This window comes from Stenotrophomonas sp. STEN063 (assembly GCF_056854515.1).
In genome coordinates this window covers 1-57,671 of the sequence record NZ_JBXFWF010000022.1, presented here as the reverse complement: position 1 = coordinate 57,671, position 57,671 = coordinate 1, and the positions used below count along the sequence as shown (strand labels likewise).

General features: G+C 64.4%; 47 protein-coding genes and 1 tRNA gene (1 of these 48 running past the window's edge). 18 read left to right on the top strand and 30 right to left on the bottom strand.

Going from position 1 to position 57,671, the window contains the following annotated elements; genetic code table 11:
* A protein-coding gene (mprF, locus tag AC1VWL_RS08055; RefSeq protein ID WP_482986352.1) for a bifunctional lysylphosphatidylglycerol flippase/synthetase MprF crosses the window boundary here: on the bottom strand, positions 1-574 show its start. Its footprint begins 1,979 nt before the window's first position; only the first 574 of its 2,553 coding nucleotides appear in the window; the start codon lies at positions 572-574; its stop codon lies off the left edge, out of view.
* Positions 575-737: 163 nt separating this feature from the next.
* Between mprF and AC1VWL_RS08050 the strand changes: the two genes are divergently transcribed.
* From AC1VWL_RS08050 to AC1VWL_RS08040, 3 genes are all read left to right on the top strand, one after another.
* Positions 738-1,427, top strand: a complete 690-nt coding sequence (locus AC1VWL_RS08050) for a DUF998 domain-containing protein (protein ID WP_482986351.1) — start codon at positions 738-740, stop codon at positions 1,425-1,427.
* Positions 1,427-1,774, top strand: a complete 348-nt coding sequence (locus AC1VWL_RS08045; RefSeq protein ID WP_303749463.1) for a RidA family protein — start codon at positions 1,427-1,429, stop codon at positions 1,772-1,774. Before AC1VWL_RS08050 ends, AC1VWL_RS08045 begins: the two co-directional genes overlap by 1 nt.
* A gap of 100 nt (positions 1,775-1,874) precedes the next feature.
* A complete protein-coding gene (locus tag AC1VWL_RS08040) occupies positions 1,875-2,399 on the top strand; it encodes a hypothetical protein (protein ID WP_482986350.1) in 525 nt (174 codons plus the stop codon).
* Positions 2,400-2,556: 157 nt separating this feature from the next.
* Here the strand turns inward: AC1VWL_RS08040 and rnfB are convergent, their stop codons facing one another.
* From rnfB to AC1VWL_RS07905, 27 genes are all read right to left on the bottom strand, one after another.
* Complete coding sequence (gene rnfB, locus AC1VWL_RS08035; protein WP_482986349.1) at positions 2,557-3,045, bottom strand: Rnf electron transport complex subunit RnfB; 489 nt, start codon at positions 3,043-3,045, stop codon at positions 2,557-2,559.
* A gap of 55 nt (positions 3,046-3,100) precedes the next feature.
* Entirely contained in the window at positions 3,101-3,691 is a 591-nt protein-coding gene (locus AC1VWL_RS08030) for an HAD family hydrolase (RefSeq protein ID WP_482986348.1), read from the bottom strand.
* Positions 3,692-3,860: 169 nt separating this feature from the next.
* Positions 3,861-5,939 carry a methionine--tRNA ligase gene (gene metG, locus AC1VWL_RS08025; RefSeq protein WP_481533253.1) on the bottom strand — a complete coding sequence of 693 codons (2,079 nt, stop codon included), beginning with the start codon at positions 5,937-5,939 and terminating at the stop codon, positions 3,861-3,863.
* Positions 5,940-6,159: 220 nt separating this feature from the next.
* On the bottom strand, positions 6,160-6,606 hold the full coding sequence (locus AC1VWL_RS08020) for a DUF2147 domain-containing protein (RefSeq protein ID WP_296245969.1): 447 nt from the start codon (positions 6,604-6,606) through the stop codon (positions 6,160-6,162).
* A gap of 420 nt (positions 6,607-7,026) precedes the next feature.
* Positions 7,027-10,608, bottom strand: a complete 3,582-nt coding sequence (locus tag AC1VWL_RS08015; protein WP_482986347.1) for an ABC transporter permease/M1 family aminopeptidase — start codon at positions 10,606-10,608, stop codon at positions 7,027-7,029.
* An 11-nt stretch (positions 10,609-10,619) separates the two neighbouring features.
* Positions 10,620-11,513: an ABC transporter ATP-binding protein gene (locus AC1VWL_RS08010; RefSeq protein ID WP_482986346.1), complete on the bottom strand. Its 894-nt coding sequence runs from the start codon at positions 11,511-11,513 to the stop codon at positions 10,620-10,622.
* Positions 11,514-12,122: 609 nt separating this feature from the next.
* On the bottom strand, positions 12,123-12,518 hold the full coding sequence (gene gloA2 / locus AC1VWL_RS08005) for an SMU1112c/YaeR family gloxylase I-like metalloprotein (RefSeq protein WP_482986345.1): 396 nt from the start codon (positions 12,516-12,518) through the stop codon (positions 12,123-12,125).
* Complete coding sequence (locus AC1VWL_RS08000; RefSeq protein ID WP_482986344.1) at positions 12,515-13,585, bottom strand: serine hydrolase domain-containing protein; 1,071 nt, start codon at positions 13,583-13,585, stop codon at positions 12,515-12,517. The genes gloA2 and AC1VWL_RS08000 overlap by 4 nt, the downstream gene beginning before the upstream one ends.
* 20 nt (positions 13,586-13,605) lie before the next feature.
* Complete coding sequence (locus tag AC1VWL_RS07995) at positions 13,606-15,501, bottom strand: DUF885 domain-containing protein (protein ID WP_482986343.1); 1,896 nt, start codon at positions 15,499-15,501, stop codon at positions 13,606-13,608.
* 146 nt (positions 15,502-15,647) lie between these two features.
* Positions 15,648-16,325, bottom strand: a complete 678-nt coding sequence (locus AC1VWL_RS07990) for a DUF502 domain-containing protein (protein WP_303749474.1) — start codon at positions 16,323-16,325, stop codon at positions 15,648-15,650.
* A gap of 91 nt (positions 16,326-16,416) precedes the next feature.
* Positions 16,417-16,878, bottom strand: coding sequence for a DUF4442 domain-containing protein (locus tag AC1VWL_RS07985; protein ID WP_482986342.1), 462 nt, complete (start codon positions 16,876-16,878; stop codon positions 16,417-16,419).
* A gap of 58 nt (positions 16,879-16,936) precedes the next feature.
* The gene (locus AC1VWL_RS07980; protein WP_482986341.1) at positions 16,937-18,580 is read right to left on the bottom strand and encodes a CHASE2 domain-containing protein; all 1,644 of its coding nucleotides are present in this window, start codon (positions 18,578-18,580) and stop codon (positions 16,937-16,939) included.
* The gene (locus AC1VWL_RS07975; RefSeq protein WP_482986340.1) at positions 18,577-20,223 is read right to left on the bottom strand and encodes a FecR family protein; all 1,647 of its coding nucleotides are present in this window, start codon (positions 20,221-20,223) and stop codon (positions 18,577-18,579) included. The genes AC1VWL_RS07980 and AC1VWL_RS07975 overlap by 4 nt, the downstream gene beginning before the upstream one ends.
* A gap of 168 nt (positions 20,224-20,391) precedes the next feature.
* On the bottom strand, positions 20,392-21,255 hold the full coding sequence (trxA, locus tag AC1VWL_RS07970; RefSeq protein WP_482986339.1) for a thioredoxin: 864 nt from the start codon (positions 21,253-21,255) through the stop codon (positions 20,392-20,394).
* Positions 21,256-21,732: 477 nt separating this feature from the next.
* A complete protein-coding gene (locus AC1VWL_RS07965) occupies positions 21,733-22,467 on the bottom strand; it encodes a DUF2968 domain-containing protein (protein ID WP_482986338.1) in 735 nt (244 codons plus the stop codon).
* Between the two features lie 135 nt (positions 22,468-22,602).
* Entirely contained in the window at positions 22,603-24,750 is a 2,148-nt protein-coding gene (locus tag AC1VWL_RS07960; protein ID WP_482986337.1) for a TadG family pilus assembly protein, read from the bottom strand.
* A gap of 8 nt (positions 24,751-24,758) precedes the next feature.
* Positions 24,759-25,163, bottom strand: coding sequence for a DUF3613 domain-containing protein (locus AC1VWL_RS07955; RefSeq protein ID WP_482986336.1), 405 nt, complete (start codon positions 25,161-25,163; stop codon positions 24,759-24,761).
* On the bottom strand, positions 25,160-25,990 hold the full coding sequence (locus AC1VWL_RS07950) for a tetratricopeptide repeat protein (RefSeq protein ID WP_482986335.1): 831 nt from the start codon (positions 25,988-25,990) through the stop codon (positions 25,160-25,162). The genes AC1VWL_RS07955 and AC1VWL_RS07950 overlap by 4 nt, the downstream gene beginning before the upstream one ends.
* Positions 25,991-26,004: 14 nt before the next feature.
* Positions 26,005-26,937, bottom strand: coding sequence for a type II secretion system F family protein (locus tag AC1VWL_RS07945; protein ID WP_481533266.1), 933 nt, complete (start codon positions 26,935-26,937; stop codon positions 26,005-26,007).
* Between the two features lie 37 nt (positions 26,938-26,974).
* Complete coding sequence (locus AC1VWL_RS07940) at positions 26,975-27,889, bottom strand: type II secretion system F family protein (RefSeq protein ID WP_482986334.1); 915 nt, start codon at positions 27,887-27,889, stop codon at positions 26,975-26,977.
* Entirely contained in the window at positions 27,886-29,241 is a 1,356-nt protein-coding gene (locus AC1VWL_RS07935) for a TadA family conjugal transfer-associated ATPase (protein ID WP_482986333.1), read from the bottom strand. The genes AC1VWL_RS07940 and AC1VWL_RS07935 overlap by 4 nt, the downstream gene beginning before the upstream one ends.
* A 2-nt stretch (positions 29,242-29,243) precedes the next feature.
* The gene (locus tag AC1VWL_RS07930) at positions 29,244-30,494 is read right to left on the bottom strand and encodes a CpaE/TadZ family protein (protein WP_482986332.1); all 1,251 of its coding nucleotides are present in this window, start codon (positions 30,492-30,494) and stop codon (positions 29,244-29,246) included.
* A 27-nt stretch (positions 30,495-30,521) separates the two neighbouring features.
* Positions 30,522-31,769, bottom strand: coding sequence for a type II and III secretion system protein family protein (locus tag AC1VWL_RS07925; protein WP_482986354.1), 1,248 nt, complete (start codon positions 31,767-31,769; stop codon positions 30,522-30,524).
* Between the two features lie 83 nt (positions 31,770-31,852).
* Complete coding sequence (gene cpaB / locus AC1VWL_RS07920; protein WP_482986331.1) at positions 31,853-32,911, bottom strand: Flp pilus assembly protein CpaB; 1,059 nt, start codon at positions 32,909-32,911, stop codon at positions 31,853-31,855.
* Positions 32,912-32,940: 29 nt separating this feature from the next.
* Complete coding sequence (locus tag AC1VWL_RS07915) at positions 32,941-33,423, bottom strand: pilus assembly protein (RefSeq protein WP_481533270.1); 483 nt, start codon at positions 33,421-33,423, stop codon at positions 32,941-32,943.
* Positions 33,416-33,949 carry an A24 family peptidase gene (locus AC1VWL_RS07910; RefSeq protein WP_482986330.1) on the bottom strand — a complete coding sequence of 178 codons (534 nt, stop codon included), beginning with the start codon at positions 33,947-33,949 and terminating at the stop codon, positions 33,416-33,418. The genes AC1VWL_RS07915 and AC1VWL_RS07910 overlap by 8 nt, the downstream gene beginning before the upstream one ends.
* A gap of 15 nt (positions 33,950-33,964) precedes the next feature.
* Positions 33,965-34,159, bottom strand: coding sequence for a Flp family type IVb pilin (locus AC1VWL_RS07905; RefSeq protein WP_481533272.1), 195 nt, complete (start codon positions 34,157-34,159; stop codon positions 33,965-33,967).
* A 487-nt stretch (positions 34,160-34,646) separates the two neighbouring features.
* Between AC1VWL_RS07905 and AC1VWL_RS07900 the strand changes: the two genes are divergently transcribed.
* The 11 genes from AC1VWL_RS07900 (at position 34,647) to AC1VWL_RS07850 (ending at position 47,914) form a co-directional block, all read left to right on the top strand.
* Positions 34,647-35,600 (top strand): helix-turn-helix domain-containing protein, encoded by a 954-nt coding sequence (locus AC1VWL_RS07900; RefSeq protein ID WP_481533273.1) that lies wholly within the window; start codon positions 34,647-34,649, stop codon positions 35,598-35,600.
* A gap of 206 nt (positions 35,601-35,806) precedes the next feature.
* On the top strand, positions 35,807-39,925 hold the full coding sequence (locus tag AC1VWL_RS07895) for an ESPR-type extended signal peptide-containing protein (protein WP_482986329.1): 4,119 nt from the start codon (positions 35,807-35,809) through the stop codon (positions 39,923-39,925).
* A gap of 54 nt (positions 39,926-39,979) precedes the next feature.
* Positions 39,980-40,756 (top strand): OmpA family protein, encoded by a 777-nt coding sequence (locus AC1VWL_RS07890; protein WP_481533275.1) that lies wholly within the window; start codon positions 39,980-39,982, stop codon positions 40,754-40,756.
* A gap of 109 nt (positions 40,757-40,865) precedes the next feature.
* Positions 40,866-41,471, top strand: coding sequence for a DUF998 domain-containing protein (locus tag AC1VWL_RS07885; RefSeq protein ID WP_481533276.1), 606 nt, complete (start codon positions 40,866-40,868; stop codon positions 41,469-41,471).
* 202 nt (positions 41,472-41,673) lie between these two features.
* Complete coding sequence (gene leuS, locus AC1VWL_RS07880) at positions 41,674-44,316, top strand: leucine--tRNA ligase (RefSeq protein WP_481533277.1); 2,643 nt, start codon at positions 41,674-41,676, stop codon at positions 44,314-44,316.
* A 91-nt stretch (positions 44,317-44,407) separates the two neighbouring features.
* Positions 44,408-44,983 carry an LPS-assembly lipoprotein LptE gene (locus AC1VWL_RS07875; RefSeq protein WP_481533278.1) on the top strand — a complete coding sequence of 192 codons (576 nt, stop codon included), beginning with the start codon at positions 44,408-44,410 and terminating at the stop codon, positions 44,981-44,983.
* 43 nt (positions 44,984-45,026) lie between these two features.
* The gene (gene holA, locus AC1VWL_RS07870) at positions 45,027-46,070 is read left to right on the top strand and encodes a DNA polymerase III subunit delta (RefSeq protein ID WP_482986328.1); all 1,044 of its coding nucleotides are present in this window, start codon (positions 45,027-45,029) and stop codon (positions 46,068-46,070) included.
* Positions 46,071-46,781, top strand: coding sequence for a nicotinate-nucleotide adenylyltransferase (gene nadD / locus AC1VWL_RS07865; RefSeq protein ID WP_482986327.1), 711 nt, complete (start codon positions 46,071-46,073; stop codon positions 46,779-46,781).
* Between the two features lie 60 nt (positions 46,782-46,841).
* A complete protein-coding gene (gene rsfS, locus AC1VWL_RS07860) occupies positions 46,842-47,261 on the top strand; it encodes a ribosome silencing factor (protein ID WP_282269796.1) in 420 nt (139 codons plus the stop codon).
* A gap of 81 nt (positions 47,262-47,342) precedes the next feature.
* A complete protein-coding gene (gene rlmH / locus AC1VWL_RS07855) occupies positions 47,343-47,813 on the top strand; it encodes a 23S rRNA (pseudouridine(1915)-N(3))-methyltransferase RlmH (RefSeq protein ID WP_482986326.1) in 471 nt (156 codons plus the stop codon).
* A gap of 24 nt (positions 47,814-47,837) precedes the next feature.
* Positions 47,838-47,914 (top strand) — tRNA-Asn (locus AC1VWL_RS07850).
* 227 nt (positions 47,915-48,141) lie between these two features.
* On the opposite strand, the gene AC1VWL_RS07845 is transcribed toward AC1VWL_RS07850, so the two are convergent.
* Positions 48,142-48,804 carry an energy transducer TonB gene (locus AC1VWL_RS07845; RefSeq protein WP_482986325.1) on the bottom strand — a complete coding sequence of 221 codons (663 nt, stop codon included), beginning with the start codon at positions 48,802-48,804 and terminating at the stop codon, positions 48,142-48,144.
* A gap of 398 nt (positions 48,805-49,202) precedes the next feature.
* Positions 49,203-49,940: an SIMPL domain-containing protein gene (locus AC1VWL_RS07840; RefSeq protein WP_481534044.1), complete on the bottom strand. Its 738-nt coding sequence runs from the start codon at positions 49,938-49,940 to the stop codon at positions 49,203-49,205.
* Between the two features lie 131 nt (positions 49,941-50,071).
* Between AC1VWL_RS07840 and AC1VWL_RS07835 the strand changes: the two genes are divergently transcribed.
* From AC1VWL_RS07835 to tldD, 4 genes are read left to right on the top strand one after another with little or no spacing between them, the layout of a single operon-like run.
* Positions 50,072-50,668 carry a Maf family nucleotide pyrophosphatase gene (locus AC1VWL_RS07835; RefSeq protein WP_482986353.1) on the top strand — a complete coding sequence of 199 codons (597 nt, stop codon included), beginning with the start codon at positions 50,072-50,074 and terminating at the stop codon, positions 50,666-50,668.
* 5 nt (positions 50,669-50,673) lie between these two features.
* Positions 50,674-52,164: a ribonuclease G gene (rng, locus tag AC1VWL_RS07830; RefSeq protein ID WP_057627141.1), complete on the top strand. Its 1,491-nt coding sequence runs from the start codon at positions 50,674-50,676 to the stop codon at positions 52,162-52,164.
* A 39-nt stretch (positions 52,165-52,203) separates the two neighbouring features.
* The gene (locus AC1VWL_RS07825) at positions 52,204-56,022 is read left to right on the top strand and encodes a YhdP family protein (protein ID WP_482986324.1); all 3,819 of its coding nucleotides are present in this window, start codon (positions 52,204-52,206) and stop codon (positions 56,020-56,022) included.
* A gap of 47 nt (positions 56,023-56,069) precedes the next feature.
* Positions 56,070-57,515, top strand: a complete 1,446-nt coding sequence (gene tldD, locus AC1VWL_RS07820) for a metalloprotease TldD (RefSeq protein WP_482986323.1) — start codon at positions 56,070-56,072, stop codon at positions 57,513-57,515.
* The last annotated feature ends 156 nt before the right edge of the window (positions 57,516-57,671 follow it).

Genomic DNA, 57,671 nt, shown 5'->3' with positions numbered 1-57,671 from the left:
CGACCAACAGCAGCATCGCGGCGAAACCGACCAGCAAGCCGATGCCCAGCGCATGCACCGCTGTGGCCGATATCGGCAATGCCAGCGCGGCGGCACCGGGTTCCAGCAGCAAGGCCAGGCCAAGCAGCAGCCAGGCACCGAACACAAAGCCCAAGGTGCTCATCAGCACCACCTGGCCGATCTCGGCAAGGCTGAGTCCGGCACGGCCGTAGCTGCGCACGCGGATGGCGCCACCCGTCAGTGCGGCAAAGCCCAGGGTCTGCCCGGCGGCGTGGGCCAGGAAGGCGGTGATGCCGACACGTGCGGCGGGCAAGGGGTGTTTGGCGCGCCTCAGGCCGATCGCATCGAAGCCGACCAGGCAGGCATAGCTGGCCATGCCCAACAACGTTGCCAAGCCCAGTTGCGACCACGAGAGACCGCGTATCGCGGCACGGATCTGGTGGTAACCGTGGTCGCTGAACTCACCGGCCAAGGCATGCAGCGCCATTGCCATGATGGCGAGGGTGACGAGGATGGCGGCAACACGCCGCCAACCCGGCATGGAAGGTTCCGAAGACGTGGACGACGCGGTCATGCAGACGGGAGGGAGCTATGCGCTGGCGCGGCGCGGACGCATAAGACTAGCCCCCTTGCGTGATGATGGCTGCATGCACGCAGCGCAGCGTTTTCACCGCCTTCAGTCAGCGGGCTGGCCGCAGGCGCACTAGACTTGGCAGCTCGAACGGCGGGGAGAGGGCATGGACATTGGATCGCACAGCGGAACTCGGCAATCGCCAGCGCTGGCCTTGGCCGTGGTGTTGGCCTTGTTGGTGTTCCTGGTTGTTGCCATTGCTCTGCAGTTTGCGCGTGATGACCTGGACTGGGTACGGGCGACCCTCAGTCTGTATCTGCACGGCCCCTATGGGCTTGTACTGCGCAGCGTCTATTGCCTGCTGGCGCTGGCCATCGCCGCGCTTGGCCTGATGCTGTACAGGCAAGCGCATGGCAGCGCACGGCGCGGCTTGCCGCCCAGTCTGTTCGCCGTGGCCGGGCTTGGTTTGGCTACGGTGGCGATAGGCGACAGCTGGCTGCCGCAGTTCGCACCATTGCTGGCGCCGCTGATTCATGGTCTGGCGGCCCAGACCGCGTTCCTGTGCGTGACCGTGGCGATGCTGCTGCAGGCCTGGTGCTTCGGCCGTGACGCGCATTGGCGTCGACTGTATTGGCTGACCTGGGGTTGGGCATGGCTGGCCTTCGCCGGGCTGTGGCTGCACGTGCTGTGGCGTGGCAGCCCGCGCGGACTGGGGCAGAAGCTGGTGATTGCGGTCGTGGTGGGCTGGCTGCTGTTGGTGGCGCTTGCATCGTGGCGTCGTTCACGCAAAGAAACGCCTGAAACTTCCACTTGCCCTCACAATGGCGGCTACATCCCCAACACGGAGTCACCCTGATGATCCAGCGCTTCGATACCGGCCCGCGCATGTCGGAAATGACCATCCACAATGGCGTGGCCTATCTGGCCGGGCAAGTGCCGGAAGACACCAGCGCCGATATCGTTGGCCAGACCGAGCAGGTGCTGCAGGCCATCGACGATCTGCTGCGCCTGGCCCCGACCGACAAGACCAAGATCCTGCGCGCCGAGATCTTCCTGGCTGACCTGGCTGACTTCGCCGGCATGAACCAAGCCTGGGACAAGTGGGTGCCGCAGGGTGCAACGCCGTCGCGTGCCACCGTGCAGGCCAAGCTGGCCAATCCGGAATGGAAGATCGAGATCGTGATCACTGCGGCTGTGCCGTAAGCGGACTGCATCTACCGCTGGTCTGCCCTGGGTGTGATCGCATCCAGGTAGATCCAGCCTTGAGGCTGGTGATGTCTTTGCAGGGAGGCAAGGGAAAGGAATGAAAAGCCGTCTGTTGTTCGCGCTGTGTTGTGTTCTGGCAGGCATGGCCGCCAGTGTGTCGGTGGCAGCACAGGCACCGAGGTCGAAGCTGATCTACGCGCAAGCGCCGGTGCAGCGCATCGAGCCGCTGCAGTACCCGCAGTTCAAGCTGATCGAGGCAGAGCTGCGCAACACGGTACGGCGCCATGGTGACCGCAGCGTCCCCAACCGCTTCTGCGCGGTTGGCTACCTGCTCGACCGCGGCACGTTGGAAACGGTGCTGATCTGGGACAACGCACAATGGTTGATCCGCTGGTGGGGCGGTGATGCGCTGGCTACCTCGGAGGAGCGCTACGCGGTATCGGCCTCGTTCTCACCGGTTACCGACCTTCGCACCGACCTGGTCGAGGACAACCGGTATCCGCTGGGCACGCGCGCGATAGTGCGAGCCGATGCGGAGGCTTTGATTGCGGATTGCCGGGCGCATGGGCACCAGTACACCGTGCCGCCACTGCCGCCGAAAGACGAGGATGACGAGTATTGAGACCGCAGGATTCCGCTGTGTTGTAGGAGCGGTGTAAGCCGCGAAGCCGGTACTGTTCGGATTGCAGCGTTCAACATGATCTGAAACAGCTGCGCTCTTTCGGTTTGATGCCGATGATCGGAATCTCCGGCAGCTGGTTTGCTACGAGCTTCGCGGCTTACGCCGCTCCTACAGCTGCAAGGGTTGTCACTGCCTGCAGCTCGATGCAATCCACCGGGCAGGGCGGGATGCACAGCTCGCAGCCGGTGCACAGGTCGGCCAGCACGGTATGCATGTATTTGGCGCCGCCGACGATGGCATCGACGGGGCAGGCCTGGATGCACTTGGTGCAGCCGATGCAGTCGGCTTCGACGATCACCGCGACCTGCGCCAGTTTGTGCTCGCCACGGCTGCGGTCGTAGGGAAGGGCCGGAACACCCAGCAGATGAGCCAGTGCGCGCGCGCCAGCGTCGCCACCCGGCGGGCAGTGATCAATTCCGGCATTGCCAGAGGCCATGGCTTCGGCATAAGGGCGGCAGCCGTCATAACCGCACTGCCCACACTGGGTCTGCGGCAGCAGCCGATCGAGGCGTTCGACCAGCGCAACCTTTCCTTCTCCCTGCGGGAGTGGGTGGCGTGCAGCGTCTGATGAGGGTTGGGTATTCATTGGAGAGTCCTGCTGTTTGCTCTCACCCCAACCCCTCTCCCGGCGGGAGTGGGGCTCAGGTCAGGCATTTGCCGCGATACCAGCGCTCGTGCGCCAGCGCCAGCATAGGTTTGTCTTCGCTGCTGTCGCCGTAGGCATGGATGCGCTGGTAGGTGCCCAGGTCGAAGCGCTGGCGGATCAAGGTCACCTTGCGCGCGCCGCAGTCGCCCTCGGCGTAGCGGCCGGTGAAGCGGTTGTCCTGCACTTCGAGCCGGTTGCAGATCATCTGCAGGCCCAGTTGTTCGCACCAGTGCTGCAGGTACAGGTCGAGCGAGCCGGACACGACCGCCACGGTATGGCCCTGCGCCTTGTGCCACTGGATCTGCTCCAGCATCTCTGGACGCACCATGCCGGGCAGGTGCTCGCGCGCATAGTCGCGTGCCATCTGGCTGACTTCACCGGCATGGCGGCCGGTGAAGACCTGGGCGGTGACACGACGACGCACGCGCTCGGCCGAGATCAGCTTCAGCCGATACGCCAATACCCACGGCCCAACCCGCCACCACCCCTGCGCGCGCTGCTCCGGCGTGGCCACACGACGCAGGAACCGGCTGTAGGTGTCACAGACGGTGATGGTGTGGTCGAAGTCGAAGAGGGCGAGTTGCATGAGTGCCGGGAATGGGTAGTTGGGAGTTGGGAATCGCCAGCGCCGTGATTCCCTTCATCGCTACGGCTTTCGTTCTTCTGCAAACATGGTCGGCCCGGGGAGCTCCGGAAGTGATGAAGCCATGCGCCTGCTTCTACGACTCCCGACTCTCCCTATTCGACTCCCGGCGTCAGCGAACCGGCATGCCCGGCAATGCTCCGCCGTCGGCATCCAGCAGCGCCAGTGCGCCGCCGTCGAAACCGGCCGACAGGATCATGCCTTCGCTCAGGCCGAAGCGCATCTTGCGCGGGGCCAGGTTGGCGATGAACACCACGTTGCGGCCGACGAGGGTTTCCGGCTCGGCGTAGCTGCCGCGGATGCCGGAGAAGATCTGACGCTGGCCGAGGTCGCCGGCATCCAGCAGGAAGCGCAGCAGCTTGTCCGAGCCTTCGACGAAGCCGCACTCCAGCACCTTGCCGATGCGCAGGTCGAGCTTGGCGAAATCATCGATGCCGATGTACGCGGAAGCTTCACCTTCGGCCTTCGCTTCGGTCTTCACTTCGACCTTGGCGGGCTTTTCTGCCTTGGCCGGCTTGGCCTCGGCGGCGGGCTGGGCGGTGAGGGTGTCCTTGGAAGCGTCGGTCATTGCGTCAATCATCTTTGGGTCGATACGGGTGAACAGCGCCACGTAGGCGGCGATGCTGTGTGCGGTCAGCGGGGTGGTGATGTCGTCCCAGCCATGGACCGGGGCGTTGAGGAAGCTCTCGGCCTGCAGTGCCGTGGCCGGCAGCACCGGCTTGAGCGCGGTGACCAGCACGCGGAACAGATTCAGGCCCTGGGTGCAGACCGCCTGCAGTTCGGCGTCAGCGCCCTCTTGTTTGGCGATGACCCAGGGCTTGGTGTCGTCGATGTACTTGTTGGCTTCATCGGCCAGCGCCATGGTCAGGCGGATGGCAGCGGCCGCGTCGTTGCGCTCGTAGGCCTCACGAATCGGCGCCAGCGCAGCGATGAAGCGGTCGTACTGGGCCTGGTCCGGCAGCGCGTCGGCCAGCTTGCCGTCGAAGCGCTTGGCGATGAAGCCGGCGCAGCGGCTGGCCAGGTTGACGAACTTGCCGACCAGATCGGCGTTCACGCGGGCGGTGAAGTCGCTCAGGTTCAGATCCAGATCGTCGACGCCACCGGAGGACTTGGCTGCGAAGTAATAGCGCAGTGCTTCCGGTGCCAGGCCGGCATCCAGGTAGGTGCGGGCCATGATGAAGGTGCCGCGCGACTTGCTCATTTTGGCGCCGTCCACGGTCAGGTAACCGTTGACGTGCAGCTTGGTCGGGGTGCGCAGGCCGCTGCCCTTCAGCACCGCCGGCCAGAACAGGCCGTGGAAGTTGACGATGTCCTTGCCGAGGAAGTGGTGCAGTTCGGTGTTGCTGTCGGCGGCGAGCACGGCGTCGAAGTCGTCGCCGGTCCTGGCACACAGGTTCTTGAAGCTGGACAGGTAGCCGATCGGCGCGTCCAGCCACACGTAGAAGTACTTGCCCGGTGCGCCGGGGATCTCGAAGCCGAAGTAGGGCGCGTCACGCGAGATGTCCCACGCGCGCAGGCCGCCCTCGGCATCCAGCCACTCGGCCAGCTTGGCCTTGACGCCCGGCAGGGCCACGTCGCCGGCCAGCCATTCGCGCAGGAACTCCTGGAAACGGCCGACTTCGAAGAAGTAATGCTCCGAATCACGCATTTCCGGGGTAGCGCCGGACACCACCGACTTCGGCTCGATCAGGTCGGTCGGGCCGTAGGTGGCGCCACAGACTTCGCAGTTGTCGCCGTACTGGTCGGGCGACTTGCAGTTCGGGCAGGTGCCCTTGATGTAGCGGTCGGGCAGGAACATGCCCTTGGCCGGGTCGTAGAACTGCGCCACCGAGCGACGGCTGATATGGCCGGCAGCGTCGAGTTTGGCGTACAGCGCCTCGGTCAGCTCGCGATTGGTGGCCGAGTTGGTCGAGTCGTAGTGGTCAAAATCCACGCCAAAGGCGGCGAAATCGCGTTCATGGCCAGCCTGGATATTGGCGATGAAGGTTTCCGGGGTCACCCCGGCCTTCTCCGCGGCCAGCATGATCGGCGTGCCGTGGGTGTCATCGGCGCAGACGTACCAGACCTTCTCGCCCATCATTCGCCGCGCACGCACCCAGATGTCGGCTTGGATGTAACCCACCAGGTGGCCGAGGTGCAGCGGGCCGTTGGCGTAGGGCAGGGCATTGGTGACTAGGGCGTTGCGGGTCATGGCGATGATTTGCGGCAGGGGACCGGGGATTATCGCATGGCCGGAAAGAAGCAGCCCCGGGAGGCCGGGGCTGCTGATCTTTCCCTTCTCCCGTTTACGGGAGAAGGTGCCCGGAGGGCGGATGAGGGGGAGATTTTGATTTTGCGTGGCTAAAAGCTTTCCCTCACCCCAACCCCTCTCCCGGAGGGAGAGGGGCTTCCAAGCGGGGGCTTTGAGCGGCTTACTGGTCGCGCAGCCAGGTCTGGGTGCGGCAGATGAAGGCGATGCAGCCGGAGACATCCAGCTTGCGACCGTTGTCCACCAGGGCGACCTTGGAGCTGTAGGTCTTGCCCTTGGCCGGGTCCAGGATGGTGCCGTTGGCCCACTTGTTGGCGCCGTCCGGACGGACATTCCAGAGGATGGTCATGCCTTCGATCGGCTTGCCCTTGTTGGCGCCTTCACATTTGTTGCAGACCGGATGCGGGCCCTGCTCGGACTGCAGTACCTGCAGCACCTTGCCGCTGAGGGTGCCATTGGCGGCCTGGCTGATCTCGACGATGGACTTCACTCGGCCGGTTTCGTCATCGATGGTGCGCCAGCGGCCCGCTGCGCTGTCACTGGCGCTGGCGGAGAAACCGGCGGCCAGCAGCGGCAGGGCCAGCAACAGGGTTTTGAAAGTCGTACGCATGTGTCCCCTCCCAGGGTGGGTTTGGTCAGCTGCCGGCGGCGCTGTTACGGGCCGAATGTAACCGCATTCGGTCCCGTACGGAATCCGCAGTGCAGCAGATTTTCGATGTGTAGTGCCGAGCCATGCTCGGCAGGGGCTTTCCCGGTAATGCCTCAAAAGCCGCCCTCACCCCAACCCCCGCTCCGCGCCCCAGCCCTTGCGCCAGCGCAAGGTCGTTCAGAATGGGCACGAACCAGTGGTTCGTACACGCCCCTCCTTCACCCCGCAGGCGGGAGAGGGGCTTTGAGTAGGGGCGGGAGCTGTAGTGCCGAGCCATGCTCGGCAGGGGCTTTCCCGGTAATGCTTCAAAAGCTGCCCTCACCCCAACCCCTCTCCCGTGAACGGGAGAGGGGCTCAAGCCGGGCGTCGCTTGAATGTCGCTTACTGCACCGTCACCCGCTTGCGGTTGTCGGCCGATACACGGTCGATCAGCTTGTTGTACGGGTCGAAGCCGGCCTCATCGGGTTTCTGGTCCACGGTGACGGTGATGCTGGGTGCGGCGGCGGTGATGTGATGGCGCTGCAGATACAGCACCTTCTCATCGCGCTCCTTGCCGGAGGCGCCCTTGGCGAATACGCCGACCTCGATCCAGTCGTCCAGCGTGCCCGCGGTCTCCTTGCCCATGCCGTCTGCGTAACGCTTGTCCGCATGCAGCTGCAGGGTCACGTCGTAGCGGCCGTCCGCCCGTTTCCTGGCATTGGCCTCGACCACGCGGTTGTCGTAGAAGCTGATCTTTTCGAACAGGTCGGTGATCAGACCCTGCTGCTCGGGCTTGGCTTCGGCGCGGATGAACTCCAGCAGTTCGGCCGAGGTGGTATACGGCGGTTGCTGGAAGGCCTTGGCCTGGATGAAGCGGGACAGGGCACGATTCAATGCGTCCTCGCCCATTTCCTCGCGCAGGCGGTAGAACACCAGCGAAGCCTTTCGATAGTGGATGTACTGCTGGTTCTCGTTGCGATAGAGCGGCTGCTCCTCGACGTCTTCGCTACCGCGTTCGGCCAAGTAACGATCCAGTTCGTCCTTCAGGAACTGACGCATATGGCCGCGACCATATTCCTTCTCCATCACCATCAGGGCCGAGTATTGCGACAACGACTCGGTCAGCATCGTCGCCCCTTGGACGTTTGCACTGATTACCTGATGTGCCCACCACTGATGAGCGGCTTCATGCGCGGTGACATAGAACACATAGTCAACATCGTCCTTGTCACGCAGGTCAGCGATGAAACCGATCGACTCCGAGTAGGGAATCGTATTGGCAAACGCCTGAGCGAAGCTGCCGGCATAGCTGGGGAACTCAATTACGCGGAATTGTTTGTGCTGATATGGGCTGAAGTTTGCCTCGTAGTAGGTGAGTGACTTCTGCACCGCTTCGATCATCCGGTCCACGTTGTACGGATGCTTGGCGTCGTAATAGATCTCGATCGGAATGTTCTTGTACGAGGCCTTCTTCACCTGCCAGCGTGCCGACAGATAGGCGTAGAAGTTCAGCATCGGCCGGTCCATGGCGTAGCTGAAGCAGCGACGGCCATCGCGTTCGAATTCCTTCTGCAGGTAGCCCGGTGCCAAGGCGATCTGGTCCGGTGCGGTGCAGACGGTGCTGCGGAAATCCAGCCAGTCCGAGTCATTGGAGATGTAGGTATTGGCCCGCGCGGCCTCATCTTCCAGCTTGGGCATGCGCGTCGGTTCACCGAGGTCACGCTTGCGGCGTTCGTTGCGGTCGCTGATCTCCGCGCCGCTGTCATAACCAAAGGCCGGCAGTACACGGCTGTTGAAGAAGCTGCCGTTGTCGACGATCTGGGTCTGTGCCTGGTCGGAAGTGATGCCGTTGGGATGGATGTCGACAGTGAAGCGGATATCGCGTTCCTCGCCTGGTGCCATCGGTGCATCCAGGTGATAGATGCGGTAGCCCAGTTCCTCATCGTGTGTGGTCAGCTTGGCGCCGCCCATTTCGATGCTGGCCAGGGTCTTGTCATCGCCCATCGCGACGTGGATGTCGGGGATGGCGGTCGCATGGGTATTGCGCACGCGGTAGACGCCGTCGATGCGCACGGACTGGGTTTCCGGGTGCAGGTCGACGTTGTTGTCGATGGCGATGATGCGCGGCTGCGGCAGGTCCTTGTACTTGTGATAGTCGCGCTCGTAGCGGGCCTGGAGGTCGAGCTGCTGGTCCGGCGAGACAAACTCATTGCGGATGTTGGTGCTCCAGTACAGCCAACCGCCGCAGGCGATGAAGGCCAGCGAGGCAGCTGCCAGACCTGCACCCAGTGGGCCGCGCAGGCGCTGTTTTGCCAATCGCAGGCGCTGCCGCCAGCCGGAGTCCACGCCGCGCACCCACAAGGCCGCGCACAGCAACAGCAACACCAGCAGGAACAGCATCCAATAGCCCTGGAAGGCCAGCTGCCCGGTCAGGAAATGGCCGTAGCCGTTCATGTCCGAATACGGGGCGATCGGCCAGCTGCCGAAGTTGTACAGGTTCTGGGTGTAGTCGAGCATGCCCAGCACCGACTGCCCGATCAGCAACAGGATCAGCAGCGCATAGCCCATGAACTTGTTGTTGCTGAGCACCTGCAGCACCAAGGCCATGCCGCCCATCAGGATGTAGACCACCGAGTCCAGCGTCAGCGTCTTGAAGTACAGCAGCGGCTCGATCTGGGTGTAACCCTTGCTCAGCTGGATGGCGATGGCGGTGAGCCCGCCGACGGCCTGGAACGCCAATACCACTGCGATCAAGGTGAGGAACTTGCCCAACAGCGGCACCCAGTTCGGCACCGGCATGGCGTCGCTGATGCCTGCGATGCGCGCGCTGCGTTCACGCCACACCAGTTCGCCGGCGTAGAACAGCACGATGAAGATCAGTACGAAACTGAAGCTTCCCTGCAGCGCTTCCAGCATCTGCGACGTCACCGGCCAACTGGGTGTGCCGTACATGGTGCGGCGGTGCAGGGCATTGGGGACGAAGTTGGCCATCGCCAACGCTAGTAGTACCAGGAATGGCACGCCGCGGAAGGTGCTTTTCGCATCGAAGGCAACTTGTCGCAGCAGTTGCCGCCAGCCTGTGCGTGTTGTGAATGCAGGTGTCGTCTTTGGAACGTCGACACTGGTGCTCCTGCGTACGGAGCTGGTCGTGGTTACGGCCTTGTCGCCGCGCTTGCGGCCGGTGCCACTGCGCTCGGTGCGGAACAGTACAAAGGTTGCGGCATACAAGATGACGGTGATACCCAGCCACAATAGACGGTTTTCCAACAGATAACCGCTGAAAGCGGGTAGGCCCGTATTGCTCTCCTCTGCGGACCAGTAGCGCATCGCCAGCCCTAGAGGGCGCAGACCGAATGGATCAAGCAGCGCAACGATGTGGCGGTTGTCGACGTCTGCCAGAAGGCTGCCGCTGACGAAGTACAGGACAAAGAACGCTATGACGCCAATGTAGACCCAGAGAATGCTGCGGGTAACTACGGCTAGTAGTGACAATAGTGCGGTCGCGAACAGTAGGTTTGGCACCAGCATGATGCAGAACGACCAAAAATAAGGTCGCAATGACACGGGGCCGAGTCGGGCGGAATCGATCCATGGCATGAACTGTGCTACGAAAGTGCCGATGGCGATGACCACGTACATCATCAAGCTGGCAAGCAGTGCCGCGCCTATGCGGCCGAGAAGATAATGACGACGTTTGATGGGGCTTGAAAAGATCAACTCGTCTGTATTCAGATCGAAATCGCGAAGCAGGGCGTTGCTGACGAACAACGTTACAACCAACAAACCCAGTATCGAAAATACAGCCAGGAAAAACGCAATAACCGACGGTGCATTGCGGTGCACATTGCCGATGCCACCACCGATCTGGATGGCGTCGCTGGAGGCAGCGCCGAAGGCGAGGAGTGCGAACAGCACCGCAAGCAGCCACAACAAGGGAGAACGCAGCTGCTCGCGCAGCTCGAAGCGCAGGAAGGCGAGGGTCATGGTCGTCTCCGTCAGGCGGCCTGCGCCTGCAGGCGCAGGCGCTGGAAGTAGACGTCCTCGAGACCGGGCGCGACCGGTTCGAAGCCTGCTTCGGGGCAGTTGTCGGCGAATACGTGGATCACCGGGTGGCCACCAACCAGTCGCGTCGACAGCACGGTGAAACGGCTTTCGTACTCAGGCAGCGCGGTCTTGGCCACCTGCTTGCGCCAGACCTGCGCCTGCAGGGCATTGATGGCATCGGCCGGGCGCCCGGTCAGTAGCACCTGCCCCTTGTTCATGATGGCCATGGTCGGGCACAGGTCGGTGACGTCCTCGACGATGTGCGTGGACAGGATCACCGCCACGTTCTCGCCGATCTCGGCTAGCAGGTTGAGGAAGCGGTTGCGTTCCTCCGGGTCGAGGCCGGCGGTGGGCTCATCGACGATCACCAGCTGCGGATTGCCCAGCAGCGCCTGGGCGATGCCGAAACGCTGGCGCATGCCGCCGGAATAGGTACCGAGTTTGCGCTTGCGTGCATCCCACAGGTTGACCTGCTGCAGCAGTGCGTCGACCACTTCCTTGCGCTGCTTGCGCGCGGTCAGGCCCTTGAGCACGGCGAAATGATCGAGCAGGTCCAGCGCGCTGACCTTGGGATAGACGCCGAAATCCTGTGGCAGGTAGCCCAGCTTGCGACGCAGCGCGTCCTTGTCGCGCAGGATGTCGATGCTGGCGCCATCGGCGGTGGTCAAGGTGGCGCTGCCGGTGTCGGCTTCCTGCAGCGTGGCCAGGGTGCGCATCAAGGAGGACTTGCCGGCGCCATTGGGGCCGAGCAGGCCGAACATGCCGCGGGGAATGTCGAGATCGACGTTTTTCAGTGCGTGCACGCCATTGGCGTAGGTTTTCGACAAACCACGGATCTGCAGCATGGGGACCGAACCTCTCCTTGGATGATGGCTGTCACATTCAGCTACAGCCGGGATTACGGCAATGCGCCGGAAGTCACTAGGTCCAGGGACGTGGTAACGGTCGGAATGTGACCTGTTGTTGCCCCCTCTCTTTGGCCGAAGGCCAAGGGGAGGGTTGGGGAGAGGTTGGATTTATCGCTTTTGATCTTGTTTTGGCTTCGCGGCTTACGCCGCTCCCACAATCTGAGGCGCTGATGTGTTGCGGGGAAAGCCCCTGCAGAGCATGGCTCTACGCTCCCTCCCTTGCGCCGTAGGCGTAGGGGAGGGTTGGGGAGGGGTAGCTCCATCGCCGTTGATCTTGCTTTGGCTTCGTGGCTTACGCCGTTCCTGCAATCCGTTGCGCGGATGTGTTGTCGGGAAAGCTCCTGCCGAGCATGGCTCGGCACTACAGGTCCCGCTCCTGCTTAAAGCCCCTCTCCCGCTGGCGGGGTGAAGGAGGGGCGTGTACGAACCACTGGTTCGTGCCCATCCTGAACGACCTTGCGCTGGCGCAAGGGCTGGGGCGCGGAGCGGGGGTTGGGGTGAGGGCTGCTTTTCGCGGGGAACGCCTCTGCCGAGCATGGCTCGGCACTACAGGGTGGGGGTTTCGTAGAGCTCGAGCGGCAGGTCGTCAGGGTCGGCGAAGAAGGTGAAGCGGCTGCCGGTGAACTCGTCCACGCGTATCGGCTCGCAGGCCACGCCTTCGCGTTGCAGGTGGGCTACTACATCGTCCAGCGCTGCAACCCGGAAGGCGAGATGGCGCAGTCCGCGGGCTTCAGGCCGACTGGGGCGTGCGGGAGGATTCGGGAAGGAGAACAATTCCAGCTGGCTGCCATCGGGCAGGCGCAGGTCCAGCTTCCAGGAGTCACGCTCGCTGCGGTAGTTCTCGGCGATCACTTCCAAGCCGAGAATGCGCACGTAGAAGTCACGCGAACGCACATAGTCCGCTGAGATGACCGCAACATGATGGATGCCAAGCAGACTCATCGCGCGGCATCCAGCCAGCGCCGGGCGATGTCGATGGCCAGTGCATAGGGCTCGGGGCCGTTGCGGTTGCTCAATACGATCACCGTCAGCTTCTGCCTGGGATAACGCACGATCACATTGCGGAAGCCGATGCTCTCCCCGCTATGCCAAAGCGCATCGCCATTGATGCGCCAGCCGAAGCCATAGAACGGCACGTCGGGTTCGCTGGTCTTTGTCGCCGGGCTGAAGGCAAGTTGCAGCGAACTGGCCTTCAATAAGCGCTCGTCGTACAACGCCGCATCCCACTTGGCCAGGTCGTCGATCGAGGAATAGATGCCGCCATCGCCGAGCACGGCGCTGGTGGTGCTCTGGTCGGTACGCTGCCAGCGGCCATCGATCTGGCTGTAGCCATAGGCGCGATTGGGCACCTCATCGACGCCGTCCTGATGCGCGTAGGTGTTGCTCATGCCCAGCGGCAGGAAGATGCGCTGGCGCAGGAAGCTGGCGAAGTCGCTGCCGGAGGCCTTGCCCACCACCAGCGCCAGCAAGGCATAGCCGCTGTTGCTGTAGCGGTAGTCACTGCCGGGCGTGAAGTACGCCCGGTTCTCTTTCTGCAGCAGCTGCAGCACGTCGGCATCATGGACCTGGCGGGTATCAGCCGGGTCCATCAGCTCTTCGTAGTCGAGCAGGCCGCTGGTATGGCTGAGCAGCTGCCGTAAGGTCATCGTGTCGGCGACGGCGGGCAGGCTGGGCAGCCACTTCTTCAGCGGATCGTCGATGCCCAGCTTGCCGTCTTCGGCCAACAGCAGGATTGCCGCGGCGGTGAACTGCTTGCTGACCGAGGCCAGGCGGAAATTGCTGGCTGGAGTAACCGCAGTGCCGTCCTCCAGCACCGCAAGGCCATAGCTGCGGCGGAATGCGGGCTGGCCATCTTTCAAAACCAGCACAGAAGCGCCAGGCACCTGGCCGTCGTAGTGCTGCATCAAGCCGTCGATGCCCGGATCAGGCGGGGCCAAGGGGGTAGCAGTGGCCAGGCTGGAGCACGCGAACAGGCAGAGCAGGGCGAGTCGAGGTTTCCAGCGTGGCATGGCGGCTCCTGGGTAGGTGATCAGGCTTTCTTGCTGGCGATCCAACGGTCGATCTTGGCTTCAAGGATCTCCAGCGGCATGGAACCGTCCTTGAGGATTTCATGATGGAACTCGCGCGGGTCGAAGCGATCACCGAGTTCGGCCTTGGCCTTGTCACGCAGCAGGCGGATCTTGATCTCGCCTACGCGGTAGGCCAGGGTCTGGCCGGGCAAGGCCATGAAGCGCTCGACCTCGGAGGCGGCATCGGCGACCGGGATGTCGGCGTTCTTGACCATGTACTCGGTGGCCTGCTGGCGGGTCCAGCCGGCGGCATTCAGACCGGTGTCGGCGACCAGGCGCACGGTGCGCAGCAAGGTGGTCTGCAGATAGCCGAGCTGGTCGTAGGGGTCGCTGTACAGGCCCAGTTCCTGGCCCAGCGATTCGGCGTACAGGCCCCAGCCTTCGACATAGGCAACATCGCCACCGAGGCGGCGGAAGCGTGGCAAGGCGGCCAGTTCCTGTTGTGCGCCCAACTGGTAGTGATGGCCGGGTATGGCTTCATGCAGGTATTGCATGGTCACTGCCCAGCGTTTGCGTGAGGGCAGGTCGCTGGTGTTGACGTAGAGCACGCCGGGTTGTTGGCCATCGGCGCTGCCCGGCTGGTAGCTGGCGGCGCTGGAGGTGGCGGCGCGCTCGGCGTCGACCGCCTTGATTTCCAGGCTGGCCTTGGGCTGTTCGTTGAACAGGGTGGGTACCGCTGCGTTTACCCGGCGGCCAGTCTCTGCATAGTAGGCAAGCAGGGCGTTGGCATCGCGGAATACGAACTGGCGGTCATTGCGCATCGCGGTAAAGGCTTTCTGCTGCGAGCCGCGGATCCTGGCCTGTTTCATCACCGCATCGATGCGGGCCTGCAGGTCCTTGACCTCCTGCTCGCCAAGCGCGTGGATCTCGGCAGGTGTGCGTGCCGGCGAGGTGCTGCTGGCAACATTGTGTGCATACCAGGCGCGGCCATTGGGCAGGGCGGCCATGCCATCGGTGCTGCGTGCAGCGGCCATGTAGTCGGTGGCGATGAAGCCGCGCAACGAACGATAGGCCGGCATGATCCGGTTCTCGATCATGCGCTTGTACTCGGCAGTGAGCCTGGCCTTGTCTTCGGCGGAGAAGTCCTCGGGCATGTTGCGGATCGGGCCCCAGAAGAGGCTCTCCTCCGCCGTGGGTTTGATCACCGCGTCCAGCTGCGGCAGCACTTTCTCCATCAGTGCGCGCGGCTGCACCACGCCGGCGGCCTTGCCTTCGCGCATGTTGGCGATGGCCTGGTCGAACAGTGCGGGGATGCCGAGCGAACGCTTGGACCAGTTCTCGTAGTCCTTGACCGTGCGGAACGGCTGCGCGCCGGCACCCGAGCCCAGCACCGCGATGATGCTGGACAGGTTGTAGTACTGGTTGATCGGCAGCATCCAGGTCGGGTACTGCTCGCCGGCCAGCGAGACCTGCGCGTCACGCACGAAGATTTCGTAACTCAGCAGGTCCTGGCCCTGCAGGCCGGTGGCGCCGACGGCCTGGACCTTGCCCAGCCATTCGACCATGAAGTCATGCGATTGCTGGCGCGAGGCCGCGGACAGGAAGTTGGGTAGCTGGTCGTTGTAGCGCTGGTCGCCCTGGAAGGTGGCCTGCAACGGGTTCAGCCGCATCGAGGCATCCCAGTACTCGTCATAGATGCGGTTGAGCTTGGCGGCGTTGTCCTGCTTGATCGGCAGCGGCACTGCGGCCGGTCGGCGCGGGGCCGGGCGCGGCGTGGTGCGGGGCTTGGCGGCGCGGCTCTGCGGCGCTGACTGGCGCTGGGTTTTCTTCTTCGCCGCGTCGGCAGGGGCCGCAACGGACAGCGTCATGATCGAGGCAATGGCAAGCGCAAGCAGGCGCAACGGGCTGTAAGGCATCAGGTGTTCCGCAAATACATCGACCCGGGAGCTTGCCCGATATAAGCGGTGACGACCAGTCGTGGCGCGGATGAACACGCGCCAGTGATACAGCTCAGGTTATGTCCCATGCCCTGTGGTTATTACCGCAAGGCATGGGATCGGGCTTACCGGTCGGCGGAGCGGGTGAATGGCACGCTGTCCGGGGCGACCGCACCGCCGGAAATGATGAAGCTCATGGCCTGGTCCACGGTCCAGTCGGTGGGGGTGAGCATCTCCACCGGGACGATCTCCAGGTAGCCGGAGGTCGGGTTGGGGGTGGTGGGCACATACACGGCGGCCAGTTCGCGGCCGGTGCCCTGCTCCTTGAGCACCCGGGTGACCAGACCGATGGACTTCATGTCCCGGTGCGGGAAGTCGATCAGCACCACACGCTGGGTGCTGCCGGGCTTGGTCTGCAGGATGTCCAGCAGCTTCTTGGCGCTGTCATAGATGATGCTGGCCAGGGGGATGCGCCGGATCACCGCGCCGAACCAACGCAGCAGCTGTTGGCCGATCACACGGCGGCTGAGGATGCCGACCAGCAGGATCACCAGCAAGGTGGCCAGCAGGGCGGTGATGTCCTGCATCCATTCGACCTTGATCCAGCCCAGATAGTCCGGGAACGAGGCGGCAATGCGCTCGGACAACGGCACGATCAACGGGCTGCTGATGCCCGAGAGCAGGACGAACACGAATTTGACGACCACCCAGGTCAACCAGATCGGCAGCAGGGTCAGCAGGCCGGTGAGGAAAAGACGTTGCAGGGAGGGGCGGGGGGCGGGGGAGACGGCTTCAGGCGACATCCGCGAATTGTAGCGTTCGGGTGTCTTCCGTATGTGCGCCGCTGAACGCTGGAACGGCTGCGTTCAGAGAAATCTGTGTTGCTGCCCTGCCTCAATCCGGCTTGCGGGCGTCCGGCTTGAGCCGCACGTAGACCTGCTTGCGCACGCGCGCTACTACCTCGCCGCTGGCATCGAGCACGTCATTCTCAAACCAATGCAGGTACTTGTCGCCATTCGCGGTCGCCGACCTCACTTCGTCGAGGGTGGCGTCATCGAGCCGGAACTCGGTCCACACCACGCCACGGCCGGGCTTGAGGAACTCGATGGTGCCGGCCTTGTCCCAGACGAAGTAGCGGCTGCCCATGTTCTGCAGCAGGCACAACATCCAGAACGGGTCGGTCATCGCGAACAGGCTGCCGCCGAAATGGGTGCGCACGTAGTTCACGTTCCACGGCCGTTGCCGCAGCTCGACCCGTACGTACCGGTAGTCGGCGCTGATGGCGGTGACGTGGATGCCGGCGAACAGGAACGGAGGCCACAGGTTGATGCCGCGGCGGAACAGGCTGGCTTTCATTGCGGATGCGGACTGACAGGGGAACCGGAGTCTAGCATTCGCATGCGTATGGAAGGATTCAGTGTGGCCAGGGCGGGGCGATGTGGTAGCCGTCGCGGCCAGCCTGCTTGGCCTGGTACAAGGCAGCGTCGGCGGCTTCGAACAGGCGTGCCGGGCCATCGTCGGGACCGGGCAGCACGCTGCAAACACCGATGGTGACGGTGGTCCTGGTCTTGCTGTGCTGGGCCTTGTCGATCGGGACGCTGAGCTGGCGTACACGGTTGATCAAGCTCTGCACCAGCTGCTCGGCACCGGCTGGCGGCGTGTCGGGCAGGATCAGGGCGAATTCGTCTCCACCGAAGCGCGCGGCAAGGTCGCGCGGACGCCGCGCCATGTCCTCGATGGTGCGGCCCAGGTAACGCAGCAGGCGATCACCGACGTAATGCCCGTGGCTGTCGTTGCAGCTCTTGAAGTGATCCACATCGATCAGCAGCAGGGTCAAGGGACGGCCGCTACGGCGCGCGGCATCGGTCTCCCGCCGCAGCGTCTCCTCAAAGCGCATGCGGTTGGCCAGGCCGGTGAGCGGGTCACGGTTGGCTTGGCGGCGCCAGTAGCGCATCTGCCATAGCGTCCAGAACAACAGCATGCCGATGAAGCCCGCGGTCGCCGCAACGGGTGCGAACCACAGGTTGGCGCCATGGAGCAGAGTCAGGCTCAGCAGTATCGGAGCAGGGATGGCCAGTGCGCCCAGCAGCCAACGTTGGCGGATGGCGGAAGTGATGCCCAGCGCACCCAGTGCCACCAGCGCCATGGTGATTGCAGTCTGCAGCAACGGTGGCAGCGGGCGAATGGCGTTGCCGGCCAGCAGCATGGAGGCGACATTGGCTTGATATTCGCTGCCGCTCATCCAGTTGTCGCGTGACGTCGGGGTGAGCAGGCGTGGGGCGATGCCGCTGGCAGTCATGCCGACGATGACCAGTCGGCCCTTCAGCAGATCGGCAGGTATCCGGCCGTCCAGTACGTCGACATAGGACATCTGCGGAAAGCTGCCAGGCGGCCCGGCATAGCGCAGGCGCACGTAGTGATCGCGATGCCATTGATAGGGAGAAAGGGTCTGCGGCGAAGGATCGGCCATGCCCGGTAGCGGCTCGTTGATCCCGGCAAGTGCGGCACCCAATGCAGGCCAATGTGGTGAACCGATGCCTGCCTTGAGGTAGGCGCCGCGTGCAACGCCGTCCCCATCCACTTCGATATCGGTGTGTGCGAGCGTTGCTGCCGCTTTGGCAATGGCGGGTACGGGCAGCAGTTCCTCGGGTACCGCTTCGTCACTGGTCGGTGCGGCCAGTACCGGCAGCACGACCCGCCCGTTGCGGTGGATCGCGGCCGCCAAGGCCTTGTCCTGGCTGGCATCCCTGCGATCTGCGTCGGGGAGCATCAGGTCCAGCGCAACACGCTCCACGCCCGCTTGGTGCAGGCGATCCAACAGCTGCGCATGGGTGCTGCGTGGCCACGGCCACTGCCCAAGTTGCTGCAGGCTGCGGTCATCGATGGCAATGATCGCCAGGCGGGGGTCGGGCGGGTACTCCCAGTCGCCCACCAACAGATCGTAGCTGGCCACGTCCTGTTGCCAGAACACCCGGGCATGGCTGAGCCAGCCGACCACAAGCGCGCAGCCGAGTACAAACAGCAGCCTTACCTGCCAACGCGGCCGTAGTGGCCTCATAAGGCGAGCAGCAACAAGGCGCCGGCGCCGGCGCCATAGCAGAGCCGGCAGCGCAGCTGGATCTGCTGCGGCGTGGAGAAGGTGCTGGCATAGCCATCGTCTTCGATGCTCTGCACACGCACGTGCAGGGTGCCGCCACGCCAGGGGTGCTTGAATGCGATCTCGGGGATGTCCACGTGTTCATCCAGCAGCAGTCGGGAGAAGTCTGCCTTGCGCGAGATCTGCACGCGATAGTGCTGGGCGGCGCTGTCGGCCGGCCAGCGCAGGGTCAGCAGGCCCTTTTGGCCCCTGGTCGAGTCCAGAGGTGTCGCAACGGGCACATCACTGAGTTGCAGCGGCAATGCCTGGCCGTAGCGGCCGGGCATGTTGCCAGCATCGATTGAGGCCAGTCGCCAGAAATAGTTCCCCGCCGGCAGGGGGCTATGGATGCGCACTTGCTGGTTGTGGGCCTGTTGTTCGACCAAGGGGTGCAGGAAGTCTGGATTGTCGGCGATCTGAAGCACGCTGCCAGTGGCGCCGGCAACCTTGGCCCACTGGAAGCGAGGCTGCAGCTGATGCACGGTCTGTCCATGCAGTGGCGCGAGTGTCAACGGCGCGGGCAGGCCTTCGGGCACCGAAAAATCATGTTCGGCATCCAGGCCCTCGACGCCGTCGGTGTCGATGGCGCGGACCAGCAGGCGCAGCTGGCCTGGCGGCAAGCTGTCGATGCGGATCTGCGGTTCTGCCAGCTCGCGGGCGAACAGTACGACGTCTGGTGTCGCCGCCAGTACGACTTCAACCCGGTAGCCCTTGGCCGCATCCAGTGGTTGCCAGGCAGCCAGCAACGGCAGTGGCTGCAGCCGCAATTGTGATTCAAGCAGCTGTGGGGCCGGCAGCAAGGGCCGCGGCTGTCCTGGCGCGGTGCCCGCTGCACGGATCAGGGTTGCGTGGCCGCCACCAATCACCCGCTGGCCGGCGCGATTGCCTACCTGCACTCGACCCTCGACGACCTCGGTGGCTGCAGGACTGTCCTCGTCGCCGGCGTTCACCCGGAACAAGGTGCCGCGCACGCTGCTGGTCGCGGTCGGAGCGGTGATGATGTAGCGCGATGCCGGCCCGCGCGCTGGCGTCACTTGGTTGCTGCTGCGTCCGCGTTGCAGGCGCATGCGGGTATCCACCATGCCGGTGGCGCCATAGCTGCTGAGCTGGTCCAGCTGCAGCAGCGAATTCTCGCGAAGTTGCAGGCGTGAATCATCGGCAAAGCTGAGGGTGACGCTGGCATCGTCACCGGTCTGCAGCTGGCTGCCGATCGGCAGCAGCATGTTGGCCTGCAAGGCGCGCGTGCCGTTGACCGGATCGCTGACCTGGACCTGGCCGCGCAATGCAACCACCCGGGCCGGTGCCGGCTGTACGCGCAACCAGGCGATAGGGAAGCGCAGGGTCTGGCCGGGCGCGAGCCGGTACGGATCTGCAATCCTGTTATGTGCCTGCAGCTGCTGCCACTGCACATCGGCCTTGAGGTAGCGTGCGCCCAGGTCCCACAGGGTATCGCCGGGGCGCGCGCGGTAGTTCCAGTCCTGGGCGCTGGCCAATGTTGCCCAGCACAGCAGCAATGCAGCGACCAGCAGCTGCACCAGGGATGGGCGAACGTCGATGTTACTCACGGCCACTTAGGCTCCAAAAACGCGTGTCCGTTACGCTGACATCGTGCTGCTTGCAACTTCATCATCATGCGATCCAAGGCGCCGTGGTGAGGGCCACGGCCGGATCATCCACGATGGGCTGTCAATTTTCGTGCAATTGACACGCAAATTGAACTGTCTGGCGCCAAGTTAAAACAGTAGCGAAGACATCTTGCGGCGGTAGCGCCCCACCAGGTCTTCGTCTTCGATCACCCGGAAGGCGTCGATCAACGCTTTCTTGGGCAGGCTGTCGCGGAAGCTGCGGTCGATGCGCAGCATCTCGATGAACTGCTCCAGCGCAGCTTCATCCTCGCCTGCCAACAGCTGCTGGATGCCCAGCAGGTAACGCGCTTCCAGGTCATTCGCGTCGGCCTGCAGGCGCGCTGCCAGGAGATCGGCGGCCGGTGCGTGCTGCAAGGCGGCGGCAAAGTCCAGGCGCGCGCGTGCGCGGATGGCGCGGTCGTCGGTGGCGAGGTTGGCCGGCAGGCCGTCCAGCAACTGCCCGGCCTCGGCGGTTGCTCCGGTCTTGAGCAGTGCCAGGGCCAGGTCGAGTTTCAGCTCGGCTTTGTCCGGCTCGGCGGCGATGGCCTCGCGCAATGCGGCGACTTCGGCCTGCGGGTCCAGTGGCAAGGCCTGGATCTCAGCATCGACGGCCGCCGCCGCTTCAGCGGGCACTACACCGTGCTGGGTCAGGAATTCACGCAGCTGGCCCTCCGGCATCGCGCCGGGGAAACCATCGACAATCTGCCCATCCTTGATCAGGAAAACGGTGGGTACCGAGCGGATCTGGAAGGCGGCGGCAACCTGTTGCTCCTTGTCGACGTCGACCTTGGCCAGCTCGAACGCACCGTTGTACTCGCCGGCGAGCTTCTCCAGGATCGGCCCCAGGCTCTTGCATGGCCCGCACCAGGTGGCCCAGAAATCGACCAGCACCGGGGTCTGCATCGATTTCTGCAGGACTTCGGCCTCGAAGGTTTCGGTGGTTGCCTCGAATACGTGGGGAAGATCGCTCATGGCTGGCTACGTTGCTGTCAGGAACTTCCTTTATGGCGACGGCGGGGCGGGTTCTCAACCTCTGTGGGAACTGGTGGGGAAATGACGGGTGTGGCGGTTGCAGGGTGCTGGATAGGGGCTTCACGGATAAAGCCGGTAGTGCCGAGGCATGCGCGGCAAGGGTTTGCCCGGTAACGCCCTTGCCGAGCATGGCTCGGCACTACGCTCGGCTCTCTCCCTTTGGCGTAGCGAAGGGGAGGACTGGGGAGGGGCAGGCGCTTCGCGTGCTGATGCCATGCTGGGCGAGCCCTGCCGAGCATGGCTCGGCACTACGCTCGGCTCCCTCCCTTTGGCGTAGCGAAGGGGAGGGCTGGGGAGGGGTAGGCGCTTCGCGTGCTGATGCCATGCTGGGCGAGCCCTGCCGAGCATGGCTCGGCACTACAAAAACGCCGCCTTTCCTGGGGAAGGCGGCGTCTTCTTCTCCTCGGAGCCTGGGCCTCAGGGGTGGCTGGCCGGTTCCTGGCTGGCGGGGGGCACCGGGGTGGCCGCGGTAGCCGGGGCCACGCTGGGAGTGGCTGGCAGGGTCAACTCGGGATTGACCTGCTGCGCCTGCAAGGCCTTGATCTGCTGGTTCAGGGCTTCCAGCTGGGTGTTGGTGGCGCGCAGGTCCGAGCTCAGCGCCACCGCCTGCTGCTTGCGCTCCTGCAGGGCGTTGCTGACCTGCAGCGACTGCTGGCGTTGCTGTTCCACTTCCTGCTGCAGGCCGCGCAGGCGGCGCTCATTCATGGCCACCAGTTTCTCGCTGTAAGCCTTGCCGGCCTGCAACCGGATCGTGTCCAGATAGACCTGGGCCAGCTGCTTGGTCTGGTCGGCGAAGGTGAGATAAAGCGTCTCGGCGTTCTCGACGGAGTCGGTGCGGATGACCCGCCAGAATTCCTTCTCGTGGAACAGCGCCACGTAGTAGTTCAGCGAATCGGCATGGAACAGCAGGCTGGCACCGTAGTTACCGTTGTAGGTGGTGCGCAGCTCGGTAAGTTCCTGGTTGCCCATCAAGCGTTTCAGCTCGGCCACGGTATTGCCCACCGCGCTGTCTTCGCTGTTGGCGGGGGCGGCCGGTACCTCGGCTTCACCGCGCTGCCAACGGCCAGCCATCGCAACCGGTGCCGTGAGCACGCCAATGACCAGGAGTAGTGCACAGCCAAACCGGCTCGGAAGCATTTCGATCCTTCTCATAAGTCCCCGTAATTCCCCCCGAATTGCGATGGCCGTCGCATTTCATGAATGCGCCTTGTTCGTACCCGAGCATAGCACGCGATCTGGCGCTGGAAAGCATTGCGGCGTGGGCTTCTGCACTGTTCGGGAAGGCGCTCATTCGACCAGCTGGCTGCGGCCGCATTGGATCGACTGCATGTGCACGTCGGTACGGCCCAACTGCAGGCCCAGGACGTCCGACAGCAGCTTTGACAGCAGGTTGCCGACGCCATCGAGCAGCGGCCGCAAGGTGTTGTCGATGACGGGTTTGAGCAACAGGCAGAGCACGCTGCTGCAGCTTCCGCTGCCGGTCACCGGGTTGTAGCCGCCGCTGCCGCTGAGGCCACCGGGCTTGGTCTGCAGGTACTTGGCCAGCGAATTGCTGACGCAGTCATTGAAGGCCAGGCCGGCGATCAGGCCCTGGCAGGATGTCAGCCCGAGTACGTCGAGCAGGCCGCCGAGCACGCTGGGCTTGCTGATCGTGGTCTCGTAGAGAAAGCCCTGCCAGACGTCGCCCTGCACTTTCTTTGGCGTGCAGCCCAGCAGCCAGCTGTCGCAGGTTGGGATCTCGGTGGTCCAACTGCCAAGTGCCGGGAGATTGGCATCGCTGTTGCCATTGGTCAGGGCCTGCACCACGACGGCGGGCTGGTACAGGCCGTTTTTCTTGGTGGCTTCCAGATACTGCACGGCCAGATCCTTGGCCGCATCGCTGCTGTTGCCCTGTGGAGCGAACAGTGACTGCACGGTGCCGAGCAAGGCATCGACGAGGTCCGATACCAGCTTGCCCACCTTCAGGTCATTGGGTTTGACGGTGCCGGTCTGGCCAGCGCTCAAGGTCAGCTGATCGCTCTGTGACAGTGCTTCCAGCGAAATCTTCTTGTTGAGCACATCGCGGCCGAGCAGGCTGACCAGGGTCTCGTTGCCAAGCCCGGTGCGGCACAGCTCACGGGTGGAGTCCCATGGTGTGGTGGCCTTGCCGATGCAGACGTTGGCGATGGCGCTGGTGACGTCGACCTTGGCCGTCGCCGGTTGGGTTGAACAATCGATGGCGGTGAGTTGGCCGAAGCCGTCGATCACGTCGATGTAGGTGGGCAGTTTGATGCGCGTGCCCAACCAGTTCAGTACCGTGCCAAGTGCGGGAATCCGTTGCGAGTCGATATCCAGGAACAGCCGCACCTGGCTGTTGTAGGCGGTGGTTCCAACCGGGCCGATGCCGATCGAGGCAGGCTCGACAATGCTGGCCTTGGCTTTGAGCAGGCCGAGGACGTCCAGCTGCGGAATCTCGACGGCGTGCTTGGAGTTGGCGATGGAGATGCTGGTGCCAAGCAGGTCGAGCGCATTGAGGTCCACATCCAGCGCGCCGTTGGCCGCTTCGCTGCCGCCGGCGATCTTGGCGAACAGGCCCGCGCTGCTGGCGGTGGAGCCCAACTGCACCAGCGCGTTGCTGATACCGGCGCCAAGCAGCTTCTGCTGCAGCAGGCGCAGGTCGACGCCGGCCAGTCCCTGCTGGTTTGCCAAGCTGGCCATCACTTCCAGCAGCCTGCCGACGGAGACCTGGTTGGCGGCAAGCAGGCTGTTCAATTCACCGACGTTGATGTCGGTGGCTACCGGGATGCCCAATGCCTGCAGCAGCCCCCTGGGGGTGATCTTGACGTTGGCCAGGCCCTGGTAGCTGGCGATCTGGGTCTGGGTCAGATCGACGCCGACCAATCGCAATATCCCCTGCAGCGGCGCATTGCTGTTGGTGTTGAGCAGCCGCGAACCGACGCTGAATGCCGCCTGCGGGGAGCTGCGCTTGGCAACGGCGGTGGCGCTGATGCGCGGCAGGGAGGTGAGCTGGCCCAGCAGCGGTACAGCTTGCCGTGAGGCGGTGACCTGTACCGCATTCAAGGGGCGGTTGTTGGCAACGCCGACAAAGCGGGCGCCCGGTGCCAGCTCTGCGCCCCAGTAGCCGCAGCTGATCGCCAGTTGACCGGCGAACTGATTGTCGGTCAGTGCGTTGTTGCGCGCGGCCAGGTTGTCCTTGTAGTCGGTGGTGCACAGCTCGAGGCGTTGCGCGCCCGCCAACGCAGCCAGGTCGGCGGTCTTCTGCACATCCCGCTTGCTCCAATACAGGTAACCGACCTCGACCAGACCGAGTATCACCACCAGGCCGAGCAGCAGCAACAACATTGGCAGGCCTGCACCGCCACGTTGACGCGTGGTGTTGGGCAGATCGCGTAGCGCGCGTGACGGTGGAAGTGAAGCCGGGCGCGGGCTGTCCATGGTTGGCCTCAGCGGCTGCCGCCGCCTTGCTTGGGATTGGGGAGTGCTGCCTCGAAGTACTCGGGGATGGGGTGATCAAAGCTGTTGAGATAACGTTGGTAGCTGCGACTGGCGGCCTCGCCGAGCATCGGCAGCGCGGTGCCGGGGCGGGTGCTGTCAGCCTGTAGCTGCAACAGGGCGCGGGTGGTGTCGCCCACTTGTGAACGTGGCAGGTCGGCAAAGCTGGTGGTCGCCACCGGCGTGCTTGCGGTGGCAGCGCTTGTTGCACTCGCCGTGCTGCCAGTGTGTGCGCTGGCTGCAGTGCTGGTATCGGCCATGCGTTCGATCAACGGTGCGTGCTGGGCCGCGGCTGATGCGCAACTGCCGAAGCTGCACAGCAGCACTGCTGCTGCGATGGCTGCCGTCCGGATCATGGCGTTACCTCCTGCGAAGTGGTCGACGAGGGGCTGAAACGATCAAGCATCGAGCCGGGTGGGCGCGGCACATGCGTGGCCCTGGTTGCTGGCTGCTGGGCAGCCAAGGCGGTCGTATTGCCCGCTGCCGCCGCTTCGGGAATGGCAGCGGCGACCGGTTGCCGCAACGTCTGCGCCAGGCGATAGATCTCGCTTCGGGTTGCCGGCGGTAGATTTGCCCGCTGCATCATGCTTTCTGCGGTTGTTGCCTGGCCGGACAGCAACGCCCACAGCGCAAGATTGGAGATGGCGCGGATGTTGTCCGGCCCCAGTTCGGCGGCCTTGGCCAGAGGCGCCCGTGCCGGTTCGATTTGACCGGCCTGCAACAGAGCGAAGCCCAGGTCGCCGAGGTAGGCGATATTCAGTGGGTCGGCACGCACCGCGTTGTCGAGTGCAAGTCGCGCACCGGCATGGTCACGCGCGGCTGCTGCGATAAGCCCAAGCCCGTGCCAGGCCGGCGCGGCTTGTGCGCCTTTGGTCAAACCACGGTAAATGGCGGTTGCGGTTGCATCATCGCCGGTTTCGCGCAGCGCGTTGGCCTGCAGGATGCGCAGTTCCGGACTGTCGCCGAAGCGCTGCCGGAAGGCGTCGATATGGGCCAATGAAGCGTAGTAGGCACCTTGCTCCTGCATCTGCCTGAGCAGGCCAAGGTACATGCCGCGATCGTCCTGCGCGGCTTCGACCAACGCCGGTTCGATCGGTGGTTGTTTGTAGGCGGCATGGTTGCCGCCACAGCCAGCGAGCAGGGCAGGGGCCAGTACGATTAGCAGCAACGCGTTGGTCTTCATCAGGTTGGCTCCCATTACATTCCCTTGATCGCGGCAGCCAGCGAAATGATGGCCGGTCCGGCAAGTACCAGCATCAGTGCAGGCAGCAAGGTGATCATCATCACCACGGTCATCTTCACCGAGAGCTTGCCGACCTTCTCCTTCATCTTCATCCGACGCTGTTCGCGCAGGCGCATGCCGAACTGCTTGAGCGGTTCCTGCACGGCGCCGCCGTGCTGGTGCACCTGCAATATCATCTGCATGAGACTGCGCAGGTCGTCGTTGTCGAAGGACTCGGAGAGCCGTCGCAGCGATTGCGCGCGACTGCGGCCGCGGCTGTAGCTGGCATTGGCGACCTGCAGTTCGTGGCCCAGTACCGGGATGGCAATGTGCAACTTTTCGCCAACCATCTGCAGGCTTTGGTCGATGCTGAAGCCAACACCTTGCAGCAGGCGCAGCAGGTCGATCAGCAAGGGCAATTCTTCATCCACTTTCCTGCGCAGGCGACTGGCCCAGCTGCGCAGCAGCAGCTTCGGCAACAGAATGCCAAGCGCAAAGCCGACCAGCACGATGATGACCATGTCGCCGCCATGCGGCCGCAACAACAGCACGGCGATGAGTGGCATCAGCAAGGCAAGCAGCAGGCGGGTGGCAAGGAAGGCGGCGGTGCCGGTGTTGTGGTTCCAGCCAACCTGTTCCAACAGCAGCTTGTCCTCGGGTGCAAGCAGCGCTTTCTGCACGCGGCTGCCGTCGAAGTGCTGGCCGACGGCGGCGAGGTCACTCAGGCGCTGCCGCCACCAACCGGCTTTCGGCGCTTTGTCGTGTTCCAGGTGCTGGGCCGTGTCCAGAGCGGTCTGCAATGCCGCGCCCGCCTGCTGGCTGCGGCGCCCGCGGTAGAGCAGGCCGCCCGCAGCCAGTACCAGGGCAAGCACGACCAGCATCATGGCGATGGCGTACAGCTGGTTCATGCGACTCTCCGGCGGAGCTGGGGGGTGATGGAGGGCGTCATAGCGACTTGGCCAGCCGGTACAGCAGGAAGCCGCCAAACAGTTCAAGCAGCACCGCGATCAACAGGATTTTCTTGCCGAGCGGTTCCTGGAACATGGGCTGGAAGAAGTCCGGGCTCATCAAGGCCATCGACAAGGCCGCGCCGACTGGCAGCAGCGCAAGTACCCAGGCAGACATGCGGGTCTCGGAGGTGGTTGCCTGCAGTTCGCGTTGGACTTCTTCCAGGTCGCGCATGAAGTCGCTCATGCGCTGCAGGATCTGGTCGCTGCGGCCGCCGATGCGGATGCTGGTGCCGAGGATCACCGCCAGCATTTCCAGCGGGCGCAGGCGATAGGCCTGCGCGGCGTGTTGCAGGGCACGATCCAGGTCCATGCCTGCGCGGGTATAGGTCAGGGCGTTGTCGAGGATGGGGCGCAGTGGTGGATCGACATTCTGGGTGGCGCTCTGGAAGGCCATCGACAAGCTGTTGCCGATGCCGGCGATGCGCACCATGTTTTCCAGGAAGTCGGGCATCTGCGCGACCAGCCGCTGCTGGATCTTGTCGATGCGCCGGTACAGCCATAGCGCCACCGCCAGCAGATACAGCGCCAGTACGAATGCGCCAAACCAGGCGCTGCTAAGGCGCAGGCCAGCCCCGATGGTGACGGCGATGCCGGGCAGCGCGATCAGGATCAACGTGCGCACCGAGTCTTTCAACCCCGCCCGACGCAGCAGCTCGGCCCAGCGTCTGCTCGGTGGACGGCTGTTGCGGGCGTCATCGGCGGCGCGCTGCGAACCCGGCTGCGAGAGACGGGTGTCGGCGTGGCTGGCGGCAGCGCGCTGCTGCACGCGTGTTGCCAAACCCCACCACAGGCCCATCGCCAGCGCCACCAGCAGCACTGCGAAACTCCCGAGCAGCAAGGGCAGCATCATGAAGAAAAGCTCCCCATGTTGGCCTCGCGCAGCTCCTGCCGGAACGGCTCGAGCTTGTGGCAGTGCGGGTGAAAGCCCAGGCCTGTCCAGCGGTCGCGTTCGCGGCTGTCCTGGTCGATCCAGGTCTCATGCTTGAACAGCTCCTGGCTGGTGATGACGTTGTCGCTGACGCCGGTAATCTCGGTGATGGAGACGATCACCCGGCGGCCACTGCCCAGGCGCGAGATCTGCACGATGAAGTCGATGGCGCCGGCAATCTGCCGGCGCAGGCTGTCTTCGCTGCCCTGGAAGCCGGCAAAACCAGCCAACATTTCCAGTCGATACAGGCAGTCGCGGGCATTGTTGGCATGCACGGTAGCCATTGAACCGTCATGGCCGGTATTCATCGCCTGCAGCATTTCCAGCACCTCGGCGCCACGCACTTCGCCGACCACGATGCGGTCCGGGCGCATGCGCAGGCTGTTGCGTACCAGTTCGCGGATGCTGACCGCGCCACTGCCATCAAACCCGCCCATGCGTGATTCCAATCGCACTACATGCGGGTGATTGAGGGCCAGCTCGGCGGTGTCCTCGACGGTGATGACGCGCTCGTTGTGCGGAATGAAGGTCGCCAGAGCGTTGAGCAGCGAGGTCTTGCCGGAGCTGGTGCCGCCGGAGATCAGGATGTTGCAGCGGCCACGCACCATCGCGTTTAGCAGGGCGTACATCGGCTTGTCGAAGGCACCGCGGCCCAGCAGCTCATCGGGGGTGAACGGGTCCTTGCGGAACTTGCGGATGGAGACCATCGGCCCGTCAACGGCCAACGGCGAAATGATGGCGTTGAGGCGGCCGCCATTGGGCAGGCGCGCGTCGACCATGGGGTTGGAGTCGTCCAGGCGGCGGCCGAGTGGCGCGATGATGCGGCGCAGGATGCGCAGCAGGTGGCGGTCATCGCCGAAACGCTGGGTAGAGCGGCGCAATATGCCGCCGGCCGAGACATGTACATCCTTGTAGCCATTGATCAGGATGTCTTCGATCTCCGGGTCATGCAGCAGATCATCGAGCGGTCCAAAGCCTGTCAGCTCCTTCTGCAGGGCGCTGGCAACGGCTTCCATCTCGTGCGCGTTGACCGGGATCTTCCACTCCTTGACGAAGGCGGCGGTCTGCGTGCGCACGAACTTGCCGATGGTTTCCGGCGACCATGAATCGATGTCGACGCGCTGGTCCTCGACATGGTTCAACAGGTATTCGTGTGCCGCCGACAGCACGGTCTGGAACTGCTCGGTCTGTTCGAACGGCACGTTCGGCACTGGTTCCACCGACAGTGCTGCTGCGGCGATGCGCGGGGACAAGGGGGTGACTTTGTCTTCCATTGTTATCTACCCAGCAGATTGGCGAGACGGGCCAGCGGTGATGCCGGTGCGGTGGTTGGTGGCGTTGCCAGCCGACGCCGGTCCAAGCGCTGCAGCAGCGGCTGCAGTGCCTTGAGATAGGGGTCGCGTGGAGCTGCATCGGTGAGCAAACGGCCCAGTCCTGCATTGGAGCGCAGCACCCGCGAACGGTCCGGAAGGGTGGCCAACAACGGCAGATTGAAGCGCTGGGCGATCTGGGTGTCGGCCAGCCCGCCGTTGGCATCGAAGCGGTTGACGATAAGTTGCAGGCGGTCGTCGCGCAGGCCGCGGCTTTCGAGCTCGCGCATGGTCTGGTCCAGCGATACCAGTGAACCGATCGCCTGATCGGTGACCAGCCAGACCTCGGACGCGCTCTTGAGCAGGGTGGTGGGCAGCAGTTGCACCGGCAGGCCACCGACATCGCACAAGCTCAGTGGGAAGACGCTGCGCAGACGATCGAGCAGGGAAATGGGTTCATGCTTCTTCAGCAGGCTGCCACTGGCGATGCCGAGCAGGGCCATGCCGCTGGCATGGTGGGCGAACGCGGTGCCGACGAAGGTACGGTCCATCCGCTCGACGCTGCGTAGCGATTCTTCATAGCTGAAGTGACTTTCCATGCCGAGGTAGAGCGCGGCGTCGGCAGCGGGTTGACCCAGGTCGATCAGCAGCAACCAACCCTGCAGGGCGGCAACATCGGGCGAGACCGGGTTCTGCTCGGCCAGGCTCACCCCGAGATGGGTCGCCAAGGTGCTGGTGCCGACGCCAGGGCGCACCCCCAACAACACGATCAGGCGACCGTCAGGGCGAAGGTCCGGGGTCGCGGCTGCGCGCACAGGGCTGGGAGCCGCACCGACGCGCTCGAACACTTCCAGCATCTGTGCGGTGTTGTTGTCGATATCGACAAAGTCGCAGACCCCTGCGCGCATCGCCGCCAACAGGTGTGCCGCCTGCTCGGGGCCGGTGGTGCCCAATCCAATCATGGCCGGGCAGCCGGGCAGGGCGTGCAGTTGGCGGGCGAGGTCGGTGGAGTAGGCGGCGTTGCCGCCGCAGTAATCGAGCAACACGAAGGCCGAGCCTGCTGCTGCGTCCAGCAGCTGGCGCGGATTGGTTTCGCGACTATCGACCCAGCGCAGATTTGCCTGCCCAGCAAGTACGGAACCCAGACGCGCCATGTGGCGGTTATCCGGTGCGTACAGCAGCAGATTCAATTCGGCATGGCTCTGGGTCTGGGGCAAGGGCATCACCGGGGGCATGGGGGCACTTCAGCGTGAGAAGCCGGGGAGTTGGTCAGGGCTGGCCGGGTGCAGCAACCATGCGCCCCAGACCGGAAGTTTGGGTTGTGCTTCGCGTTGGCCAGGCAACGGGATCTCGGTGCCTCGCGCCAATGGCTTGACCAAGCGCGGCGTCACCACGATCACGAGCTCCTTGTCCTCGCGCTTGTAGCTGAGGTTGCGGAAGAACGAGCCAAGTATCGGGATGTCGCCCAGCAACGGGATCTTGTTGACGTTCGAGGACAGCTGGCTGCTGACCAGGCCACCGATGACGAAGCTCTCGCCGTCGCCCAGTTCCACCGTGGTGTCGGCGCGGCGGGTGGAGATGGCGGGAATCTGGGTGCCGTCCAGGGTGATGCCGCGGGTGTAGTCCAGGTCACTGGCTTCCGGTGCCACCTTCAGCGCGATGCGGTCTGCCGACAGTACGGTAGGGGTAACCGTCAGGCCGATGCCGAAGGGTTTGAAGTTCACCGTGGTGGTACCAAGCCCTTGCGGTTCAAGAATGGGAAGTTCGCCGCCGGCCAGAAAACTGGCGCTTTGGCCCGACAACGCCACCAGCGTCGGTTCCGCCAGCACCCGCGCCATGCCATTGGCCTGCAGCAGATCGATGTTCGCATCCCAGGCGCCGGGGATGGACTTGGCTACCAGCTTGAATGCGGATGAAAGCGCACCGCCGTCATTGCTGCCACTGGGTGAGGTGATGCCGTAGCTGAAGCCGCCATTGATGTTCTTGAAGCTGATGCCGACCTGGCGCAGCACGCTCTTGTTGAACTCCACCACCTTGACTTCGACCTGCACCACGCCGCCGCTGCTGATGGTGGTTGCGTCGCTGATCATGCCTTTTTCGCCAACAGCCGAAGCCGCGGCCTTGCGACGGGCTTCATGCTCGAGCAGGGAGCCCGCACTGCCTGACAGCAGGGCTTGGCCCGCTTGCACGGTCAGCCCATTGGCGCTGCCATCCAGCAGTCCGCCCTGTACCGCGTTGCGCACGTCCACCCGGATGCGCATTGGTGCCGCCTGCTTCTGCAACCACAACAGCAAGGTGGTGCTGCCGGCGGACTTGCCAACCAGCAGGGCTTCGCTGTTGCGGCCGATGCGGGTGATATCTGCGATGGAAGGGTCGGCGATGGCGATCCGTTCGACCCCGGCGGGCAGGTTCCAGGGGCGTTGCTCGTTGAGTTCGAGCACGACAGTGTTGCTGCTCGCTTGTGCCTGTGCGGCGTGGGTCAGCGGTGGCATGAAACCACCCAGCCCGAACAGCGCCAAGGTGAACAACGCAGATGCGGTGATGGAAGAACGCTGGTGCAAGAGGATTCCTCCGGTCATGGCGAGGACTGCTGGTTGGAGGGGGGCGTGCCGCGGATGATTTCGATGCCTTGGCGGGGGGCTGGACGTGCGCCACGGTGGCGTTGCGGTGCGGCCGACGCAGTGCTCTGCGCGGGCGCTGGGCGGCGGCTGCCGCCGGCCAGTGCGTTCAGGTCGATACCGGCATAGGCGCGGTTTTCCGGGCGGGAGGCGGCTTCGGCAGCCGCTTGGTCAAGATTTCCGCGTAGCGCCAGCACCGCGGCCGGCTCGGTGAAAATGCCTTCATCGGCCAAGCCGGTGTCGCCGGGATTGCGCAGTGCCAGGAACAGTTTTCCGCTGTGTGCGGCCAGCAACAGGCGTCCTGCATCCTGTACGGGAACGGCCAGGATCGCACTGCGTGCCTGCGCGGCGTCGGCGTTTGTAGACCCGCTGCTACGACCATCACGTGATGCGATGGTTTCGGCTCGGCTGCCAGGTTCCGGTGGCGAGGCACCGACGTCGTTGCCCTGTTCGTCAGCGCTGTTGCCCACTTGCCCCACATCGGCGTTGCCGTAGCCCAATACCTGCAGGCGCGAAAGCAGCAGCCGGGCCTGTGTGTTGCTCTGGCCACTGCCAGCGCTGGAAGGGTCCTGCAGGCTCATGAACACATCGACGTAGTCGCCGGGCGTGACGCGGTTGCTGACCCCGGCAAGCTCATCAACCGGCACCGCGACCGCGCGTTCGCCGGGCTTGATGCCAATGGCGATGCCCTGGAGCAATTGTTCGCTGGTGATCATCGCGCCAGCAGCGATGTTCCTCGCCGGGGTGCGTCCTTCCACCTCATTGATGGCCGTGTAGCCGTTGGCCGGTGGCAAGGCCATTTCGGCAATACTGAGGTTGGCAGCGGTGATCGGTTGCCCGGCAGGCAGCTCCTTGCTCGCGACCACCACCATCCGCTTGGATGGATTGGCCGGTGGCGCTGCGTTGCTGACGTCGGCGGGCTGGGTTGCGCGCCGGCCGATTCCGAACGCCAGCACCATCAGCAGTGCCGCCACGGCCAGCAGCAGGATTGCAGCTATGCGTATTGCCTTGGGCATCTTGAAGCTCCTCCCCTTGGAGTCCGCGTTTAGCGGTCGCCTAGATCCAGTTGAACGACGGCGGTACTGCTCAGTGACTTGCCCATGGTCCAGCCCATCAACGTACCGGTCCCTGGCATGAAGGGATGCGCGTCATGGTTGTACGACGTGGTTACCTTGATGCACTTGACAGTGCTATCGGCGGCGCATGCATAAGGTTGAGACACGGCGATCGGTGCCGCATCGGCGCTGCTGCAGCCGGCTGCCGTCTTGGAGTAATTCAGCAGCCACTGCATCGAGCGAGCCGCTGCCTGGCAGGCATTGTTGCGTCGTTCGGCGGTGCTGCCGTAACGCAGGGAGGCGCGCGCGCCTTCACCTGCGGCCAAGGCGAGTGATTGCTGGGCGGCAAAAATCATCACGCCGGTGAAGGTGATGAACAGCAACGGCAGGACGCCGAACATCATCATCAACGCGAACTCGATGGTCACAACGCCGCACACACGCCGTCTGGCAGGCGCTCTCAGCCTAGACATGACCACCTCCGTTCATCACGACGACGATCATCGCCAGACCCAGATACGCGGCATAAGGAATGCCGCGGCGCCCACGGCGCGCAGAGCGCAGGTCCATCTGCCAATCCACCATCAGGCTGGAACCTTGCAGTGACTGCACCATCCGTTGCAGGCGCAGCGGTGCGCAGGAGGTTGCCGTCGGCCAGCTCAAGGCGACAAGCGCGTGCGCCCCGGCAGCCAGGCTGGCGATGATCCAGATGGGTAGCAGGGCGCTGCCGCCCAGCAGGAAGCCGATCACCGAAAACAGCTTCACATCGCCTGCGCCCATCCAGCCGATGGCATAGAAGGGCAGCAACGCTGCCAGCCCGATCACACCACCGAGCAGGCAACTGGCAAGCGATGGCGGGCTGCCGATCTGCAACAGCTGCATCGCCATGACACACACCAGCACGACCAGCAGTGCCCGATTGGAAACACGCCTGGCCATCAGGTCGCTGATCGTGACCTGGGCGCCGAGCAGCAACGCCGTCAGATAGGCGATGGTCATGGCCGCAGCCCCGGCTCAGGTGGTGCCGGTGCCGGTGCCGGCGCCACCAACCAGTTCGGTGAGCTTGGTGAGGACGGTCTGGAATACGGCCCTCAGGCCGTCGCGTGCGAAGAAAATGATCAGGCCCGCGACGACGGCTGCCAGCAGACCATACTCAAGTGCGGTAACACCGTCTTCTTCCCGGAAAAACCTGCGCAGCTGTGCGTTCATGGTGTTCTCCCTGATGACCCGGTGTCGGTGTTGCACCGACAGAAAGCCGGGCGATGGGCATTGCTGCCCGATTGAGGTCATTGGGATGCACATGACACCGGCAAGAGTGTGCCGACGGTCGCTCAGGTTGCCGGGTAGTGCCGGCAGTTCCCTACCTTTGCTTCCGTTGTCCCCTGTCGGCATGCAGGGCATGCCCGGAAGCATCATTGCAATCGGTCCCGGCCACGGATGCGCAAATTCGGCAAGAACGAATTGTTTTTCATATATGTGATGGACTTCGCGATTAGGCAGTGGCGGAGCCGGCGTGAAGGCCATTTTTTTTTGTCAGTATCCATGACGCAGGGGCAGTTGAATGCATCTGTCGTGGCGATTCCGTAATACGAGTTTCAGGCTGTGCGGCAGGGGATTGCAGGTTGTGTTCGGTTACCTGCAATGGATGGCTGGGCTTCTGAAGCGCGTCCCTGACTCGGGGCGCAAAGGCGTTCACATGGATGCGGTAGTCGGCGGAAACGGTTTGCGGTCATTTGATCTGGCGTCGCTGAGCGGCACGCTACGCGTGTGCCACGTTGAACTGGTGCTGCTCGATGATCAGCCACCTACGGCATCGATCACCTCCTTTGTTCACGACCAGGCCTTGCTATGCACTTTCGAGGTCGGCGCACGTACCCGTGGTCGCTTCATGTTGCCGCTGGATTGGTGCCTGCTGGGATGCCTGCAGGCGGTGGATCCGGAAACCAGCTGGTGCCATGGCGTGCCCTTGGTATCGGGAAATATCGTGTCGGTAATGCCGGAAGGTGTTACCGAATTCGCCTTGGGCGCCGGCAGCCGGATGACCTTTGTGCTGGTCCCGCTCAAGCGGTTCCAGGAGCGTGCGGCAGCGCAGCGACTGGGTGGTCTTCTGGAAGAGGCGGCGGGCGTGCCGGTGTTGAGCAACCGTCCGCATGTGCCGCTGCAGGCTTACTACCAAGGCTTGCAAGAGCGCATACACCAGGGTGAAGTCGGTAGCGATGAGATCGATGCGATGCTCGATGCGCACGTCAAGGAAGTGGTGACCAATGGCCTGCCCGAGCGCGCTGGCTGCAATCGCAGCCGACGTGCCCGCTATCTTATCTTTCGCCGCGCCGAGGACATGATGTATGCCAATCTCCGGCGCCATATCTATATGCACGAGCTGTGCGACGCCGCGGGCGTCAGTGAGCGGGCACTGCGTTATGCGTTCGAGGAGCTGGTTGGGATATCCCCGGTACGCTATCTGTCGATGCTGCGCCTGTGCGAGGCGTGCCGCAGCCTGTCCAGTGCAGATGCAGGCCGCAAATCGGTCAAGTCAATCGCGCTGAGTTGCGGGCTGTGGGATTTGTCGCGTTTTGCCGACAGCTACCGCAGGGTGTTTGGCGAGTTGCCGAGTGAGACCTTGATGCGCGGCACTTACTCCACGGCCTGAGCTGCGCCGGGCAGCTGCGTGATGCCCATCACTTAACCGCAGTGGTTGCCGAATACGTGCATTTGCGTGCCGCTAACGGGTATCGCTTTGCCAAATTGCCGTATGGATATGCCGGATGCGGGCAAACCACCGGACTTGAAAGCGTTGTACTGGCCTCACGAACGAAGACCTGTCCGCTCCGGGATGGGTCGAACCGGAGGCTCCACATGAACCGCATTTATCGTCTGGTCTGGAACCGCGCACTCAACGCCTTCGTCGTAGGTTCCGAGCTGGCCAGCGCACAGGGGAAACGTTCTGGTCCGGCAAAGTTGGCGCCGTCGGTGTCGTGGAGCCTGGCGGGTCTGGGCAGCGCCATCGCGCTGGCCATGGCCGGGCCCGCATCCGCGACCGACGCCAAGCTTGCCGACCTGCAGGATCTGGTCGCCAAGTACAGCAACACCGACGCACAGCAGATTGTCGCCACCACCTTGCCGACAGCTGGTGCCGGTGCTGCGCTAAATACGTCGGTGACGTTGCCGGCGTTGCTGCAGGTGGACGTATCGGCGGCAGCCGCGATCAAGCCGCATGTTGCCACTGTGCCAGCGGCGGTACGCGCACGGGTGGGTGTGCGCGGCTCGCTGCCGAAGCTGCATCCCCATGGTGGGGCCGGTTCACCTGCTGCAGCGCTGTCAGTCGTAACGGATGCCGCACTCGCAGTGAAGCCGCTGGCGGCTTCGGCCAATGCTGCAGTTACTGCAACGGTTGGCCCGTTGACCGGAACTGGTGCGGGCCTGCAAGGCATTGCCGCGGTGTTGCTGCCTGGCAAGGAGGAGGGCGGAAGTCCGTTGCACGGAACATTGCTTTCAACGGCTGGCGCGGTCAAGGAGCTCACTGGCGAGGTGCTGACCGGCGAGCCGGTGGCAGCGGTGGAAACGCTGACCTCCCATGTGGGGACGACGTTGACGCCGATTGGCCAGCATCTGGGCAGCGGCGTTGAAGATTTGGTCGGTGGGCTGCTGCCGGGCCAGCAGGGTGGAAGTCCGTTGCAGGGCACGCTGGCTGCAACGGTGGGCGCGGTCAAGGAAGTCACTGGCGAGGTGCTGGCAGGCCAGCCGGTCGCAGCGGTGGAAACGCTGACCTCCCATGTGGGGACGACGTTGGCGCCGATTGGCCAGCATCTGGGCAGTGGCGTTGAAGGTTTGGTCGGTGGGCTGCTTCCGGGCCAGCAGGGTGGAAGCCCGTTGCAGGGCACGCTGGCTGCAACGGTGGGCGCGGTCAAGGAAGTCACTGCTGAGGTGCTGGCAGGCCAGCCCGTGGCAGCGGTGGAAACGCTCACCTCGCATGTCAGCACCACGGTGACCTCGGTTACCGGCCAACTTGGCAGTGGCGTTGCGGGTGTGGGTGAGCTGTTGCTGCCAGGCGCAGAGCAAGGTGGCAATCCGGTGCTTGGTGCCGTGACCGGTACGGTGGGCGCCGTCGAGGACCTGACCGGCGGGCTGGTCGAGGGGACCGGCCTGGGGGGTGTTGTGAATGGCGTGGTCGACGGCACTGCGCCGGTGCTGGACGGCGTAGGCGATCTTCTTGGTGCGGTGGTGGGGGGCGTGACCGGCTCGAACACGCTGGGGACAGGTGTCACCAATACGGTTGGGACACTGACCGGCGGGCTGCAGGACACGACCGGCGCGCTGGCCAACGGCGACGTGACCGACACGGTGCAGAATCTGTTGGAAACAGTCGACAACACCGCCTCCACGCTGCTCGGTGCGACCGGCAATACGCTGGGCGGCATCACCGGCTCCGGGTCGGGTGTGAGTGGTGTGACCGGCGCTCTGAGTGGCGTGATCGGTGGTGTGACCGGCGGGTTGTCGAACGTTGTTGGTGGCCTCACCGGCAATCCGGTGGTGCCCGCTGCACCGCCGGCAACCAGCTCAGGCCCATCAGGCCTGATCGTCGGCAATGGTGGTCTGGTCGGCTCGGTGAACCAGTTGGTGGATTCGCCGCTTACCTCCATCCTCGGCGGCAATGGCTATATCAACAGCGGTAGCCTGAAGGTCAACAGCACCAACGTGATGCAGACCTATTCCGAGGTCTCGGTGCTGGGTTTGCCGGTGGTCAACCTGAGTCCGGTAGGCAGTCTGCTGGACGGGCTGGGTGGTTTGAGCACCGGCGGCAACTCGCATTTGACCCTGATCGGCGGGGTTACCTCCGACAGCTACATCACCAACATCAACAATGGCGACCCGGGTGGACTGCTTGGCCTGGTGTTGCCGGATGGCGCTCCGGGTTGGGCCTCCGACTGCCTCAATGTGCTCGGCGCGGTGACTGCCAAGTGCTGGGCGGTGCCTGCAGCGCAGGACTACCAGGTGCTGATCGGTGACGGCGCGTTTGCAAACGGCTCCAAGGAAGTGGTGATCGGCAGCAACGCCGAGCATCGCCTGGCAACGCAGACGGCGGACCAGGTGTTCATCGATGCCGCGGGCGGCAAGACCGGTGTACCGACGGCTGACTACGATGCACGGCTGGGTCATTCGGTGGTGGTGGGCGACAGCGCCAAGGGCACCGCCAACGCGCAGACCCTGCTTGGTGCCGGTGCAACCTCGGACAAGGCCAACAGTGTGGCGCTGGGCTTCAAGTCCAATGCTGCGCGCGGCGGCCAGGACAATTACACCGCGTTCGGTTTGAGCGCTACCCAGACCTCCATCGGTGAAGTTGCGGTGGGTTCGGCGGGGCGTGAGCGCCAGATCACCCATGTCGCCGCCGGCAGCCAGGACACCGATGCGGTGAACGTCAAGCAGTTGCGCGGCGCACTGGACCAGATTGACGATCTGGGGCTGGCCGCCGTGGTCTATGACGAAGACGCAAATGGGGTCGTCAACTACGGCAAGGTAACGCTGGGCAGCGGTCAGGCAGTCAGTGGCACGGTGCTGGCGAATCTTGCGGCCGGCTCGGTTGCCGCGGGCAGCATGGAGGCGGTCAACGGAGGGCAGCTGTTCGGGCTGGGCGGCTCGATGGCGACCTATCTGGGCGGCGGTGCGACGTTCAACGGTGGCGTGCTTGGCGCGCCGAGCTACCAGATCAACAGCATCGGTGTGCTGGGTGCGGTTTCACTGCAGTCATACGCAAACATCGGCAGCGCGTTCACCTCCATCAGCGACTCGTTGGCAAACCTGACCAACCTGTTGCCGGGCAATGTCCCGGGCAGCAGCGATCCATTGGCGGTGAAGTACATCGCCGACGGTGCCGGTAATCCGACCAACGCAGTACGTTTGACCGGCAATGGCAGTGGTGCGGCGGTGGCCCTGGGCAACGTGGCTGCGGGCAATGTCGCCACTGGCAGCCTGGATGCGATCAACGGTGGGCAACTGGCCACAACCAACCAGGCACTTGCGTCTGCCATCGGTGGCACGCTGCAGTACAACAGCACTACCGGGCAATGGAGCGCAGCCAGCTTCAACGTTACTTCGATCAACAGTAGCGGTGTTGGTACCCAGCAGACGCTGGGCAATGTCACCGACGCCTTGGCGGCGTTGGATGGCTCCATCGTCAACGTCAACAATCGCATCGACAACATCCAGAACGGTGGTGCCGGCAACCAGTACTTCGCCGTCAACTCAACCAAGGCAGCTGCTTCGGCCACCGGGCAGGACAGTGTGGCTGCCGGCCCGCAAGCCAAGGCCAGTGGCAACCAGGCGGTTGCCATCGGCAACGGTGCCAACGCGTCTGCTGCCGGCAGCGTGGCGTTGGGCGCAGGCTCGGTGGCCACCCGTGCCAACACCGTGTCGGTCGGTGCCGCCGGCGCCGAGCGTCAGATCACCAACGTAGGTGATGGCACCGAGGCCACCGACGCGGTGAATGTGCGCCAGCTGCAGGCTTCGCAGCAGGGCACCGTGCGCTATGACCAGAACACCGACGGCAGCACCAATTACGGCAGCGTGACGATGGGGCGCCCGGGCACCAGTACCGTCATCCACAACGTGGGTACCGGCGTGGCGCCTACCGATGCCGTCAATGTCGCGCAACTCAACAAGGGCATGGGGGAGGTCATGGACTGGTCGAAGAACTATACCGATCAACGTTTCAATGACGTAAGCCGCGACATGAAGCGCATCGATGACCGTGCTTCTGCAGGCGTCGCTTCGGCGATGGCGATGGCGGGTCTGCCGCAACCCACCGAGGCAGGAAAGCGCATGGCGTCGATGGCGGCCAGTACGTTCCATGGTGAATCGAGCATGGCGGTGGGCGTGTCCGGGGTCACCGATGGCGGCCGCTGGATCTACAAGCTCAGTGGCTCGGCCAATACCCGTGGTGATGGCGGGGTGACCGTGGGTGCTGGTTTCCAGTGGTAAGCGGTGCAACGGGAACCTGCAGGAATACAACCCTGGCTACGCATAGAGGACGCTATGAACAGGAAATGGACTGTACTTGCCTTGCTGGCAACGCTGACCGCCTGTGGCAAGGGCAACGTGCGAGAGGAGTTCCCGGACCCCGCTCGCGCCTATCCCGCAGGCGGCACTTACGTGAACCTGGACAACCTGCGCCAGTACGCGCCAGGCATGAACAAATCCCAGATCCAGGAGTTGCTGGGCACGCCACAGTTCAATGAGGGCTTGTGGGGTGTACGCAACTGGAACTACGTATTCAACTTCCGCCGTTCGGTAGGAGCCGAGCCGATCCAGTGCCAGTTCCAGGTCAACTTCGATTCCAAGGGGGTAGCCAGCGGTCAACGCTGGAAGCCGGACAGTTGCGCCGCCCTGCTGGAACCGGCTCCTGCCCCGGTCGCGCCGGCACCGCCTCCGCCACCACAGGTGGTGGCGCCGCTGCGGTTATCGGCCGATGCCCTGTTCGCCTTTGACAGCGCCAACCTGTCAGCGGCGGGGCGGGCGAAACTGGATGAATTCGTGCAGGACCTCCGTGCCAGCAACGCGGCGCAGACGCTGAACATCATCGGCTACACCGATCGCATCGGCAGTGATGCCTACAACATGGATCTGTCGCGGCGGCGCGCGCAGAGCGTGCGCAACTACCTGGTGCAGCGAGGCATCCCTGCTGCTGCGATCCATGCCGAGGGGCGCGGCAACAGTGCGCCGCTGGTGCAATGCGATGAGGCTGCTGGTGCCGCACTGTTGGATTGCCTCGCGCCGAACCGCCGGGTCGAAATAGTGGTCGCCGGTGCCTGAGCCGAGGTTGCCGGGGTTGGCGACCGATGTCATTACCGGTCGCAGCCCTCACAATAGCGGCTGGTAGTCGTGGCAGCTGTGCCCCGGCCAGAGCGGGACAAGGTGTGCTGTGTTGAAGCGGAACAATGCAATGGTCTGGGCAGGTCCACTGGCGGCAGTGGTTTTCGTGGCGGCAGTCGTGGGTTTCGGCATGCAGCTGCACGGTTATGACCAGATGCGCCACCCGGTGTCGCTGCTCGGCGCGCGAGGCATCCCCGGCGGTACTGCCTTCAGCCTGCTGGGCTTCGTGGTACCGGGTCTGCTGGCTGCGGTGGCGGCACTGGACCTGATCCTGCGCATGCCGGCCGCTGCGCCGCGTCCGCTGCGGGTTGGTGGACAGATGCTGTTGCTGGCCGCCATCGCCTTTGCCGCGATGGGCCTGTTTCCCCTCGACGTGGATGACATCGAGAACCGCGCCAGCCAGTTCCACGCCAGCGCCTGGTTGCTGTGGTTGCTGGCGTTCACTGCCGCCGCCATCGCCCTGCGGTTTGGGGCGGGCAAGGCCAAAGGCTGGCGGTCCTTGTCGACGCTGACTCTGGCCTGTGTGCTTTGGGTCGTCTGCAGTGCCTTCCTGTTCGAGATCGCCATGCCGGTGGCAATGGCGCAGCGTTTGGCGTTTCTGGGTTGGCTGGTATGGCTGGTGGGCGCGGCCCGGCTGGCACCGGCGCGCAGCTGAGCGGCGCGGCACAATCACCACGCTGGCGGGGCAGGGCACGCGCAGTCAACGCGCCCGGCGCTGGCTTTGGAAATTGGCGGTTTTTTAAAAGCCCTATATTTCAATGACCTGCATGCCTTGCTGGATGCTGGCCTGTGGCCGGATTGGAGTGCAATGATGCACTGCGGTACCCTTTGCCGCTTTGCCGTTGCCCAGCGTTGACATGTCCAGCGTCGAACCGAATATCTACGATCCCCAGCAGGTTGAAGCCGCCGCCCAGAAGTTCTGGGAGGCCGAGAAAGCATTCGAGGTGAACGAAACCTCGGACAAGCCCAAGTACTACTGCTTGTCGATGCTTCCGTACCCGTCCGGTGCGCTGCACATGGGCCACGTGCGCAACTACACCATTGGCGACGTCATCAGCCGCTACAAGCGCATGACCGGCCATAACGTGCTGCAGCCGATGGGCTGGGATGCGTTCGGTCTTCCGGCCGAAAACGCCGCGATCAAGAACAAGACCGCGCCGGCCAAGTGGACCTACGCCAACATCGGCCACATGCGCAGCCAGCTCAAGTCGCTGGGCTATGCGATCGACTGGTCGCGTGAGTTCGCGACCTGCACGCCGGACTATTACGTCCACGAGCAGCGCATGTTTACCCGCCTGATGCGCAAGGGCCTGGCCTACCGCCGCAACTCGGTGGTGAACTGGGACCCCGTCGACAACACCGTGCTGGCCAATGAGCAGGTCATCGACGGCCGCGGCTGGCGTTCCGGCGCACTGGTCGAGAAGCGCGAGATCCCGCAGTGGTTCCTGCGCATCACCGATTACGCCCAGGAACTGCTGGACGGCCTGGATGAATTGCCGGGCTGGCCGGAATCGGTCAAGACCATGCAGCGCAACTGGATCGGCCGTTCCGAAGGCCTGGAAATCCAGTTCGACGTGCGTGACGTGGATGGCGCCGCGCTGGATCCGCTGCGTGTGTTCACCACCCGCCCGGACACGGTGATGGGCGTGAGCTTCGTCTCCATTGCCGGCGAACACCCGCTGGCCGTGCATGCCGCAAAGAACAACCCGCAGCTGGCTGCCATGCTGGCCGAGCTGAAGCAGGGCGGTGTCTCCGAGGCTGAGCTGGAAACCCAGGAAAAGCGCGGCATGGACACCGGCCTGAAGGCCATCCATCCAGTCAGCGGCGAACAGGTGCCGATCTGGGTCGCCAATTTCGTGCTGATGGGCTACGGCACCGGCGCAGTGATGGCCGTTCCGGGCCACGACCAGCGTGATTTCGAGTTCGCCACCAAGTACAGCCTGCCCAAGCTGCAGGTCATCGCGCTGAAGTCGCCCAAGAACGACGACGAACGCAGCTACGATGCCAACCGTTGGCAGGACTGGTACGGCGACAAGACCCGCGAAACCGAGCTGGTCAATTCCGCCGAATTTGACGGCCTGGATTTCCAGGGCGCCTTCGAGGCACTGGCCGAGCGTTTCGAGCGCAAGGCCCAGGGCCAGCGCCGGGTCAACTACCGCCTGCGCGACTGGGGCGTGAGCCGCCAGCGCTATTGGGGCTGCCCGATCCCGGTGATCTACTGCGACAAGTGTGGCGCGGTGCCGGTGCCAGAAGACCAGCTGCCGGTGATCCTGCCGGAAGACGTGACGCTCAACGGTACGGGTTCGCCGATCAAGGCCGACCTGGAATGGCGCAAGACCACCTGCCCGGACTGCGGCGGCGCGGCCGAGCGCGAAACCGATACCTTCGACACCTTCATGGAGTCGAGCTGGTACTACGCCCGCTACACCTCGCCGGGTGCACGTGAGGCAGTGGACAAGCGCGGCAACTATTGGCTGCCGGTCGACCAGTACATCGGCGGCATCGAGCACGCCATCCTGCACCTGATGTACTTCCGTTTCTTCCACAAGCTGATGCGCGATGCGCGCATGGTGGACAGCAACGAGCCAGCGCAGAACCTGCTGTGCCAAGGCATGGTCATCGCCGAGACCTTCTACCGCCAGAACAGCGACGGTTCCAAGGATTGGTTCAACCCGGCCGACGTGGACACGGTGCGCGACGAGCGCGGCCGTATCACCGGCGCGACCCTGCGTGAAGACGGCCAGCCGGTGGTGATCGGCGGCGTCGAGAAGATGTCCAAGTCCAAGAACAACGGCGTCGACCCGCAGACCATGGTGGCCAAGTACGGCGCTGACACCGTGCGCCTGTTCTCGATGTTCGCTGCGCCGCCGGAACAGTCGCTGGAATGGAACGAGGCCGGCGTCGACGGCATGGCGCGCTTCCTGCGCCGGCTGTGGGCAATGGTGCACAAGCACGCCGCCGACGGCGCTGCGCCGGCCCTGGACGCTGCTGCGCTGACTGCCGAGCAGAAGGCGATCCGCCGCAAGACCCACGAAACCATCAGCAAGGTCAGTGACGACTACGGTCGCCGCCACGCCTTCAATACCGCCATCGCCGCGGTGATGGAGCTGCTCAATACCCTGGCCAAGTTCGACGATGCCAGCGAACAGGGCCGTGCGGTGCGTCAGGAAGCCCTGCAGGCAGCAGTGCTGCTGCTGAACCCGATCACCCCGCATGCCTGTCATGCGATGTGGCAGCTGTTGGGCCACGCGCAGACCCTGCTCGAGGACCAGCCGTTCCCGCAGGTGGACACGGCTGCACTGGTCAAGGATTCGCTGACCCTGGCGGTGCAGGTCAACGGCAAGCTGCGCGGCACCATCGACGTGGCCGCCGATACCTCGCGCGAGCAGATCGAAACCCTGGCCAAGGACGAGCCGAACACGGCCAAGTTCCTGGCCGGGCTGACGATCCGCAAGGTCATCATCGTGCCGGGCAAGATCGTCAATATCGTTGCGGCGTAAGCCGCAACCGGTATCTCAAGTCCAGTTCACGCGGCATCAGGCAGGCTTGCTGCCTGTTGCCGCTCCCGGCCGGCTCATCCAGACTGTGTGCATGACTCGATACCTGACTGCCCTGATTCTCGCTGCCACCCTCACCGGGTGCGGCTTCCATCTGCGTAACAAGCTCGCGCTGCCTGCCGATATGCCGGCGGTGCAGGTGGATTCAGCGGTGCGTTACAGCGAACTGGTCAAGATCCTCAACCGCGGCCTGCGCTCTTCCGGCGCCACCGTGGTGGAAGACGGCGACACGCCTGCCGTGGCTGGCAAGACGCCAGGCGTTGCCCGTCTCTTGATCCGCTCCGAGCGCTGGGGTGACCTGCCCATCGCCATCGACGGTCAAGGCCGTGCCCAGGAATACAGCCTGCGCTACGCGGTGGTGTTCTCGTTCCTGCGTCCGGACGGCAGCGTGATCGTGCCGGAACAGGCGGTGGAGCTGTCACGCGACTACGTGTCACCGCCGCAGGACGCCACCGGTACCACCACCGAACGCGAAATCCTTGCCGATGAGCTGCGTCGCGAAATGTCGGCCTCGATCCTGCGTCGTATCGACAGCGTGGTCCGCGCCGATGTGGAAAAAGCCCTGCAGGCCCCCAAGCCTGCGGAGGACGCAGCGGGCGGGGCGCACTGAGTTGACGCGTTCTGGCTTTACGCAGGCGCATAGGGGCTGAGCAATGGAGCTGCGACCGGAACAACTGGCCAGCCAGATCGCCTCCCAAGCCTTGGCGCCGGTGTACCTGATCGCCGGCCCCGAGCTGTTGCGGGTAATCGAGGCCGCCGATGCGGTGCGCGCCAAGGCGCGCGCCGATGGCATTGGCGAGCGCGAAGTATTTGATGCCGATGGTCGTGATTTTGACTGGGGCCAGTTGGCCTCCAGTTTCAACGCGCCCAGTCTGTTCAGTGCACGCCGCCTGGTGGAAGTGCGTCTGCCCAACGGCAAACCGGGCAAGGAGGGCGCCGAGGTCATCAGCGACTTCTGCGCACGGCCTGCGCCGGATGTGGTGCTGCTGATCACTGCCGGTGAGTGGAGCAAGGCGCACCAGGGCAAATGGGCCGAGGCGGTCAACAAGGTTGGCGTGCTGTCGGTGGCCTGGGCGATCAAGCCACACGAGCTGGCGGATTGGATCGAGCGGCGCCTGCGCAGCAAGGGCCTGCGCGCTGATCCTGCCGCCGTGCAGCGCTTGAGCGAACGCGTTGAAGGCAATCTCCTCGCTGCTGCGCAGGAGATCGACAAGCTGGCGCTGCTGGCCGATGGCCAGCCGCTGGATGTTGCCAGGATGGAGTCGCTGGTTGCCGATGCCGCACGCTACGACGTCTTCAGGCTGAGTGAGGCGGCATTCTCCGGGCAGGCGCAGGCTGTGCTGCGGATGGTCGCCGGCTTGCGCGCCGAGGGTGAGGCAGTGGCTGCATTGATGCCGATCCTGATCCGCGAACTGCTGATCACCGCCGGGCTGGCCCGGGTGCAGGCCAGTGGCGGCAACCTGGCTGCGGAAATGAAATCCAAGGGCATCTGGGAATCGCGCCAGGCGCCGTTCAAACGCGCCCTGCAGCGACACCCCGATCCCCGCCGCTGGGAGCGCTTTGTCGCCGAGGCCTCGCAGGTCGACCGCATGGCCAAGGGGCGCGCAGAAGGCGATCCCTGGCTTGCGCTGGAACGGCTGCTGGTTGCGCTGGCTGAAGCCCGCGCAGTGCGCCTGCTTGTCCGTGGCGTGCGCTGAATGAGTACTGCCGGGCTGTCGCCGGCAAACATTGCCGTAGATGGCGGCCTGTGGCTGCTTTACGGCGGCACCTTCGATCCGGTTCATAACGGCCATTTGGCCATCGCGCGCTGCGCTGCAGCCGAGCTGCAGGTGCCGGTGCACCTGATGCCGGCCGCCGATCCGCCGCACAGGGCGCCGCCTGGTGCCAATGCCGCCCAGCGTGCGCACATGCTGGCACTGGCGGTTGCCGACGAGCCCAACCTGCTGTTGGATACCCGCGAACTGCAGCGTGCCCAGCAGCAGCCCGGCGTGCCGTCATGGACCGTGGACACACTGCGCGACCTCCGCGCCCAGATTGGCCCTCAGCGCCCTTTGGCCATGCTGATGGGCGCTGACAGCCTGCTCGGCTTGCCCAGCTGGCACCAATGGGAGCACCTGCTCGATCTTGCGCATATCGTGGTGGCTGAACGCCCAGGCAGTGGCCTGGATGGCGATCTGCCAGCGGAACTTGCGCAACGGCTGAAGGGCGCCTGGGTCAGTTCGTCCGATTGCCTGACCGCCAGTCCGGCAGGGGCCGTCTGGCGGCTGCGCCAGCCGCTGCATGCCGAGTCGGCCACCGAGGTGCGGGCGGCCATAGCAAGTGGCGGGCCATGGCGGGATCTGTTGCCTTCGGCGGTGGCCGGGTACATCCTTGCGCAAGGCCTGTACGGCAGTGCCGCGCCGGTGTGAATGCCGGCAGCGGGCATGTTCTCTATAATCGTCCCCCTTAATTCATCGAGTTCTGCTGCTTTGACCACCGAAGCCCAAGTCATCAAGACCCAAATGCCCAGCCCGGCACCCTCCGTACCGGCCCTGCTGGCGTCCGTTCACTCCGCCCTTGAGGAGATCAAGGCCCGGGATGCCGTCGAGCTCGATGTGCGTGGCAAGTCCAGCGTGGCTGATTACATGGTGGTGGTCTCCGGTACCTCTACCCGTCACGTCAAGTCGATTGGCGAGGAAGTCGTGCGTTTCGCCAAGAACCTTGGTGTGATGCCGCTGGGTGTCGAGGGCGAGCGCGAAGCCGAGTGGGTGCTGGTTGATCTGGGCGATGTCATCGTCCACGTCATGTTGCCGCGCGTGCGCGAGCTGTACGCGCTGGAGCGTCTGTGGACCGTCGGCGACCAGCCGCGCTCGGCCTACGACGACGAAGACGAGCAGGATGCTGGCTGAGCCTGACGGCCACAGCTTCTGTTGCTGTGACGGCGCCGCAGGGCGCCGTCTTCGTTTGTGCAGGTTGATAGGAGGGGACGCATGAAAGCCAGATTGATCGCCACCGGTGAACGCGCGCCGTCCTGGGTGGCGCAGGGCTTTGCCGAGTACCAGAAGCGCCTGTCGCATTGGTTGCCGCTGGAGCTGGTGGAAATCGAGCCGGGCCTGCGTGGCAAGGGGCGCGATCCCAAGCGCGCGATCGAGGACGAGGGCAAGCGGGTATTGGCTGCGCTGCCCAAGAATCCTTACGTGGTGGCACTTGATGTGCCAGGCAAGCAGCTCAGTTCCAAGCAGCTGGCGCAGCGTTTGGAACACTGGCGTACGCAGGGACGCGACCTGGCGTTCCTGATTGGTGGCCCGGAAGGGCACGCAGCGGAAGTGTCCGCAGTGGCCGACGAGAAGTGGTCGATAGGCCCGCTGACCTTGCCGCATATGCTGGTTCGGCTGGTCGTGGCCGAGCAGTTGTATCGCGCAGCGGCGATGTTGGCCAATCACCCCTACCATCGCGCGTAATTAACGTATAGAATGCGCCTCCCCGCCCGAATAGCTCAGCCGGTTAGAGCACTTGACTGTTAATCAGGGGGTCGTTGGTTCGAGTCCAACTTCGGGCGCCAAGATTTGATTGAAGACCCGCATCGCGAGATGCGGGTCTTTTTTTGCCTGTTGTTCACGTTGGCGTGACGTGCAGGGCGCGAGCACGGCTCGCACCAGGCGAGCGAGCTCTCGGCATGACGCGGGCGGAAGCCGTCGAACTTTTTCAAGCATGGCGACGCTCGCTATTGGGGCTGGCAGTGCCAATGGCAGCGCCGCAACGCGCTGCCATTAGCGGTTGCCAGAACTGTCAGCCAAGCTTGAAGTCGACCGGGATCAAGCCATAGGCCTGTACCGGGCGACCGCCGTCGGTAGCGGGTTGGAACTTCCAGCGGCGCAGCACCTGGCTGCGGGCGGCATTGTCCAGGCTGCGGTTGCCACTGCTGCGTTCGATGCTGACTTCCAGTGGCGAGCCATCCACATCCACCAGGACCCGCAGTGTCACCGTGCCCTGTGCACCGGCGACCAGTGCATCACGCGGATAGCCCGGCGCTGGAGCATTGAGGTAACGCAGCTGCACGCCTTGCAGCGGTGTGGAGGGGCCGATTGGATCGATGGAAGGGCTGTTGTCGACGGCAGGTGCGACATCCACCGGTGCGGTGACGACTGCCTCGGTCGCGAAGATCGGCATCGGCGCGTTGTCCACCGGTGCGGCCAGTGCCGGTTGCCGCGGCGGTGACGGGGTGCTGGTCACTGGTACATCGATTGGTGGTGCGGGTGGATTGGGGACGATGGGTTTGGCGTCGGGGACCAGCCAACGCTCACGCACCGCTTCGTTGTGGATCGGTACCTGTGACAACGGAATCAACAGCAAGCCCAGGGCAAATGCGTGCAGGGCCAGGGCCGTGCTGTAGGCAAGGATGCGCGAGGGTTCTACGTGCAGGGACGGACTGCGTTGTTGCGTGCGGACCATGTACCACCTCCATGCGTGGGCGTGTGACAGAGAACAACGCGCGATGACACGGGACGGGGTTGCTCGACTGCGTCCCGTAACTGCAGTGCGCCCTTTATTCAGGCATTCGGCAAGCGGGGTGCTTGTTTCTGGTCAGCTGGCGGACAGCTTGAGGGGGGCAGGCCGGCGGTTGTAGGAGCGGCGTAAGCCGCGAAGCAGGTGGATCTGAAGATGGCACAGCTGCCAATGGCTTCATTGGTGTCAGCTTCGCGGCTTACGCCGCTCCTACAGACAAGGGCGGAATTGTGGAGGTCCGTTGGCGAGCAGCCCCGGATGCGCTGAGCTACCGGTCGGCGAGCTGCTTGGCCAAAACAAAACGGCGCCCGAGGGCGCCGTTCCGATTGCGGTGGCCGCGTTGCTCAGCGGCCCAGTTCGAACACCACGTCCAGGTTGACCGAGACGGTGGTTTCGCCCGGCGACACCGCAGTATCCATTTCCATCTTGTTGGCGCGGCCGGCGGCCATGGCCATCATCGGCATCGGTCGGAAGCCGCCCTGGCTGCCTTCGGAAATGCTGACGATGCGGCGCACGCGCAGGCCCAGCGACTTGGCATAGGTTTCGGCGCGGGCCTGGGCCTTCTTCAGCGCGGCCAGGCGGGCCTCGTCATAGACCGGTTCCGGCTGGTCGATCTCGAAGCTGGGGCCGTTGATCTGGTTTGCACCCTGTGCGGCCAGGCTGTCCAGCACCTTGCCCAGCTTGCTGATGTCGCGCACCTTCAGGCTGACGGTGTTGTTGGCCTGGTAGCCGGTGATCTTCGGCGCTTCGTTCTCGGCGTAGCGGTACTGCGGACTGAGGTTGATACCGCTGGTCTGGATGTCGCGCTCGGCAATGCCGGCAGCCTTGATCGCCGCCATCACCTTGTCCATCTGCACGGCGTTGTCGCGCATGGCGGCGTTGCCATCGGCGGCCTGGGTGACCACCCCGGCAGACAGCGTGGCCACGTCCGGCACACGGTGGGCTTCGGCCTGGGCGGAGACGTTCAACAGGGTCGCGTCGCTGGCAACCACGGCCGGGACGGTTTGGGCATTGGCGGTCATCGAGACTCCAAGAGCGAGAGACAGGGACAGCAGCAGTGGGGCGAGGGCGGTACGGCGCATGGTGATCCTCCTTGGCTGGATCGTGAAAATGAACACAAGGCGATGAACGGGTGGTGAGCCATGATGGGGTCGCGGTCACTTTGCCAGCAATGCTCATCATTCAGGTTGCTGGCGCAGGTTATGCTTTCACGATGCTTTATCTCGCCTCCCGCTCCCCCCGTCGCAACGAACTGCTGTCCCGCCTTGATCTGCCCTTCCGCGCCCTCGATCTGGAGGTGCCGGAGCAGCGTGCGCCGGGCGAGGCGGCCGAGGCCTATGTGCGCCGGGTTGCGCGGGATAAGGCCCGGGCAGGGCTGGCGCTGGTCGCTGACGACCCGCAGGCGGTGGTGCTGGGCTCCGATACCGAGGTTGTGCTGGATGACCGGGTCTATGGCAAGCCGGCCGATGCCGACGATGCGGCAGCCATGCTGGCCTCGCTGGCCGGGCGCACGCACCGGGTGATCACCGTGGTGGCGTTGGCCGCGGCCGGGCGGCATGCGTTGGAGACGGTCGTTTCGGAAGTGAGCTTTGCGCCGATGAGTGCAGAGCAGATCCAGGCCTACGTCGCCACCGGCGAGCCGATGGGCAAGGCCGGTGGCTACGCCATCCAGGGCGGGGCGGAGCGCTTCATCCGTCATTTGGCCGGCAGCTACTCCGGGGTGATGGGGCTGCCGCTGCAACAGACCGCCGCGCTGCTGGCGGCATTTGCCGCAGGCGCGGACGACGATTCCATGGACAAGGGGGAATGAAGGACGTGTCTGAAGAAATTCTGGTCAACGTCACCCCGCGCGAAACCCGCGTGGCAGTGATTGAAAACGGCATGTTGCAGGAGCTGCACATCGAGCGCGGTTGGCGCCGTGGTGTGGTCGGCAATATCTACAAGGGCAAGGTGCAGCGGGTCATGCCGGGCATGCAGGCGGCCTTCGTCGAGGTCGGCCTGGACCGTGCTGCGTTCCTGCACGCCAACGACGTCGTTCGTCCCGCACCGGTGGCGGCCGATACCGACGAAACCGCGCCCAGCCTGCCGCTACCTTCCTCGGTGCCGATCGTGGAGCTGTTGCGCGATGGCCAGGACGTGGTGGTGCAGGTAGTCAAGGACCCGATCAGCACCAAGGGCGCTCGCCTGACCACGCAGATCAGCATTCCCTCGCGTTACCTGGTGCTGCTGCCGCAGTCCAAGATGGTCGGGGTTTCGGCCCGCATCGAGGATGAGGGCGAGCGCGCCCGCTTGAAATCGCTGGTTACCGAGATTTCGGCCCAGCATGGCGGCTACGGCTACATCGTGCGCACCAATGCCGAAGGCCAGCCGGCCGAGGCCCTGGCCGAGGACATCTCTTACCTGTCACGGGTCTGGGCGGTGGTGGAACGGCGTGGTCGCGAAGCGCCGCCGTGCAGCATCATCTATGAGGACCTGAGCCTGCCATTGCGCTCGGTACGTGACCTGATCCGCAAGGATGTGGACAAGGTAAAGGTCGATTCCAAGGAAACCTTCGGCCAGCTGCAGGCCTTCGTGGCCAAGTACATGCCGGTGCTGGGCGAGAAGCTGGAGTTGTATACGGGCGATCGTCCGATCTTCGACATGTTCGGCGTCGAGGATGAAATCGTCCGCGCCCTGAACAAGCAGGTGCCGCTCAAGTCCGGTGGCTATCTGGTCATCGACCAGACCGAAGCGATGACCACCATCGACGTCAATACCGGTTCCTTCGTCGGCCAGCGCAACCTGGAAGAGACCGTGTTCCGCACCAACCTGGAGGCGGCACAGACGGTGGCGCGGCAGCTGAGGCTGCGCAACCTCGGCGGCATCATCATCATCGACTTCATCGACATGGATGATGCCGAGCATCGCCGCCAGGTGCTGCGCACGCTTGAAAAGGCGCTTGCCCGCGACCATGCCAAGACCACGGTGTATGACTTCTCGCCGCTGGGTCTGGTCGAAATGACCCGCAAGCGCACCGTCGAAAGCCTGGAGCGCCAACTGTCGGAAACCTGCCCCCAGTGCAGCGGCCGCGGCAGCATCAAGACCGCTGAAACCGTGACGTACGAGATCTTCCGCGAGATCACCCGTGCCGTGCGCCAGTTCGAAGCCGCGCGCCTGCTGGTGATTGCATCGAGCAAGGTGGTCGCGCGCATCACCGACGAAGAATCTGCGGCGGTGGCCGAGCTTGAGGAATTCCTCGGCAAGAGCATCCGCTTCCAGGCCGATGACCAGTACCTGCAGGAGCAGTTCGATGTGGTGCTGCTCTGAGCCAGCTCACTTCGTCGCACGGAAGCACGAAGTGAGCTGATGACCACGCTGTTGCGCCACCGCCTGCGCCGCTTCCGTCGCTATGCCTTGATGGCATTGGCGGTCGCGTTGGTGTGCGTGGCGTTGCTGGTGGGCACGGTCAGCCAGCTGCTGCCGATGGTGGAGGCGCATCCGGACAAGGTTGCTGCCTGGTTGAGTGAACGTGCCGGGCAACCGGTTGCTTTCGATCGTCTGGACACGCGCTGGACCCGGCGCGGCCCGTTGCTGCAGCTCGATGGTTTGCGGGTTGGCCAGGGCGAAGGTGTGCGCATCGGCCAGGCCGAAGTGTTGGTTGCGGTGTATTCGGGTCTACTGCCTGGTGCGCCGCTGACCGAGCTGCGCCTGCGCGGGCTGGCGTTGACCCTGCAACGGGCTGACGATGGCCGTTGGTCGGTGCGTGGCCTGCCCGAGTCCAAGGCGGGTGGCGATCCACTGGACGCACTGCGCAGGCTCGGCGAGCTGCAGGTGATTGGTGGAGCGTTGCAGATACAGGCACCCTCCATCGGCCTGCAGACCCGCATTCCGCGTATCGACCTGCGCCTGCGCGTGGACGGCGAGCGTCTGCGGGTAGGCGCCAAGGGCTGGATCGATACCACCGCTGCGCCGGTCACCGCGGTATTGGATTTCCAGCGCCAGCGTGGTGATGGGCAAGCGTGGTTCTCGGCCGATCCGGCCGAACTGGGCGCATGGTCTTCGTTGTTGAAATTTGCCGGGGTGCAGCTGCGCCAGGGCAAGGGTGAACTGCAGGGCTGGGTGCAGCTGCAGGACAATCGCGTGGTGGCGGTCAGCGCCGTGGGCGAACTGGACGATGTACAGCTTGCTGGCGCGCCGTTGCCAGGCTCCGCCGCACCGAGCGTGGCTTTCAGCAAGCTGCAGCTGCGCGCGCGCTGGAAAGCGATCGACGGCGGCTGGCGGCTGGACGCGCCCAGGCTGCGGATCGCTACCGACAGCAACACCCAGTCACTGGATGGCTTGCTGCTGGCCGGCGGCAAGCACTACGTGGTGCAGGGCAAGCAGCTCGATGCTGGTCCGATGCTGCAGGTACTCGCGCTCAGCGACCGCCTGGAGCCCAGCCTGCGGAACTGGCTGCATCGGTCCAAGCCATCGTTGAAGTTCGCCGATATCAGTCTGCTCGGAACTGCCGATGGCCCCTTGCGTGCCAGTGGCGAGCTGCTGGACGCCAGTTTTTCGCCGGTTGGTGGCAGCCCCGGCGTCACTGGTCTGCGCGGGCATTTCGAAGGCGACGCACAGGCGTTTTCGCTGGGTCTGAAGCCGGATCACGTGGTGCGTTTCGATTGGCCGACCGGCTTCGGGGTGCTGCATGAGCTGCAGCTTTCCGGCGATCTGGTCGGCTGGCGCGAAGGTGCCGGTTGGCAGATAGGGACGCCGGCTTTGCGGGTGCAGGGCCAGAACTATGCTGCTGACGTGCGTGGCGGGCTGTGGTTCCAGGGCGACGGCACCCGGCCATGGATCAGCCTGGCCGCCAAGATCGATGATGTGCCGATGACTGCGGCCAAGCAGTTCTGGGTGCGCTCGAGCATGAGTGACGCCGCGATCGGGTGGCTGGATGCGGCACTGGTGGATGGCACCCTGCGCGGCGGCACCGGCTTGGCCGTCGGCGACCTCGACGACTGGCCGTTCACCGGCAACAACGGTCGCTTCGAGGCGGGCGGGCATATCGACGATGGTTCGATCCGCTTCCAGCAGGACTGGCCGCTGATGCAGCACGTCAATGCCGATATCAACTTCATCGGCGGCGGTTTCGATTTGACAGGTCGCGGCGATCTGGCCGGGGTCAAGGTGGATCACCTGCGCGCTGGCATCGCCAGCTTCGCTGAATCCAAGCTGGTGGTGCAGGCCAGTACCGTCGACGAAAGCGCGCGCCTGTTGGCCATGCTGCGGCAGAGCCCGTTGCAGGCCAGCTATGGCGACACCCTGGACAACCTGAGCGTGGCCGGGCCGGCGGCGGTCAATTTCGATCTGCTGCTACCGCTGCACCACGATGGTGGCGGGCATCTGCTCGGTGACGTCGATCTGCGCGATGTGCGCATGGCCGACAAGCGCTGGGACCTGCAGTTCGAGGGGGTGCGCGGCAAGGCCCAGTACAGCAGCGACGGCTTCGACGCGCCGGCATTGCAGGTACGCCATCAGGAACGCGATGGGGTGCTGGCGCTGCGCGCTGGCAAGCCGGTGAAGGACCCCGCGCATGCCTTCGAGGCCGAGCTGAGTGCGGATCTGGATGCGGGCAAGCTGCTGGACCGTGCGCCGGAGCTGGCTTGGCTCAAGCCCTACGTGCACGGCACTTCTGCGTGGACGGTCGGGGTCAGCCTGCCCAAGGAGCAGGCTGGCGTACGCAGCGGCCCACCGACCCTGCTGACCCTGCGTTCGGACCTGCAGGGTACCCGTCTGCAGTTGCCGGCACCGTTGAACAAGCCGGCCGCCGATGCGCTGGCGACGACCGTGCAGGCGGCTTTGCCGATGGGCGCCGGGCGCATAGACGTGTCCTTCGGCAAGTTGATGGCCTTGGCTGCGCGCAGCCAGAACGGCAAGACCGGCGTACAGGTCACGATGGGCAGCGACACGGTCGATCACGAGCCGCCGGCCGATGGGCTGGTGGTCAACGGCCGTACCCCGTCGCTGGACGCGTTGGAGTGGATCAGCCTGGCGCGCGGCGACGGCAACGATACGGGCGATGGCGGCGTAGCGCTCAAGCAGGTGGACGTACTGGCTGACCAGCTGTTGATGGTGGGCGGGCGCTTCGCGCAGACCCGGTTGCAGCTGCGGCCCGGTGCCGACGCTGTGGCAGTGCAGCTTGATGGCCCAGCCCTGGCCGGCAACCTGCGCGTCCCTACCGCCGACGGCGGCACGGTGAGTGGGCAGCTTTCGCGGGTCTACTGGCAGGCGGCAAAGGCGGCGACGGCCGAATCCAGCGACACCCCGGCCGAACCGCTCAACCCGGCCAACATCCCGCCGCTGGCACTGGATATCGACGACCTGCAGTTCGCCACGATCAAGCTTGGCCAGACCCGTCTGCGCACGCGCCCGACCGGTGACGGCCTGCAGGTGCAGGAGCTGTCGATCCGCGCGCCCAAGCAGGTCATCGACGTGCACGGTGAGTGGCGTGGCATGGGCGCGCAGGCCCGAACCCAGGCCACGGTGCAGGTACAGAGCGAAGACCTGGGTGATCTGTTGCAGCGCCTTGGCTATGCCGGGCAATTGCGCGGTGGCCAGGGCAAGGTGAACCTGCAGACCGGTTGGCAGGGTGGGCCGATGGCTTTCAACCTGGCCACGCTGGAGGGCGGCATGGACATGAACCTGCGCAATGGCCAGCTGCTGGAAGTCGACCCCGGCGCCGGTCGTGTGCTCGGCCTGCTGAGCGTGGCGCAGTTGCCGCGACGCTTGCTGTTTGACTTCCGCGACCTGTTTTCCAAGGGTTTGGCGTTCAACCATGTCGAGGGCGCGATGCGCTTTGGTGATGGCCAGGCCAATACCGACAAGATCGCCATCGAGGCACCCGCGGCGGAGATCACCATTCGCGGCCAGGCTGACCTGGTGGCCCAGCAGTTCAACCAGACCATTGATGTGAACCCGCGTTCGGGCAATCTGCTCACGGTGGTTGGTGCGGTGGCCGGTGGCCCGGTAGGCGCGGCAGTGGGCGCCGCAGCCAATGCGGTGCTGGGCAAGCCACTGGGCGAGATCGGCTCCAAGACCTATAAGGTCACCGGGCCATGGAAAGACCCCAAGGTCGAAGTGCTGGACCGTGACGCCGCCCGCCTGCCGCCTCCGGTAGTTACCCCCGGCGCTGCCAGCAACCCCTGAATCAATGCAGGCTTGCATGCAGCGGGCCTGCCCCCATCTGGATAGTCATGACCGATAACGCACTCTCGCTCGCCGAAACCCGCCTGCTGCTGCCTGCAGGACTGGATGCCAATCGCCTTGAACGCACCTTTGGCACCTTGCTGGGGCCGGGCATCGATTTTGGCGACCTGTACTTCCAGCATTCACGCCGCGAGAGCTGGAGTGTCGAGGACGGCATCGTCAAGGACGGTGCGCATTCGATCGAACAGGGCGTGGGCGTGCGCGCGATTGCCGGCGAGAAGACCGGCTTTGCCTACTCGGACGATATCCAGCCGGCAGCCCTGCTGGCTGCTGCACAGTCGGCACGCGCCATCTCCCGCGAGGGCGGTGAGCAGAACGTTTGCTCGCTGGTGCGCGGCAGTGGTCGCGCGCTGTACCCGGCGCTGGACCCGGTGGACAGCATCGGCAACGAGACCAAGGTGGAAGTGCTCAAGCGTCTGGATCGCTACCTGCGTGCGGCCGATAGCCGCGTGCAGCAGGTGATGGTGAGCCTGTCCGGCGGCGTCGACACGGTGCTGATCGCGCGCAGCGACGGCGTGCTGGCCGCTGACGTGCGCCCGCTGGTGCGTTTGAACGTACAGGTCATCGTCGAACAGAACGGTCGCCGCGAGTCCGGCTATGCCGGCGGCGGTGGCCGCTACAGCTATGAAGAACTGTTTGCCGGTGAGCGTCCGGAGGCCTTCGCCCGCGAAGCGCTGCGCCAGGCGTTGGTGAATCTGGAAGCCATTCCAGCCCCGGCCGGGGTGATGCCGGTGGTGCTCGGCCCGGGCTGGCCCGGCGTGCTGCTGCACGAAGCGGTCGGCCACGGCCTGGAAGGTGATTTCAACCGCAAGGGCACCAGCGTCTATGCCGGTCGCATCGGTGAGCGGGTGGCTTCGCCGGGCGTCACGATTGTCGATGACGGCACCCTTGATGGCCGCCGTGGTTCCTTGAACATTGATGACGAAGGCACGCCGACCCAGTGCACCACGCTGATCGAGGACGGCATCCTGGTTGGCTACATGCAGGACACGCTCAACGCGCGTTTGATGGGTGTTGCGCCGACCGGCAACGGCCGCCGCGAATCGTTCGCGCACATGACCATGCCGCGCATGACCAACACCTACATGCGCGCAGGCAACCATGACCCGGAGGAGATGATCCGTTCGGTGAAGAAGGGTTTGTACGCGGTCAACTTCGGCGGTGGCCAGGTCGACATCACCAGCGGCAAGTACGTGTTCTCGGCGACCGAGGCCTACCTGATCGAAGACGGCAGGATCACTGCGCCGGTGAAGGGTGCGACCCTGATCGGCAACGGTCCGGAGACCATGCAGAAGGTACGCATGATCGGCAACGATCTGGCGCTGGACGAAGGCGTGGGCATCTGCGGCAAGGACGGGCAGAGCGTACCGGTCGGTGTCGGCCAGCCGTCGTTGCTGATTGATGGGCTGACGGTGGGTGGTACGCAGGCCTGAGTTTGAGGCTAAGGCTGAAGAGCCCCCCCTCATCCGCCCCCCGCCTTCGCGGGGGCAGGCTCTTCGGGCACCTTCTCCCGTAAACGGGAGAAGGGATTGCAGAGCTGCAGTTCGAGCTGACTCCGCCAAATTCCACATGCCAGCCGTGCCTTCTCC

What these genes read in the sequence shown, in the direction of transcription:
- AC1VWL_RS07890 (WP_481533275.1), top strand. Translation starts at nt 39,980, where the DNA reads ATGAACAGGAAATGGACTGTACTTGCCTTGCTGGCAACGCTGACCGCC.
- AC1VWL_RS07955 (WP_482986336.1), bottom strand. Translation starts at nt 25,163, where the DNA reads ATGATCCGGACGGCAGCCATCGCAGCAGCAGTGCTGCTGTGCAGCTTC.
- AC1VWL_RS07995 (WP_482986343.1), bottom strand. Translation starts at nt 15,501, where the DNA reads ATGCCTTACAGCCCGTTGCGCCTGCTTGCGCTTGCCATTGCCTCGATC.
- AC1VWL_RS08045 (WP_303749463.1), top strand. Translation starts at nt 1,427, where the DNA reads ATGATCCAGCGCTTCGATACCGGCCCGCGCATGTCGGAAATGACCATC.
- AC1VWL_RS07905 (WP_481533272.1), bottom strand. Translation starts at nt 34,159, where the DNA reads ATGAACGCACAGCTGCGCAGGTTTTTCCGGGAAGAAGACGGTGTTACC.
- AC1VWL_RS07840 (WP_481534044.1), bottom strand. Translation starts at nt 49,940, where the DNA reads ATGCGCCGTACCGCCCTCGCCCCACTGCTGCTGTCCCTGTCTCTCGCT.
- AC1VWL_RS08050 (WP_482986351.1), top strand. Translation starts at nt 738, where the DNA reads ATGGACATTGGATCGCACAGCGGAACTCGGCAATCGCCAGCGCTGGCC.
- rlmH (WP_482986326.1), top strand. Translation starts at nt 47,343, where the DNA reads ATGAAAGCCAGATTGATCGCCACCGGTGAACGCGCGCCGTCCTGGGTG.
- AC1VWL_RS07965 (WP_482986338.1), bottom strand. Translation starts at nt 22,467, where the DNA reads ATGAGAAGGATCGAAATGCTTCCGAGCCGGTTTGGCTGTGCACTACTC.
- AC1VWL_RS08040 (WP_482986350.1), top strand. Translation starts at nt 1,875, where the DNA reads ATGAAAAGCCGTCTGTTGTTCGCGCTGTGTTGTGTTCTGGCAGGCATG.
- holA (WP_482986328.1), top strand. Translation starts at nt 45,027, where the DNA reads ATGGAGCTGCGACCGGAACAACTGGCCAGCCAGATCGCCTCCCAAGCC.
- AC1VWL_RS07910 (WP_482986330.1), bottom strand. Translation starts at nt 33,949, where the DNA reads ATGACCATCGCCTATCTGACGGCGTTGCTGCTCGGCGCCCAGGTCACG.
- AC1VWL_RS07895 (WP_482986329.1), top strand. Translation starts at nt 35,807, where the DNA reads ATGAACCGCATTTATCGTCTGGTCTGGAACCGCGCACTCAACGCCTTC.
- AC1VWL_RS08000 (WP_482986344.1), bottom strand. Translation starts at nt 13,585, where the DNA reads ATGCCACGCTGGAAACCTCGACTCGCCCTGCTCTGCCTGTTCGCGTGC.
- AC1VWL_RS07835 (WP_482986353.1), top strand. Translation starts at nt 50,072, where the DNA reads ATGCTTTATCTCGCCTCCCGCTCCCCCCGTCGCAACGAACTGCTGTCC.
- trxA (WP_482986339.1), bottom strand. Translation starts at nt 21,255, where the DNA reads ATGAGCGATCTTCCCCACGTATTCGAGGCAACCACCGAAACCTTCGAG.
- AC1VWL_RS07960 (WP_482986337.1), bottom strand. Translation starts at nt 24,750, where the DNA reads ATGGACAGCCCGCGCCCGGCTTCACTTCCACCGTCACGCGCGCTACGC.
- AC1VWL_RS07845 (WP_482986325.1), bottom strand. Translation starts at nt 48,804, where the DNA reads ATGGTCCGCACGCAACAACGCAGTCCGTCCCTGCACGTAGAACCCTCG.
- AC1VWL_RS08015 (WP_482986347.1), bottom strand. Translation starts at nt 10,608, where the DNA reads ATGACCCTCGCCTTCCTGCGCTTCGAGCTGCGCGAGCAGCTGCGTTCT.
- AC1VWL_RS08020 (WP_296245969.1), bottom strand. Translation starts at nt 6,606, where the DNA reads ATGCGTACGACTTTCAAAACCCTGTTGCTGGCCCTGCCGCTGCTGGCC.
- tldD (WP_482986323.1), top strand. Translation starts at nt 56,070, where the DNA reads ATGACCGATAACGCACTCTCGCTCGCCGAAACCCGCCTGCTGCTGCCT.
- AC1VWL_RS07980 (WP_482986341.1), bottom strand. Translation starts at nt 18,580, where the DNA reads ATGAGGCCACTACGGCCGCGTTGGCAGGTAAGGCTGCTGTTTGTACTC.
- AC1VWL_RS07900 (WP_481533273.1), top strand. Translation starts at nt 34,647, where the DNA reads ATGGATGCGGTAGTCGGCGGAAACGGTTTGCGGTCATTTGATCTGGCG.
- nadD (WP_482986327.1), top strand. Translation starts at nt 46,071, where the DNA reads ATGAGTACTGCCGGGCTGTCGCCGGCAAACATTGCCGTAGATGGCGGC.
- AC1VWL_RS07875 (WP_481533278.1), top strand. Translation starts at nt 44,408, where the DNA reads ATGACTCGATACCTGACTGCCCTGATTCTCGCTGCCACCCTCACCGGG.
- leuS (WP_481533277.1), top strand. Translation starts at nt 41,674, where the DNA reads ATGTCCAGCGTCGAACCGAATATCTACGATCCCCAGCAGGTTGAAGCC.
- rnfB (WP_482986349.1), bottom strand. Translation starts at nt 3,045, where the DNA reads ATGAATACCCAACCCTCATCAGACGCTGCACGCCACCCACTCCCGCAG.
- AC1VWL_RS07825 (WP_482986324.1), top strand. Translation starts at nt 52,204, where the DNA reads ATGACCACGCTGTTGCGCCACCGCCTGCGCCGCTTCCGTCGCTATGCC.
- metG (WP_481533253.1), bottom strand. Translation starts at nt 5,939, where the DNA reads ATGACCCGCAACGCCCTAGTCACCAATGCCCTGCCCTACGCCAACGGC.
- AC1VWL_RS08030 (WP_482986348.1), bottom strand. Translation starts at nt 3,691, where the DNA reads ATGCAACTCGCCCTCTTCGACTTCGACCACACCATCACCGTCTGTGAC.
- AC1VWL_RS07935 (WP_482986333.1), bottom strand. Translation starts at nt 29,241, where the DNA reads ATGGAAGACAAAGTCACCCCCTTGTCCCCGCGCATCGCCGCAGCAGCA.
- cpaB (WP_482986331.1), bottom strand. Translation starts at nt 32,911, where the DNA reads ATGCCCAAGGCAATACGCATAGCTGCAATCCTGCTGCTGGCCGTGGCG.
- AC1VWL_RS07950 (WP_482986335.1), bottom strand. Translation starts at nt 25,990, where the DNA reads ATGAAGACCAACGCGTTGCTGCTAATCGTACTGGCCCCTGCCCTGCTC.
- AC1VWL_RS07985 (WP_482986342.1), bottom strand. Translation starts at nt 16,878, where the DNA reads ATGAAAGCCAGCCTGTTCCGCCGCGGCATCAACCTGTGGCCTCCGTTC.
- AC1VWL_RS07925 (WP_482986354.1), bottom strand. Translation starts at nt 31,769, where the DNA reads ATGCCACCGCTGACCCACGCCGCACAGGCACAAGCGAGCAGCAACACT.
- AC1VWL_RS08010 (WP_482986346.1), bottom strand. Translation starts at nt 11,513, where the DNA reads ATGCTGCAGATCCGTGGTTTGTCGAAAACCTACGCCAATGGCGTGCAC.
- AC1VWL_RS07990 (WP_303749474.1), bottom strand. Translation starts at nt 16,325, where the DNA reads ATGTCGCCTGAAGCCGTCTCCCCCGCCCCCCGCCCCTCCCTGCAACGT.
- gloA2 (WP_482986345.1), bottom strand. Translation starts at nt 12,518, where the DNA reads ATGAGTCTGCTTGGCATCCATCATGTTGCGGTCATCTCAGCGGACTAT.
- AC1VWL_RS07915 (WP_481533270.1), bottom strand. Translation starts at nt 33,423, where the DNA reads ATGTCTAGGCTGAGAGCGCCTGCCAGACGGCGTGTGTGCGGCGTTGTG.
- AC1VWL_RS07945 (WP_481533266.1), bottom strand. Translation starts at nt 26,937, where the DNA reads ATGAACCAGCTGTACGCCATCGCCATGATGCTGGTCGTGCTTGCCCTG.
- AC1VWL_RS07940 (WP_482986334.1), bottom strand. Translation starts at nt 27,889, where the DNA reads ATGATGCTGCCCTTGCTGCTCGGGAGTTTCGCAGTGCTGCTGGTGGCG.